General features: G+C 34.1%; 40 protein-coding genes and 1 pseudogene (1 of these 41 running past the window's edge). 29 read left to right on the top strand and 12 right to left on the bottom strand.

Translation table 11 applies throughout. The features are described 5' to 3' along the window. The 10 genes from J8H85_RS08715 to J8H85_RS08760 form a co-directional block, all read left to right on the top strand. Window positions 1-1,414: the 3' portion of a T9SS type B sorting domain-containing protein gene (locus tag J8H85_RS08715; protein WP_209654638.1), read on the top strand. It extends 896 nt beyond the left edge of the window; the window shows 1,414 of its 2,310 coding nt (coding positions 897-2,310); its start codon lies off the left edge, out of view; its stop codon occupies window positions 1,412-1,414. 145 nt (window positions 1,415-1,559) lie between these two features. Then, complete coding sequence (locus tag J8H85_RS08720; RefSeq protein ID WP_209654640.1) at window positions 1,560-6,077, top strand: T9SS type B sorting domain-containing protein; 4,518 nt, start codon at window positions 1,560-1,562, stop codon at window positions 6,075-6,077. A 27-nt stretch (window positions 6,078-6,104) separates the two neighbouring features. Further along, complete coding sequence (uvrB, locus tag J8H85_RS08725; RefSeq protein WP_209654642.1) at window positions 6,105-8,105, top strand: excinuclease ABC subunit UvrB; 2,001 nt, start codon at window positions 6,105-6,107, stop codon at window positions 8,103-8,105. 82 nt (window positions 8,106-8,187) lie between these two features. After that, the gene (locus tag J8H85_RS08730) at window positions 8,188-10,986 is read left to right on the top strand and encodes a response regulator (RefSeq protein WP_209654643.1); all 2,799 of its coding nucleotides are present in this window, start codon (window positions 8,188-8,190) and stop codon (window positions 10,984-10,986) included. A 286-nt stretch (window positions 10,987-11,272) separates the two neighbouring features. Beyond that, a complete protein-coding gene (locus tag J8H85_RS08735) occupies window positions 11,273-11,752 on the top strand; it encodes a hypothetical protein (RefSeq protein WP_209654645.1) in 480 nt (159 codons plus the stop codon). Between the two features lie 4 nt (window positions 11,753-11,756). Further along, window positions 11,757-12,488: a leucine-rich repeat domain-containing protein gene (locus J8H85_RS08740; protein WP_209654647.1), complete on the top strand. Its 732-nt coding sequence runs from the start codon at window positions 11,757-11,759 to the stop codon at window positions 12,486-12,488. A gap of 11 nt (window positions 12,489-12,499) precedes the next feature. Further along, window positions 12,500-13,771 carry an OmpA family protein gene (locus tag J8H85_RS08745; protein WP_209654649.1) on the top strand — a complete coding sequence of 424 codons (1,272 nt, stop codon included), beginning with the start codon at window positions 12,500-12,502 and terminating at the stop codon, window positions 13,769-13,771. Between the two features lie 12 nt (window positions 13,772-13,783). After that, a complete protein-coding gene (locus J8H85_RS08750; RefSeq protein ID WP_209654651.1) occupies window positions 13,784-14,191 on the top strand; it encodes a lipocalin-like domain-containing protein in 408 nt (135 codons plus the stop codon). A 5-nt stretch (window positions 14,192-14,196) separates the two neighbouring features. Then, window positions 14,197-15,240 (top strand): hypothetical protein, encoded by a 1,044-nt coding sequence (locus J8H85_RS08755; protein WP_209654653.1) that lies wholly within the window; start codon window positions 14,197-14,199, stop codon window positions 15,238-15,240. Window positions 15,241-15,277: 37 nt separating this feature from the next. After that, window positions 15,278-15,493, top strand: coding sequence for a hypothetical protein (locus J8H85_RS08760; protein ID WP_209654655.1), 216 nt, complete (start codon window positions 15,278-15,280; stop codon window positions 15,491-15,493). A 104-nt stretch (window positions 15,494-15,597) separates the two neighbouring features. Here the strand turns inward: J8H85_RS08760 and J8H85_RS08765 are convergent, their stop codons facing one another. Then, window positions 15,598-16,008 carry a TerB family tellurite resistance protein gene (locus tag J8H85_RS08765; protein ID WP_209654657.1) on the bottom strand — a complete coding sequence of 137 codons (411 nt, stop codon included), beginning with the start codon at window positions 16,006-16,008 and terminating at the stop codon, window positions 15,598-15,600. A 348-nt stretch (window positions 16,009-16,356) separates the two neighbouring features. Between J8H85_RS08765 and J8H85_RS08770 the strand changes: the two genes are divergently transcribed. Then, complete coding sequence (locus tag J8H85_RS08770; protein WP_209654659.1) at window positions 16,357-16,725, top strand: DUF1456 family protein; 369 nt, start codon at window positions 16,357-16,359, stop codon at window positions 16,723-16,725. Between the two features lie 59 nt (window positions 16,726-16,784). Here J8H85_RS08770 and sucC read toward each other — a convergent pair whose 3' ends face one another. Further along, on the bottom strand, window positions 16,785-17,978 hold the full coding sequence (gene sucC / locus J8H85_RS08775) for an ADP-forming succinate--CoA ligase subunit beta (protein ID WP_209654660.1): 1,194 nt from the start codon (window positions 17,976-17,978) through the stop codon (window positions 16,785-16,787). 189 nt (window positions 17,979-18,167) lie between these two features. Between sucC and lysA the strand changes: the two genes are divergently transcribed. From lysA to J8H85_RS08840, 14 genes and pseudogenes are all read left to right on the top strand, one after another. Continuing rightward, complete coding sequence (gene lysA / locus J8H85_RS08780) at window positions 18,168-19,403, top strand: diaminopimelate decarboxylase (protein WP_209654662.1); 1,236 nt, start codon at window positions 18,168-18,170, stop codon at window positions 19,401-19,403. Between the two features lie 263 nt (window positions 19,404-19,666). Further along, complete coding sequence (locus J8H85_RS08785) at window positions 19,667-20,425, top strand: LytR/AlgR family response regulator transcription factor (RefSeq protein WP_209654664.1); 759 nt, start codon at window positions 19,667-19,669, stop codon at window positions 20,423-20,425. A 7-nt stretch (window positions 20,426-20,432) separates the two neighbouring features. Then, complete coding sequence (locus J8H85_RS08790) at window positions 20,433-22,307, top strand: tetratricopeptide repeat protein (protein ID WP_209654666.1); 1,875 nt, start codon at window positions 20,433-20,435, stop codon at window positions 22,305-22,307. 167 nt (window positions 22,308-22,474) lie between these two features. Further along, window positions 22,475-23,236: a hypothetical protein gene (locus J8H85_RS08795; protein WP_209654668.1), complete on the top strand. Its 762-nt coding sequence runs from the start codon at window positions 22,475-22,477 to the stop codon at window positions 23,234-23,236. Between the two features lie 63 nt (window positions 23,237-23,299). Further along, window positions 23,300-23,800: a nuclear transport factor 2 family protein gene (locus J8H85_RS08800; protein ID WP_209654670.1), complete on the top strand. Its 501-nt coding sequence runs from the start codon at window positions 23,300-23,302 to the stop codon at window positions 23,798-23,800. A gap of 226 nt (window positions 23,801-24,026) precedes the next feature. Next, a complete protein-coding gene (locus tag J8H85_RS08805) occupies window positions 24,027-24,965 on the top strand; it encodes an NAD-dependent epimerase/dehydratase family protein (protein ID WP_209654671.1) in 939 nt (312 codons plus the stop codon). Between the two features lie 38 nt (window positions 24,966-25,003). Beyond that, entirely contained in the window at window positions 25,004-25,951 is a 948-nt protein-coding gene (locus J8H85_RS08810) for a nuclear transport factor 2 family protein (protein WP_209654673.1), read from the top strand. Window positions 25,952-26,038: 87 nt separating this feature from the next. Next, window positions 26,039-26,551, top strand: a complete 513-nt coding sequence (locus J8H85_RS18930) for an ester cyclase (RefSeq protein WP_245243770.1) — start codon at window positions 26,039-26,041, stop codon at window positions 26,549-26,551. A 12-nt stretch (window positions 26,552-26,563) separates the two neighbouring features. After that, window positions 26,564-26,914: pseudogene (locus J8H85_RS18935) on the top strand (nuclear transport factor 2 family protein); the annotation flags it as partial. Between the two features lie 35 nt (window positions 26,915-26,949). Then, a complete protein-coding gene (locus tag J8H85_RS08820; protein ID WP_209654675.1) occupies window positions 26,950-27,984 on the top strand; it encodes a hypothetical protein in 1,035 nt (344 codons plus the stop codon). Window positions 27,985-27,986: 2 nt separating this feature from the next. Then, the gene (locus tag J8H85_RS08825; protein WP_209654677.1) at window positions 27,987-29,402 is read left to right on the top strand and encodes an MBOAT family O-acyltransferase; all 1,416 of its coding nucleotides are present in this window, start codon (window positions 27,987-27,989) and stop codon (window positions 29,400-29,402) included. Window positions 29,403-29,407: 5 nt separating this feature from the next. Continuing rightward, window positions 29,408-30,052, top strand: a complete 645-nt coding sequence (locus J8H85_RS08830) for a DUF418 domain-containing protein (RefSeq protein ID WP_209654679.1) — start codon at window positions 29,408-29,410, stop codon at window positions 30,050-30,052. Between the two features lie 12 nt (window positions 30,053-30,064). Continuing rightward, window positions 30,065-31,240: a DUF1624 domain-containing protein gene (locus J8H85_RS08835; RefSeq protein WP_209654680.1), complete on the top strand. Its 1,176-nt coding sequence runs from the start codon at window positions 30,065-30,067 to the stop codon at window positions 31,238-31,240. Window positions 31,241-31,244: 4 nt separating this feature from the next. Continuing rightward, window positions 31,245-32,540 carry an APC family permease gene (locus J8H85_RS08840; RefSeq protein ID WP_209654682.1) on the top strand — a complete coding sequence of 432 codons (1,296 nt, stop codon included), beginning with the start codon at window positions 31,245-31,247 and terminating at the stop codon, window positions 32,538-32,540. A gap of 14 nt (window positions 32,541-32,554) precedes the next feature. Here the strand turns inward: J8H85_RS08840 and J8H85_RS08845 are convergent, their stop codons facing one another. The 3 genes from J8H85_RS08845 to J8H85_RS08855 form a co-directional block, all read right to left on the bottom strand. Beyond that, a complete protein-coding gene (locus J8H85_RS08845; RefSeq protein ID WP_209654683.1) occupies window positions 32,555-33,103 on the bottom strand; it encodes a hypothetical protein in 549 nt (182 codons plus the stop codon). Between the two features lie 95 nt (window positions 33,104-33,198). Beyond that, window positions 33,199-34,581, bottom strand: a complete 1,383-nt coding sequence (locus J8H85_RS08850; protein ID WP_209654685.1) for a M20/M25/M40 family metallo-hydrolase — start codon at window positions 34,579-34,581, stop codon at window positions 33,199-33,201. A 72-nt stretch (window positions 34,582-34,653) separates the two neighbouring features. Beyond that, window positions 34,654-35,520, bottom strand: coding sequence for a PPK2 family polyphosphate kinase (locus J8H85_RS08855; protein ID WP_209654687.1), 867 nt, complete (start codon window positions 35,518-35,520; stop codon window positions 34,654-34,656). A 128-nt stretch (window positions 35,521-35,648) separates the two neighbouring features. Here J8H85_RS08855 and J8H85_RS08860 point away from each other — a divergent pair, with 128 nt between their 5' ends. Continuing rightward, on the top strand, window positions 35,649-36,389 hold the full coding sequence (locus tag J8H85_RS08860; RefSeq protein WP_209654689.1) for a hypothetical protein: 741 nt from the start codon (window positions 35,649-35,651) through the stop codon (window positions 36,387-36,389). Between the two features lie 79 nt (window positions 36,390-36,468). Here the strand turns inward: J8H85_RS08860 and J8H85_RS08865 are convergent, their stop codons facing one another. The 6 genes from J8H85_RS08865 to J8H85_RS08890 all read right to left on the bottom strand — a co-directional run bounded on the left by J8H85_RS08865 (window position 36,469) and on the right by J8H85_RS08890 (window position 42,981). Then, a complete protein-coding gene (locus J8H85_RS08865) occupies window positions 36,469-37,632 on the bottom strand; it encodes a sigma-54-dependent transcriptional regulator (protein WP_209654690.1) in 1,164 nt (387 codons plus the stop codon). 75 nt (window positions 37,633-37,707) lie between these two features. Further along, the gene (locus tag J8H85_RS08870; protein ID WP_209654692.1) at window positions 37,708-38,646 is read right to left on the bottom strand and encodes a mechanosensitive ion channel family protein; all 939 of its coding nucleotides are present in this window, start codon (window positions 38,644-38,646) and stop codon (window positions 37,708-37,710) included. A gap of 3 nt (window positions 38,647-38,649) precedes the next feature. Next, window positions 38,650-39,954, bottom strand: a complete 1,305-nt coding sequence (locus tag J8H85_RS08875; protein ID WP_209654694.1) for an ABC transporter permease — start codon at window positions 39,952-39,954, stop codon at window positions 38,650-38,652. Window positions 39,955-40,031: 77 nt separating this feature from the next. After that, complete coding sequence (locus J8H85_RS08880) at window positions 40,032-40,958, bottom strand: ABC transporter ATP-binding protein (protein WP_209654696.1); 927 nt, start codon at window positions 40,956-40,958, stop codon at window positions 40,032-40,034. Between the two features lie 345 nt (window positions 40,959-41,303). Then, a complete protein-coding gene (gene dnaJ / locus J8H85_RS08885; RefSeq protein WP_209654698.1) occupies window positions 41,304-42,422 on the bottom strand; it encodes a molecular chaperone DnaJ in 1,119 nt (372 codons plus the stop codon). 7 nt (window positions 42,423-42,429) lie between these two features. Next, on the bottom strand, window positions 42,430-42,981 hold the full coding sequence (locus J8H85_RS08890) for a nucleotide exchange factor GrpE (protein ID WP_209654699.1): 552 nt from the start codon (window positions 42,979-42,981) through the stop codon (window positions 42,430-42,432). Between the two features lie 188 nt (window positions 42,982-43,169). Here J8H85_RS08890 and J8H85_RS08895 point away from each other — a divergent pair, with 188 nt between their 5' ends. Then, window positions 43,170-44,087: a hypothetical protein gene (locus J8H85_RS08895; RefSeq protein ID WP_209654701.1), complete on the top strand. Its 918-nt coding sequence runs from the start codon at window positions 43,170-43,172 to the stop codon at window positions 44,085-44,087. 191 nt (window positions 44,088-44,278) lie between these two features. Here the strand turns inward: J8H85_RS08895 and J8H85_RS08900 are convergent, their stop codons facing one another. Further along, window positions 44,279-44,884, bottom strand: coding sequence for a DUF1684 domain-containing protein (locus tag J8H85_RS08900; protein ID WP_209654703.1), 606 nt, complete (start codon window positions 44,882-44,884; stop codon window positions 44,279-44,281). Between the two features lie 261 nt (window positions 44,885-45,145). On the opposite strand from J8H85_RS08900, the gene J8H85_RS08905 reads away from it, so the two are divergent. Both J8H85_RS08905 and J8H85_RS08910 read left to right on the top strand, forming a co-directional pair. Beyond that, window positions 45,146-46,354 carry an MFS transporter gene (locus J8H85_RS08905; protein WP_209654705.1) on the top strand — a complete coding sequence of 403 codons (1,209 nt, stop codon included), beginning with the start codon at window positions 45,146-45,148 and terminating at the stop codon, window positions 46,352-46,354. Next, window positions 46,354-46,731, top strand: a complete 378-nt coding sequence (locus J8H85_RS08910) for a VOC family protein (RefSeq protein ID WP_209654713.1) — start codon at window positions 46,354-46,356, stop codon at window positions 46,729-46,731. The genes J8H85_RS08905 and J8H85_RS08910 overlap by 1 nt, the downstream gene beginning before the upstream one ends. Window positions 46,732-46,979: the final 248 nt, after the last annotated feature.

A 46,979-nucleotide genomic window follows, 5' to 3' on the forward strand; every position in this document is an offset into this window, starting at 1 on the left:
TTATAAATGGTTTAAAGATGGTATTGAAATCATTGGCGAAACCAATGACACCTATACCGTTGTTGATGCAGGCATTTATAATGTTGAAGTAACACTACAAGGCACCTGTATTTCTTACGGCGACATTACGGTTGAATATACCACTTTACCATCCGTAGACAACACCACATTAATTGCTTGTGATGACAACCAAGATGGACTTTCCGTATATAATTTAAACGATGCCGAACAAGCTATTTTGAATAATGATAACAGCTTAACGATTGTAAATTATTTTTTAAATATTTTAGATGCTGAACAAAATTCAAATGAAATAACAAACCCTTCAACCTTTAACAATACAACGCCTCAACAAATAGTGTATGCACGGGTTGAAAACCAAAATGGTTGTTTCGCTATCGCGGAAATTACTCTTGAAATTTCAAACAACAACCTAACTATTACACCTTTTGAAGTTTGTGATACTGATAATGATGGCTTTGCGACCTTCAATTTAGATGATTTAAAATTAGCTATTCAACCCAACGTTCCAGCAAATGCATCCATTTCATTTTATAAAACCTTGAATGATTTTTTTAATGAAACGAATGAATTGAATGGTAATTACAATAATGTTATTCAATATTCAGAATCGCTTTTTGTAAAAATAAAAAACGGAATAGATTGTTATGCCTTGAGTTCGGTGGAATTAAAAACAATGGTTTCTCCACAGCTTTTAGCAAATGAAACCACTATGTATTGCTTAAACACGTTTCCAAATACTATTACCATTGACTCTGGTTTACAAAATGGTTCTGGCAACAACCTTAGCTATCAATGGTTTTTAAATTCGGTTTTACTTTCAGACACATCTTCTTCCATTCAAATTAATGAAACAGGTACTTATACTGCTTTGGTAACATTCGCTAATAACTGTACTTCTTCAAGAGACATTATTGTAACACCTTCAAAAACAGCGACTATTCAATCAATTTTAGTTTCGGAAAACACTATTACCATTACGGTTTCAGGAGAAGGCAATTATCAATATGCGCTAGACCATCCTATTTTTCAAGATGAAAACAGATTTACCAACGTTACTCCTGCTTTTCATACCGTATATGTGTATGATGTTAATGGCTGCGGAACGGTTCAAAAAAGTGTTGCTGTTTTGGGATTTCCTAAATTTTTCACGCCAAACAACGATGGTTTCAATGATACTTGGAAACCTTTGGGGGTAAATGCACAGTTCAATAATGATGTTGATATTAAAATATTCAATCGCTATGGCAAACTCATCAAACAAATTAACACCATAGAAGCTGGATGGAATGGGACCTATAATGGCAACATGTGCCCTAACGACGATTATTGGTATCTGGTAGTGTTACCTGATGGCAGCGAATACAAAGGGCATTTCAGTTTAAAAAGATGACATTTTAGTTTATTAACGAATATTTTATCATTTCATCTGAATTAATTAAACCTTTAATAATTTGGTAAGTCTATTTTAATTAAAATAGCATACTTTAGTTTGTAGCCAAAACTCAAACAAACCAATATTCTTAATTCATTTGAAAATGCGAATCCAAAAGCATATCGATCAACTCCTTTTTATACTCATCATATGTGTTGGTCAGTTTGCATTTTCACAATTAAGCAAAACACATTATATCCCACCTTTAACAGAATCGGGGACTAATTCATCTCAACCTCAAGACCATTACATTTACATTTCAACACCAAGTACTAATCTGGTTAGCTTTTCTATTCAACTTTTAGGTTCGGGAGCTACCATCACAGGAACTGTATCAAAAGCATCACCCTATATTTATAATATTGGTACAGGAAGAGACACCCAGTTATTTGTAAATGTCAACGAAACAAGCAGAGTAAAAACCAACAAAGGGTTTATAGTAGAAGCGGAAAGTCCTGTGTATGTATCGGTAAGGATAAATGCTGGAGCTCAAGCTGGGGCTTTGGTTAGCAAAGGTGCATCAGCTTTAGGAAACACATTTAGGGTTGGTAGTTTCACCAATTCAAATCCACAAACCAACTACTTAAATTTTGTTTCGGTTATGGCTACTTCAGATAATACATTAGTTGTTTTTTCTGATCTACCCGCGGGATTGATTATTGAAAATTATGTTGGCGTTACGCCCATATCCGTTACATTAAACAAGGGAGAAAGTTATGTGGTGGCCACAAATAGCGCTAATAGCATTATTAATAGAGATGGCTTGATTGGTTGCCTAGTTCAATCGAACAAACCTATTGTTGTTAATTGTGGTTCTGCCAACGGAAGTTTTTACGGAGGAAGCGGAAGGGATTACGGTATAGACCAAATTGTAGACGCTTCTAAAATTGGCAAAGAATATATTTTTGTTAGAGGTGCCGGTGACGACGGTTGGGAAAATATTTTGCTAGTTGCCCATTCAAACAACACTTTTATAAGTATTAATGGCAATTCTCCTGTTGGCCCTATAAGCGAAGGGGAATATTATTTAATTGAAGGCTCTTCCTATAATGCTAATGGCAACATGTATGTTGAAACCACTGAAGATGTTTTTGCATATCAAGGTATTGGAGGATTAGCAGGTGCTGAAGCCAACCAAGGCATGTTTTTTGTGCCTCCCTTAAGTTGTGAAACCAGAGGAAATCTAGATAATATAGCTGCCATAAACAATATTGGAAGTACCGTTTATACCGGTGGCATCACAATAGTTACAAAAGCAACCGCTACCATTACCATTAACAACACTCCTATTTCCAGTTTTAATGCAGTGGGGCCAAGTACAGTAACAGGTAAGCCAGATTATGTAACCTACAAAGTACTAAACCTAAGTGGTAATATTTCTGTTCAAAGTAATGACGAGCTATACTGCGCTTATTTCAATCAAAATAATAATGCAACATCTGGAAGTTTTTATTCCGGATTTCCTACAGCACCAGAAATTAACTTCAACGCACAATTTACAACACTGGGCAACTGTATTCCCAATATAACACTTGAAGCAGCAAACACCCAAAGCTTTGATAGTTTTGAATGGTGGTTTGATGATGGTTCGGGTTCAGGGTTTCAAAACACCCTTATAAGCACACCTAATTTAACCCCTACCGTTCCAGGAAAATACAAACTTATTGGAATCGTAACTTGCTCTGGCTTAACCCTAGAATCCATAGAAGTACCTGTAAGTATTTGTCCAGATGATATTGATAACGATGGTATTATTGACAACCTTGATATTGATAATGATAATGATGGCATTTTAAATTGTACTGAATCCAGAGGTAATGTTGAAGTAAATCTAAGTATCGTTACTACCCCAGAATTGGTTTTTGAAGATGGCTCCAGAAATTATGGAATTGCTACTGGTATTCATACAGCATCTAACACTTCTGGAACTCCCAATTATTTTACAGGCAATAGTTCGGGCGGGTTTTCGAGTAATTTAAGTCCGGGGAGCAGTTCAGAAAACAACTATCAAATTTCTTTTACAGAACCTGTAAATATTAAATATCAAGAATCTATAACCCATACTAATGTTGATGGAGAATACTTTATAGTAGGCATACTGCCTCTGAACAAAAATATAACGTTGGTTGACCCTGACAATCGATTATTAGTAGATTCTAATTTTGACGGTATATTTGAAACAGGAATTACCACCATATCAGGTTCTGAAATTCATTTTAAAATAAACCCTTCTCCTTCTGGAAATACACCTTATACTTTTTTGGCAAATCAAGTTGATGGCTTTTCATTCGTTCACAAATTAGAAAATGCAACAACGGGGTCAATCTTTACTGGTGGACTCTCACTCACATGTTTTAAAAAAGATTCCGATTTAGATGGTATAGAAGACGCCTTGGACTTAGATAGTGATAACGATGGCATTCCAGACTTTATTGAAAACACCGGAACAATTATAGCTTTATCAGGCATAGATACAGATAAAAACGGATTGGATGATGTTTACAATATAAATGCGACACCATTAGATTCTGATGCTGATGGCGTGTATGATTTTTATGATTTAGACAGTGATAACGATGGTATTTACGATTTAGAAGAGTCAGGAAGCAACTTGCCTGACACTAATTTTGATGGTATAATTGATAACATAAACACAAAAATTGGCACAAATGGATGGGATGACAATGCTGAAACAGCTCCCGATAGTAATGCTATTGTTTATATTGTAAACGATGTAGATGCAGATTCTATTTTTAGTTATATAGATTTAGATAGCGATGGCGATTTATGTAGCGATGTTATTGAAGCCGGATTTTCGGACGCCAACAACGACAACCTATTAGGAAACACAACAGTTACTACAAATACTTCTGGAAAAGTTACCAATGCCACTGATGGTTACACACAGCCCAATAGCAATTATTTAAACTTCGCACCTCTATCAATTACAACCCAACCTGTTGACACTGAAGTTTGCGAACGTTTAAACACAACAATATCCATAGTTTCGGCCGAAGCAGAATCTTATCAATGGGAAACAAGCACAGATGGAATCAATTGGAACCCCATTACAGACAATGCTATTTACAGCGGTTCCCAAACAGCAAACCTAGACATTTCAAACACACCATTATCATACAATAATTACCAATACCGCGTAAAATTAGATAGAGTTGGCAATAGTTGTGGCTTGTATTCTAATAGTATAACACTTTCAGTAATTCCATCTCCAATAGTAAACCCTTCAGTTTCTTTAATACAATGTGATGATGATATTGATGGCATTAGTTTTTTCAACTTAACTGAAGCAAATCATAAAATTTCAACCAATGTTTCCAACGAAACCTTCTTGTATTTCAAAACACAAATAGCCGCAAATTCAGGCGATACAACAAGTACAGATTACATAACTTCACCTACAACGTATCAAAATAGCGCAAGCCCATTTACCGAAGTAGTTTGGGCAAGAACAACCTCTGCTTCAGGTTGCGCTGCCATTTCCCAAATTCAATTACAAGTCAGTATCAGTCAAATTCCTTCAGGAGCTATAAATGAAATTATTGATGTTTGCGATGACTTTTTAGATATTAATGGGAATAATAACAACAATAATGATGATACAGATGGCATTGCAAGCTTCAACTTTAGTTACGTAAAAGCAATGGTTGAAAGTTTCTTTTTACCACAAACACCCTCGGTTACTTTCTATAGAAATGAAGCCGATGCTTTAGCTGAAAATAATGCCATAACAGACACATCAAACTACAGAAATATTGGGTATCCTCACTCGCAACAAATTTACATACGGGTTGATAGTGAAATTAGCAACGATTGTCAAGCATTAGGACCATACATTACTTTGAATGTAAATCCATTGCCTGAATTCACTGTTGAAACCCCTCAAATTGTGTGTACATCAGACCCTTCTTTCAGCATTATTTTAGATCCTTTTGAAGCTAATGTTACCGAAAATTTCAATTATTCATGGTTTTTTGAAGGTAATGAAATAGCAACCAGCTCAACATTAGAAGTTTCAACACCTGGAATATACACCGTAACCTTAACAAAAACCGATGGTTCAAGTTGTTCCAGATCAAAAGCTATTAGTGTAGAAGCTTCCGAAACAGCAAACATCACACAAAACGATGTTACCATAAATGATCTTGCTGAAAATAATTCTGTCATCATAAACCCAGATAATTTAGGCAGCGGTAATTACGAATATGCATTAAGAGAAGTGGGGGCACCTTTTATAAATTACCAAGCAGAACCTGTTTTCAACAATGTAAAACCTGGGTTTTATACTATTTATGTACAGGACGAAATATGTGGCGAATCTACTTTGGATATTTCAGTAATTGGATACACAAAATATTTCACTCCTAATGGCGATGGCTTTAATGATTTTTGGCAGATAAAAGGCATCAATACCGATATTCAACCCAATAGTATTATATTTATTTATGATCGCTACGGAAAACTTTTAAAACAACTAAGCCCAAATTCTGTTGGGTGGGATGGCACTTTTAATGGCAACGTATTACCTACAGATGATTATTGGTTTAAAGTTTTTCTTCAAGACGGAAGAAATTTTATGGGGCACTTCACTTTAAAACGATAGCACATATATTTTGCGTAATTTTGCAATATGAAGTTCAAAATTGAATCCGAATTCAGTCCTACAGGCGATCAACCCGAAGCTATAAAACAACTCGTTGCCGGTATAAATGCCAACGAAAAATACCAAACACTACTTGGTGTAACAGGTTCCGGTAAAACCTTTACAGTTGCTAATGTGATTCAGGAAGTTCAAAAACCCACGCTTGTTTTAGCCCATAATAAAACCTTAGCAGCTCAATTATATTCCGAGTTTAAACAGTTTTTTCCAAATAATGCTGTTGAATACTTCGTATCGTATTACGACTACTACCAACCTGAAGCATACATTCCCGTATCGGGAGTTTTTATAGAAAAAGATTTATCCATCAATGAAGAAATAGAAAAGATGCGTTTAAGCGCAACCTCTTCCCTACTTTCTGGCAGACGTGATGTATTGGTTGTTGCATCCGTTTCGTGCATTTATGGTATTGGAAACCCAATAGAATTTCAAAAAAACGTGATTACGCTTAAGCGCGACCAAGTTATTTCAAGAACCAAACTTTTACATCAATTGGTACAAAGTTTGTATTCGCGCACCGAAGGTGAATTCAATCATGGAAACTTCAGGATAAAAGGTGATACGGTGGATATCTTCCCAAGTTATGCCGATGATGCCTTTAGAATCCACTTTTTTGGCGATGAAATTGAGGATATGGAATCTTTCAACATCCAAACCAATCAAGTGATTGAAAAATATGATTTGCTGACTATTTATCCTGCAAACATGTTTGTAACATCGCCCGATGTTTTACAAAACGCCATTAAGGAAATTCAGGACGATTTAGTAAAACAGCACGATTATTTTAAAGAAATTGGTAAACATTTAGAAGCAAAAAGGCTTAAAGAACGCACCGAATTCGACTTAGAAATGATTCGGGAATTGGGCTATTGTTCCGGTATTGAAAACTACTCCCGTTATTTAGATGGAAGACTTCCGGGTACAAGGCCATTCTGTTTATTGGATTATTTCCCAGAGGATTACTTAATGGTCGTGGATGAAAGTCACGTAACCATTTCGCAAGTACACGCCATGTATGGAGGCGATAGAAGCCGTAAAGAAAATTTGGTAGAATACGGTTTTAGATTGCCAGCTGCTATGGATAACCGACCCTTAAAATTTGAAGAGTTTGAAGCCATACAAAACCAAGTGATTTATGTAAGCGCAACCCCTGCCGATTATGAATTAAAAAAATCGGACGGTATTTATGTAGAGCAAGTGATTCGTCCAACCGGATTATTAGATCCCGTTATTGAAATCAGACCCAGTTTAAACCAAATTGATGATTTAATTGAAGAAATACAGCAACGTGTAGAAAAAGACGAACGTACCTTGGTAACTACACTTACCAAACGTATGGCTGAAGAATTAACTAAATATTTGGACCGCATTCAAATTCGTTGTCGTTATATACACAGTGATGTAGATACTTTGGAACGTGTAGAAATTATGCAAGATTTACGCAAAGGCTTGTTTGATGTGTTGGTTGGCGTAAACTTACTTCGTGAAGGACTGGATTTACCAGAAGTATCTCTAGTAGCTATTTTAGACGCCGATAAGGAAGGTTTTTTACGTTCGGCACGTTCATTGACACAAACCGTTGGTAGAGCCGCTAGAAACCTTAACGGCAAAGCCATTATGTATGCAGATAAAATAACCAACAGCATGCAAAAAACCATTGACGAAACCAATTACCGACGCGAAAAACAAATTGCATACAATACCAAACATAATGTAGTGCCTAAAGCATTAAACAAAAGTTTAGATAATGCCTTAACAAAAAACTCGGTTAGCACCTATAGCTACGAATTGGAAGCCGCAAAAGCTGCCGAACCTGAAAGTGCCTATTTAAGCAAACCTGAATTGGAAAAGAAAATTCGCGAAAAACGCAAACTTATGGAAGAAGCCGCCAAGGCTTTGGACTTTATTGTGGCTGCAAAATTGCGTGATGAAATTAAAAACTATCAAGATAAACTCTCAAAACAAATGTAACCTTAAGATTGTTACAATAATTATATGCAATAGATAATTTGTTTGTATTAATTGTATAAATTTATATATCAATCTTTTACAAATGAAAAACCTTTATCTATTGGCAATAACTTTTGTGCTGTCATTCTATTCTTTTTCACAAAATAAAAAAATTGACTCTTTAAAAAACAATATTACTTTAAAAAGTAATGTGAACAAAAAGTGGCAATCACTTTACGAACTCGCAGAAATATACCGTCTTAATATTCAAAATGATAGTACCTATAAATATGCGCATCAGGGTTTTGAAATAATTAAAAACAAAAAACAAGACTCACTTTTCTTACTTTCAACACTTCAATTGTATCGCTTATCAAATAAAACAGCACAACCAGATACTATAAACTATTTAGATTTAGCTTATCAAATATCAAAATCAAGCAACAAACAAACGTTGTTTATTGAAACCTATTACACACAAGGTCTTTCTCATTTTTATGGGGTTGGCGAATATGCAGAAGCTATGCCCTATTTTTTAAAGGTTGATTCTATTTCAAAGAAATTCAACATTAAAAATAAGACCACCATATCTGCACTTATTCAACGTGCCGAAATTTCAAGATTAAAATTTACAGAACGTAATACTTTAATAGCAAAACGAATTTTGGATGAAGCCTTAAAAGATGCACGAACTATCAAATCAGAAGAGATGATCTACCTAGTTTATACTTATTTATCTGATGTTTCTCAATTGATGAAAAAATATGATGATGCTAAAAAGTATTTAAAATCTGCTTCCGATTATTTCCTAAAAAAAGATGATATTAGAAATGTATCTCAAATATACCTTTTATATACTGCTTATTACCTAGGAATAAACGATTTAGAAAATGCTAAAAAAGAACAACTTAAGCGAATTTCTTATTTACGTAAAAAGGATGATGTGCTTGAACTAGGAAGAGCTTTGATGTACAGTGGCAGCTTTCATAGGCGAAAAACAAAGGACTATAAAAAAGCTATTGAAAGTTTATTGGAGGCTAAAAATATTTATGAAAACCTAAATATGATAGATGGAGATCCTTATGAAAGAATCATTTACGGTCTTGCACTATGCTATTCTGAAATTAAAAATCATGAAGAATCAAATTCCTATTACAATCTTGCCTATGATTTAAGAGTAAAACTCATAAAAAAAGAAAACAGAAACTTAACAACTTCTCTAGAAGCCAAATACCAAAACGAAAAAAAAGAGCAAGAGATTAAATTATTATCCGCTGAAAATCAACTGGCCAAAAAACAAAAATACATTTATATAAGTATCGCTATTTTACTTCTAATATCTGGAGTATTCCTGTTTTTCAATTATCGAAACAAAATCAAAACTGCAGAAAAACTCAAAGAACTCAATGCATTAAAATCAAGATTCTTTGCCAATATATCACATGAATTCAGGACGCCTCTAACCCTTATAAAAAGTCCTGTTCAAAGTTTAAAATCAAGTCTTTCAAATGAAGACGATTTATCAAAACTGGAGTTAATTGACAAAAATTCCAACAGAATGCTGGAGTTGGTGGATCAATTATTAGAACTTTCAAAAATAGACAATGGCCAATTAAAACTTCTTTTTAAAGAAGCCAATATACAGCAAACGTTACATGCCATTGTAGAACCTTTTGTTTTTGAAGCTAAAGAAACTAAGAAAATATTCAAATTTTTGCTTCCTGAAGTTTCAATAAACCATGTTTTTGATAAAGATGTTATAGAAAAAATAATAACCAATCTACTTTCCAATGCCTTTAAATACACAAATCCAAACGATACCATTTCGTTTAATTCTAACATAAACAATGAAACTTTAGAGATAACCGTTTCAAATTCCTGCAACAATTTAAAGCAAGAAGATTTACCGAAATTGTCTGAACGTTTCTATCAAAAAAACGATAGTTTTGATGGTGCTGGTATTGGCTTATCACTTGTTAAAGAACTTATTACCTTATATCAAGGCACTATCAAAACAACTTTAAAGGACAACATGTTAAGTTTTGTTATTCACCTTCCGCTGAAAACAGAAAACCCAAATGCCGTTGTTGTTTCAAAAGAAACTACATCAGACAATCTAGAAGATATTTTTAGCACCGATTCTGAATTACCGATTCTTTTAATTGTAGATGACAATCAAGATATCAGGAACCTCTTAAAGTCTCTTTTTGAAAAAAACTACGTTGTTCTTCTGGCTGAAAACGCCGAAGAAGGATTCAAATTAGCAAAAAAACATATTCCAGATTGCATTATAAGTGATGTTATGATGCCAAAAACAGATGGTTTTGAGTTTACAAACACAATAAAAACCAACGAACTCACCTCGTTTATCCCTGTTATTTTATTAACAGCAAAAACATCTGAAACAGCCCGTTTAGAAGGTTTAAAAAATCAGGCAGATGCTTTTTTAACAAAACCATTTAATAACGATGTGGTTATGCAAACGGTACTTCAGCTCATCAAAGAACGCAAAAAATTACAAGAACGCTACAGTCAGGAACTTGTGTTAAAACCAACCGACATTGTAGTAGATTCTTATGATGAAAAGTTTACAGCCAAACTTCAAGACATCCTAGATGCCAACATTAACAAAGCCGATTTTACTGCTGAAGAATTTTCAAACTTAGCCAATTTAAGCAGAATGCAACTACACCGAAAACTGAAAACTTTATTTGGCGTTACAACTTCAGAATTTATAAGAAATGAACGCGTAAAAATGGCATCCGAACTTTTAAAGAATCGAAACATAAGCATCTCAGAAGTAGGTTATGCTGTTGGTTTTAACGATATCTCATACTTTGCCAAATGCTTTAAAGATGTTTTTAACGTAACTCCTACAGAATATCAAAAAACACCTTCTTAAGCAAGCAAACCCCCTATTTTACTAAGTGTAACACAGCATGTTACATATCTCCTTAAGGTTGTTACATATGTAGCTACCAAAAGCTTCTTGTTGTTATAATTTAGTATGAAAGATTTCCCTAAGTAATGCAAAAAAAAAGAAAGTATCATTTTGAAGCTCAATTAGAAAAACCCTTTTCCCAAAAAATATATCTAAACATCAACCACTTAGATAAAGGATTATATGAACTGAATATTACACACAAAAATAAATTAATAAAAAAAACAACCTTTAAAAAATGAACCTCATGAAGACAATGAAATTAGTATTACTGGTATTATTTGTATCCCTTCAATCTTGTGATAAAGATGACGCAGACCCTTTTGTAGATTTAAAAGCGGAAAACACAACTTATGAATTGGTTTCCAAAACAACAGCAACAACTGGTATTGTTAGAATTACTGGTCATATAAAAAATGTTGGAAATACCACTTACACTTCAGGCTCCAATCAACAATTAGCACAATTATTAGAACATCCATTGGGTACTACAACCAATAACGTAGTTGCAACTTCAAATATATCTACTTCTTTAAATGCAGGTGCAGAAGTAAGTTTTAGCTACACCAGAAACTGGGATATTGCCATTGAGTTTCAACCGGAAATTATTTTAAGAATTTCATATGACCCCGACATTCTTATTGATGGAAACTCCAATAATGATGATATGGACTCCAGCAACAATTCATTCACTTTAGATGGAACAGCGATTAATTATTTATTCTAAAACCATGAAAACAAACCTTTACATATTACTTGTTTTATTAACCTTCATTAGCTGTAATAAAGATGATGATGCTCCAGCACAAACCATCTCACAAAGAGACGCTTTAATTGCTTTAAACAACGCAAACCCTGGAAACACCTTAAACTGGGATATATCTTCAACCGATATAAGTACGTGGGAAAACCTTTCTGTGAATAGTGATGGAAAAGTGACCAACTTAAACCTTATTTCAAAAGGATTAACTACCATTCCTAGTGAAATTGGGGTATTAACAGAGCTCACATTTTTAGAACTTAGAAGCAATGCTATTACCAACATCCCCAATGAAATTGGCAACCTAAACAAACTTTCATATTTAGGCTTGAACAACAACCATATCTCTAGTTTACCCAACACCATGTCCAACATGAGCCTATTGGACAGATTGTTTGTTTACAATAACAATTTAACGAGTATTCCCAGTGAGATAGGAAATATAACAACTTTAATAAGACTTGAATTAGGAGCAAATGCTATTACAAGTATTCCAAGTTCTTTGGGCCAACTCACAAACTTAGAATATTTAAGTTTTTATAGCAATGACATTTCTACGGTACCTATGCAATTAAGCAACCTAACAAGCCTAATGACTTTAGATCTTTCATCAAACAGTATAACCTCCGTTCCATCAGTGGTATGTGATTTAGAGTTCACGGGAACTACCATAGTAATAGACGCTGGTGTAACGTGCAATTAAAAATTTCAACCATGAAAAAAATAATTTTATTAATGCTCATAGTGTTTACAATACCATGTAGAGCACAGTTACTAAAAAAATTAGGAAAAAAAGCCGAACAAGCGGCAGAACGTACCGTAGAGCGACGGGTGGAAAAAGAAGCATCAAAAAAAACAGACCAAGCGCTTGATAGCGTTTTTGGAACTGGTGAAAATAAACCCAAAAAAGAAAAAAGCACAAAAAAGGAAGATGTTGCAAACATTGGTTCAAACGAAAATAAATCAGGAAGCAAAAAAACCAATCAGGATATTGTCAGTCGCAGTTCATTCTTCCCCAATGGCGATGTTATTTTTGAAGAAACATTTAAGGAAGACACACAAGGCAATTTTCCGGCCAATTGGGAAACCAACTCTGGCGGGGAAATTATTTTGGTGAATGGCAATAAAGCACTCAAACTTTACCCCAATAGTTTGTGCATAACCAATATGAAGCTATTACCTGAAAACTATGCCTTGGATTTTGATTTTATAACCGGAAATTTAGATTACAAAGAATTGAGCGGTTCTGAATTTATGGTTCAGTTTGTAAAAGAAAACAAGCTTAATAAAGATTTAAAACAACGGGCTGAATTCCATTTTTCACTATGGCAAGGAAGTGCCTTGCCAAGAAAAATATTTGTTGAGAATTTTGGTGTAGCAAATAAAATTAAAAACAGCATTGATTTTGACATGAACACCAAATTCAATAAATCAGTTCATGTAACCTGTGTAGTGAATGGCAAACGTTTAAGGGTTTACATGGATAATGAAAAAGTTATAGACTTACCCTCCTTTTTACAAGACGGTTTAGGAAGATACATTCAATTTTACTTAAAAGGTACAAAACCGCAATTAAACCATATTGTAGCCATTTCAAATATTAAAATCACTGAAGAAGGTGAAGATATTCGTTCATTAATTTTAAAAGGCGGATTTAGTACCACTAAAATTCTTTTCGATTCCGGTTCAGATAAAATAAAAAATGAATCATTCTCCTATTTAGATAAAATTGGAAATGTTTTAAAAGGCGATACAAGCATTAAATTAAAAATTATTGGTCACACCGATAGCGATGGCGATACCAAAGCCAATTTAGGGTTATCGCAAAAACGAGCTGCATCGGTTAAAAAATACCTCTTAGAACACTTTAAAATAGCGGAAGCATCTATACAAACCGATGGCAAAGGTGAAAGTGAACCAATAGCAAACAATGCAACCAGTGAGGGAAAAGCACAAAACAGACGTGTAGAATTTAAAAAACTATAAACTATATAGATCATGAAAACAACAACATACCTAGTACTTGCAATCTTTATATTGCTTAATTCTTGTAGTAAAAATGACGATCCAGAACCAACTACCGAAGAATTATTGATTTCGGGAAAATGGTTCTTCAATAAATACAATGGCGAAGATATAAACTCTTGCGAACGACAAACTTATTTTCATTTTACCGATGCCAATTCATTAATTGTGGAATCATTTGCTTTCAATTCAAGCTCTATGGTTTGTCAATCTGGTGGTTTAATTGGATACTCCTATACTATAAATTCCAACAACGAAATTATAACAACTGGTGGTGGTACTATTTTAACGTTCCAAATAAAATCCATTTCCCAAACCAGTTTGGTACTGGTTAGGCAAATATCCTCAGGAGCTCTCATTGAAACAACTTTTATAAAATAGGTGCGATGAAAGTTGCTTGTTTCCTTATTTGCCTTAGCTTTTGTTTTGTTTCATTCGGACAGCGGAATTTATTTTTTCATCCAGATGATGAAACCGTTCAAGACACCGTTAGAACACGTTCAGGAAATATGCCCATTACTTTTGAGGATTATGATCCAAATGAAACCATATCATTTGATAAAAAAATTACGTTTTCATTTAGTTCCAATTCTGGAACCTCAACTACCAGTGAATTTCTTGTAAACACCAATAAGGGCTATATGGCAATGAACAAAGAGATGATGGAGCGTATGATTGGGATGGAATTCCCGCATAATAACGATGTAAAAGTACATTACAGGGTTACCAACACTAAAGGAAAAACCTTTTATTACATGGAGCTTAATGGTGTAAAACAAGTCATTAATAGATCGCCAATAAGTGAGGTTTCTATAGATGAAACCAATATGTCGGTAGCTAAATTCAACCGGAATTATTCACCAACTGGAAATAACCTGAACATAAGTAGCCAGAATTACAATTCAGTTGAATATCAAAGCAACAACTCAAGTCCAGAAAATGAGTATTATGTTTATGTAGCAGACCAAAACAGTGTAAATATCAACCCAAATTCCAACCCAAAAACTGCCGGTATTTTTGGTTTAGGCTATATTTTTAATAATAACAAAACGCAACTGGTTACTCGGGTTGAAAACGAAAAAGGCACTGCAGAAATTGAAAATATTGAAGATGTTTCCATTGGTATTGATGGTAACTCCTATAGAAGGCGTGAAAACATTGTGGCCGATGACCATGAACGGGTTACCAATGTAAAAGAAGATTATTTAACTAAAAAGCAAGAATATATCAACCGTTCATCAAACGCACAACGAACCATTTCTAACAAAGAACAAGAAATTCTTAATGTAGAACTTGAAATGGAAGCCAAAAGAAAAAGCGCCATGAACAAATACATTGAAGATGGTGCACCCGCAGAACAAAATGCACAATATGCCCTTGAAAGTTACGATCCAAAGGATGCTATTGAAGTAAAAAAAATTGGAGTGTGAGAAACGTATCTTAATTATTGAAAAAAAACTTGAGCGTATGGGTACAAACAATCCAGATACTAGAAAACTTCAAAATGAAAAAACATGTTTGGAATCTAAAATAATCGATTATAAAAAAGCTCAAGATGAAATGGATGCTATAAAGAACAGAAATTCAGACAACACCTATAAAGGTAATACAGAAAAAATGACCTATTATTTTTCCAATGTTGTGCCTAACATTATGGCAAATCCTTGTTTGGGCAATAACTAGAAAAGCTAAATGCTTAAAATCTCAAAAAATAAAAATACCAAATTCCAATATTTGAGGAATTAAATCCTTCTATTCGAATTTGGATTTTATTTTTGACTTTTCACCTAATTGTATTGTGTTTTAAAAATATCTATTAAAACGTCTGGTGGAACAATTTTATTTGGAAAACTTTCCATTAAATATAAAACCTTTGTAATAGATTCATGACTTAATCCCATACGCAAACCAAAATTATATAATTTGATGGCGTTTTTTGAATTGTTATCGCCGTTATCACCATCAATGTTCATCAATAACACCAATCTGTGGAATTGAACAATACGTTCGCTATGCGATTTTAAATGAATATAATTAATTGGATGTTCAATTAAATAGTCAAAATCTTCCCGTGAAATTTCAAGTTGTTTTGCAACACCTAATAAAAAATTATATTCCATATGCTTTATGTCTTTATCGTACTTGGCGAAAGCTATCATTTCGGATAGCAAACTTAGTTTTTCTACTCTATTAATCATGTCGTGAGGGATTAATTAATTAATAACCTAAAGATAAGCAGAACAGTAATTTAATAATCGTGGATATTCCGCAACTTATCGAAAACACAGGAGTAGTTAATCGTGAATTTTATTTACTTCATCTCAAAAAAGGGAATTCAGTTTATAAAAAATTGACATTTTTATACAATATAAATAAAGTTACTATTTTATACATATTTGATTATCAGTGATTTAAAACAAAATAACGTAAAATAATTAAAACATTTTTTAAAGTACCTTTACAAAAAATATAAAAACGCTAGAAAAGCATCGTGATAGATTCATTATCGATAAACGGTAGCTTTTATTTTAGCGAAAAATAAACATATGACAAATAACGATATACTGAAAAAATTGCGTGTTGCTTTAAAGCTTAGAGATGACGATATTGTTAAGATTTTAGAGTTTGTAGATTTTAGAATTTCCAAGAGCGAACTAGGTGCTTTTTTTAGAAGTGAAGACCACCCAAAGTATATGGAATGTGGCGACCAAATTTTACGAAACTTTTTAAACGGTTTGGTTATTCACTTACGTGGACCCATGCCGGAAAAAAAATCAAACTCCAATAAAGGAGAAATTCCAAAATCCAAAGCTGGGACTGAACAAGGCGAAGCTTCCGCGAAAGCGCAACCCAAAAAATTTATAAAAAAGAAAAGTTTATTACATTCTAAAACAAACAAAAAGAGCAACGGTTAAGATTGCTCTTTTGTTTTATAATATACCTACAAGGTTTTTGAAACCTTGCAGGACAGAAATTATGAAGCCAATACTTGTTGTACTTTATCTGCTGCTTCTTGAAATTCAGTAGCACTTAATACCGCTAAACCAGAATTGTCAATTAACTCTTTTGCAATATCTGCATTGGTTCCTTGTAAACGCACAATAATTGGCACGTTGATGGTTCCCATATTTTTATAAGCGTCAATAACACCTTGCGCTACACGATTACAACGTACAATACCACCAAAAATGTTAATTAAGATGGCTTTTACAGCTGGATCTTTTAATATGATTTTAAATGCAGCTTCAACACGCGCAGCATCTGCAGTTCCACCAACATCTAAAAAGTTTGCTGGCTCTCCACCTGAATGCTTAATTAAATCCATAGTTGCCATTGCTAAACCTGCACCATTAACCATACATCCAACATTTCCGTCTAAATCTACGTAGTTTAAACCTAACTCACCTGCTTCAACTTCAATAGCACTTTCTTCACGTACATCGCGTAAATCAACATAATTTTTATGTCTAAAAAGTGAGTTGTCATCTATAGTTACTTTAGCATCAACGGCTAATATTTTATTATCACTTGTTTTTAAAACCGGATTGATTTCAAATAAAGAAGAATCAGATTTTACGTAAGCAGTATAAAGATTGGTAACAAACTTGGTCATTTCTTTAAAAGCGTTACCAGATAATCCTAAATTAAAAGCAATGCGTCTTGCTTGAAAAGGTAGCATGCCAACGGCTGGATCAATTTCTTCAGTAAAAATTAAATGAGGAGTTTCTTCAGCAACGGTTTCTATGTCCATACCACCTTCGGTAGAATACATAATCATGTTACGTCCTGTTGCTCTATTCAATAAAACAGAAACATAAAACTCGCTCGTTTCACTTTCTCCTGGATAATAAACATCCTCGGCAACCAACACTTGGTGTACTTTTTTACCAGCAGCCGATGTTTGAGGTGTTACTAGGTTCATCCCAATAATTTTTCCTGCAATTTCTTCTACTTCTTTAATATTTTTAGCAAGTTTTACACCGCCACCTTTACCACGTCCACCAGCATGAACTTGTGCTTTTATAACATACCAACTAGTACCAGTTTCGGCAGTTAGTTGTTTTGCAGCTGTTACTGCCTCTTGTGCATTTTGGGCAACAATACCACGTTGGATACGCACGCCAAAACTGCTTAATATTTCTTTACCTTGATATTCGTGTAAATTCATAATTTGCTAAATAGTTATAAGATGCGCAAATGTAACAATTAATTGATAATTGACAATTATCTATTGACAATTAAACTATCATTAATTATCTTTTGTTAATTATTTAACAATTTGTTTAATTTGTTTAATTTTTTATTTATTTCTTTTTTATTGATACGAAAGAAATATCTTTGACAAAAATTTAAAATTATGTTGGAAAATCAATTGCTGAAAATTGCACAAGATTTTGGGAGTCCGGTATATGTTTATGATGCCGAAAAAATTGAATATCAATACAAAAGATTAACAAATGCTTTTAAAACTGTAAAAAGTCTTAAAATAAACTATGCAGTTAAAGCACTATCAAACATATCTATATTAAAACTTTTCAATTCATTAGGTTCTGGAATTGATACCGTTTCCATTCAAGAAGTTCAATTAGGTTTAGCGGCTGGTTTTACTCCAGATCAAATAATTTTCACACCAAATGGCGTTTCTTTAAATGAAATTGAAGAAGCTGCCAAATTGGGTGTAAAAATTAATATCGACAACCTGTCTATTTTAGAACAGTTTGGAACAAAACACCCAAAAACACCGGTTTGTATCCGTATCAACCCACACGTTATGGCTGGCGGAAATGCCAATATTTCAGTGGGCCACATCGATTCTAAATTCGGAATTTCCATTCACCAAATACCTCATATTTTACGTATTGTTGAAAACACAAAAATGACAATCAACGGTATTCATATGCATACTGGTAGTGATATTTTGGATATTGAAGTATTTCTCTATGCCAGTGAAATTTTGTTTGAAACCGCAAAACAATTCAAGAATTTAGATTTTATTGATTTTGGTTCTGGTTTTAAAGTACCTTACAAACCTGGTGATATTGAAACAAATATTGAGGAACTAGGCGAAAAATTATCGGCTAAATTCAATGCGTTTTGCAAAGAATATGGAAAAGATTTAACCTTAGCTTTTGAACCAGGTAAATTTTTAGTGAGTGAGTCTGGAAATTTCTTAACCAAAGTAAACGCTATTAAGCAAACTACCTCTACGGTTTTTGCTCAAGTAGATTCTGGTTTTAACCATTTAATTCGCCCTATGTTTTATGGGTCGCACCACGAAATTATCAATATTTCAAATCCTAAAGGACGCGAACGCTTTTACACCGTGGTGGGCTACATTTGTGAAACAGATACGTTTGGTAACAACCGTAGAATTAACGAAATTAATGAAGGTGATGTGTTATGCTTTAAAAATGCTGGTGCATACTGCTTCTCTATGGCAAGTAACTATAATTCCAGATTCCGTCCTGCGGAAGTATTATGGTACAACAATGAAGCGCATTTAATAAGAAAAAGAGAAACATTTGATGATATTATAAATAATCAAATAGAAGTAAATTTTGCTAGTAAAAAGGAAAAACAATTAGTTAAATAACCTTTACCAATTAAACCGTTTTTAAATGCTCAACAAATGTTGAGCATTTTTTTGTTACATAACATATTAAATTAATAATATTCAAATAAGTTGTTAAATTTCAATATTTTCTTTAATATTATATAAATTTTTCCCCTAAGTCTTTTTTATTGATAGTATTAAACAAAAAAGACCAGTATGTTTCACGCACTCTCAACAGATTTCTTTAGGTCAATCTTCACACCTTACATATTATATGTATTTAATAATCAAATACTTATATAATGAAAACCAACCAACCTATAAAAATTCTAATTGTAGAAGACGAAATGATTATTGCTGCAAACATGTCGCTTCAACTTACTACACTTGGTTACGAGGTTACCGGCATCATGCTAAAAGGGGAAGAAGCCATAATGCACATAAAACAAAACAAACCAGACATTATTTTACTGGACATTCATTTACAAGGCACATTAGACGGTATTGAAACCGCCCAAATAATACAGCTAGATTACAACATCCCCATTATTTATGTAACAGCAAATTCAGATGATGCACATTTTAACAAAGCAAAAGACACCAATCCTTATGGCTTCATATCTAAACCTTTTAAAAAACAAGACTTACAACGCACTATTGAATTAGCAGTTCATAGGTTTTATTCTGAAAATCAACCTGAAACTGAATTTACCGAAGAAGAAGAAAAAGAAACATTACCATTTATTTTAAGCGATTGCATTTTTGTACGCCATCAAGATAAAATGGTGAAAGTACAGATTGCTGATATTCTTTATATTGAAGCAGAACGAAACTATTCGCGTATCCATTCCAAAAACAAAGAATATTTATTGGTAGTAACACTAAAAGATTTGGAAGACAAACTTCCTGAAAATCATTTCATTCGCATACACCGTTCGTTTATTGTCAACCTTTCTCAAATTGATGAAATTGCAACGTCTCACATTGTTATTTCAAAAAAGGCTATCCCTATAAGTGCCGAATCAAAAAAGCAACTGCTTCAACACATTCAAAAAGTATAAAATATTTATGAAAAAACTGGGGTTCATTTTTATTTTGTTCTCGCTTTGCGTATATGGTCAAGATAATAGCATTGACGTTTTACAACAAAAGCTTAATTCTGAAAAAAAAGCCGCCAAAAAAATGGAACTCATAAATGAGATGGTTGCCATCGCTTTTAATAAAAATATTGCTGAAGCTTTAAAATATGCAAAACAAGGCGTAAAACTATCAGAAGAAAGTAACGACATAAACTGGCAACCCAAATTTTATGAAATGCAAGGTAGAATGCATGCCAATTTACTAGAATTAGACTCTGCTAGCCTATTCTTCAACAAAGCTATAAAAGGTTATGAAACTGTAAAAAATGATAGAGGAAAAGCCACAACCCTATTCAAATTATCTTGGGTTGACAAGAAAAAAGGCGATTTAGAACAGGCACTACAAAAAGACCTTTCTGCATTGAAAATTATGGAAACTTTAAAAGATAATGAAGGTATTTGTGATGCTTTAACCCGAGTTTCAGAAGATTTAACCCGCCAAAACCGATTAACCGAGGCTTTGGAATACGCCGAAAAAGCAATTGCCATAGCAGAAAAACACAATTTAACTTCAGAAAAATTTTATGTTAATTTTAATGCTGCCAATGTAGCTATGGCAAAAAGTAATTACACCCAATCGTTGGAATATTACAATAAGGCCTTAGCCATTTGCAAAAAACAAAACATGGGTTTAGCTACTGAAGCTGATGTAACTAATGGTCTTGGAAATGCCTTAAAACGATTGGGAAAATACCCAGAAGCTTTAGAAAGTTACAAACGCTGTTTAGAATTAGCAACAGCCGCCAATTACCCCAACGCAATTTCTACTGTTACCGCAAATTTAGGGGAAGTTAATATGTTGATGGGCAACTCTAAAGATGCTTTAGTTTATCAATTAGAAACTGTAAAATTGCAAGAAAGCAATAACGATGTTTCCAATTTAATTGAAAATTATAACCATGTAAGCACCATTTACAATAAATTGGGCAATTATGAATTGGCTTTGAACTACAAACAAAAGGCTTATTCATTAAGAGACAGTATTGCTTCCATTGAAAGTGATGCAAAAATGTCGGAGCTTTTAACGCAATATGAAACCCAGAAAAAAGAAGAAACAATCGCTTTTCAAAGCGATAAAATTTCTCAACAAACACTTATTCAAACACTAAGTTTTGGTTTGCTTGCCTTATTACTTGGCTTACTTATTTTTGGCTTTATTAGTTATAGAAACCGGAGTAGAGCAAATAAACTATTGGCTTCAAAAAATAACGAAATAGAATTATTATTAAAAGAAGTACACCACAGAGTGAAAAATAACTTGGAAATTGTTTCAAGTTTACTAGCACTTCAATCGGCTCAAATAAAAGAACCAAATGCCAAAGAAGCTATGGCTGAAAGTCAAAACCGCGTAAACTCCATAGGCATTGTTCATCAAAAATTATATAGAAGTGCCAATTTGGGTGCTATTGAAATGAAAGATTATGTATTAAATTTAAGTGAAACCATTTTAGATAGTTTTGGTGCTGAAAACAAAGTGCGCTTAAATTTAGCCATGAACAATCTTGACTTGGATATTGATACTGCTGTTCCATTAGGACTGATTATTAATGAATTACTAACCAATACCGTTAAATACGCCTTTCCTGATAACAACACAGGCACCATTACCATAAAACTAGAAAAACAAACCAACAACATGCTACATCTTGAAGTTGCAGATAATGGCATTGGAAAATTGGGTATTACCCATGGCACCGGTTTTGGCTCGCAGTTAATTGCATTACTTACCCGCCAATTAAATGGCACGATGAAGGAAGATTATTCAAACGGAACTTCGGTTGTATTCAACTTTCAGTTAAGCTAATCTGCTTAAAAATATATTTATACATTTAATTTCAATCATTCAAACATTCCGATAACTAAAACATAGGCTTCGGACATTATTACCCCCGCTTCGTCCTAAATCGATTTCATTTACGAATGATTTTCAATAGCTTAGGGTTATTAATTAACCATTTAAACGCTATTATCATGAAAATCTCAAAAAACACACTATGCACTACATTGTTACTTATTATGGCAACAATAATGCTAAGTGCACAAAACCAAGCCTATTGGGTACATACGGACTATGTGAAACCCGCCATGCAAGACGAATATGAAAAAACAACTAAAGATTTTGTGGAAGCTTGCAAAAAGTATGACCTCAAAGGTGCAGATTGGACATCTATAAGAATTGATGACGGCAGGTATTTATCTATTGCCCCTATTAAAAATATGGCAGATTTTGACGCCAACCCTCTAGCGCCACTTGCTGAAAAAATGGGAAATGAGAGTTTTTCTGCTATATTCAAACGTTTTAACACCTGCTACGATAAGCACACAGATTATGTGATCCATTTAAACAGCAACCTATCTTACATGCCTGACGGGATGAATGTTAACATACCCAATCAAGATTACAGAAAGTACCATTTCTTTTACGTAACACCTTCAACGTCCAAAGCGGTTTCAGAAAAAATAAAAGCAATAAAAGAATTCTACGTAAAAAAAGGGCTCAAAGAGCAATTTAGAATCTATCAAAGCGGATTTGGTGCTCCTGAAGAATTCTACGTTGCAGTACTTTCAGCTAAAGATGCTCAAGATTATATAAAAACAAGTGATGAAGCTGAAGCTCAATACGGTGAAGAAGGCAAAAAACTGTTTGATGAGCTCTTCAGTTCAATTTCCAGATATGAAACCAAGTCTGGGGTAATGCGTCCTGATTTGGCCTATGTAGCAAAAACCAATTAACCAACCACTACGAAACCTCATAAATTATAAAAGGTTTGTGAGGTTTTATTAAAACTAAAAACGATGAAAAAATTACTATTACTTGGACTTGCCATTATTCTTTTCACAAATTGCAACCAACAAGAAAAACGCTATACACAACAATCACCAGAAATTGAAATTGTAAAAAAAGCCATTGAAAATTACAACAATAAAAAGTATGATATAACCTTGTATGCCGATACTTCTAAAACATTATTTAACTCCTCAAAAGCTTTAATGTCGCCATCAGAAACCATAGCATATCATAAGACGAATGATGCCATTTATTCTAGCAGAGGTTTTACCAATGAAGACCCAGAATACGAAATGGTCGTGACCGATGATGGCGAAACTTGGGTAAACTGTTGGCTAAATTGGAAAGGAACACTAGCGGCCAATAACAAAGAGTTTGATATACCCATCCATTTAACCTATCGCTTTATTGACGGTAAAATTGTTAGAGAAGTTGGGTTTTGGGATGCATCAGCCATTGCTTTGGAACTTCAAGCTATTGAAGCCGAAAAAACAGCATCAGAAAACTGAAAAAACATAAAGCTTATTTTTAGAAATCAATTACAAAAACAGGCAGTTTATTTCAACTTAATGCTATAAATAATTATTTCATTTTGTAATTAAAAAAGAATTAGTCACTCTTTAATTATTGTTTACTGTCTGTTTTTATTCTCCCAACATTACCTACTTAATTTTATTGTAATAACTAAAAGTACATAGACACACCTTTTGGAAAAGGCATAAAAATTATTTCAAAATGAAAAAAGCAGGCATCATAGGTGGCTCGGGTTTTATAGGCAGTTATATAACCAAACAATTTCTAGACCATGGTTTTCAGGTAAAAGTATCGACCACCGATATTACACGGAAAGACAAATACGAACATTTAATGGTTTTTAATCATTCCGAAAACCTCTATATAAGCGAATTAGATGTAACAGACAAAAATGCTTTAAAAGATTTTGTAAGCGATTGCGATGTGGTAATACATAGTGGCACCCCTTTCATTTTAGATTTTGAAGACCCAAAAACCCAATTATTCGACCCAACAATTAAGGGAACAGAAAATTTTTTGGAAGTTATCAATAACACACCCAGTATAGAAAAAGTAGTTTTTGTAGCCTCCGTGGCTGCTTATAATACCAATTTTCCATTTCCGGCTGGAACAAAAAGCTTCACTGATACTTTTAATGAAACAGATGTAAAATTCACAAGTAATGAAAGTCATCCGTATGCACAAGCTAAGTTTTTAGCGAATCAAGCGGTAGAAAATTTCATTAAAAAAAATTCTGATTTACATTTTGAAATCAGCTCTGTTTCCCCAGTTATGGTTATAGGCAAAGCACTTTCTATAAGAGAAGATTCTACATCAGGCAATATTCAATTTTTAATTAAAAACAATATGGCACCCAATGATTTTATGAAAGCCATATTTGATAATGATGTGCCATTCGCCATGGTAAATGTTGAAGATGTTGCCATTGCAACATACAAAACAGCAAACAAAAAAGGTCTACATGGCAAAAATTATTTATTGAGTAGTGAAACCTACAAAGCATCGGACATACACGCCATGCTTAACCATAAAGCCCCAAAAGAAAATCCAATTGTTATCTATCAAAACAACTTAGCCAAACACGATTTGGGCATGCAATTCAAACCTGTAAAAGAAGCCCTTAACAGCTATTCAAACTAGAAATAAATTCAAATTAATTAACATAAAAACCAATAAAAATGAAAACAACAAAATTATTAACGGTACTTGCTTTTATAAGCACTACGGCCGTATTTGCACAAAAGAAAACCAATGGAACCGTTTACATCGATCATCCTGCAATTACAGTGGTAGAAGATATGACTAAAGCTTTTGTAGCAGGAGATTCCACAAAAGTAGCCAGTTATTTGGCAGATGACTTTAAATCCTTTAACGGCGTAGGCACAAGAACCAACGACAAAGGACGAGACAAAGCCTCCTTTTTAAGGGGTGTGAAATGGTGGAAAGATGCGATTGATTATTTTTCTATAACACGTACCAAAGGTGCTTACCCAGATGCGATAGAATACAAAGAAGGCAACCAAAAAGATGTGGTTTGGGTACAAACTTGGGAAGACTTAAAAGGGGTGCACAAAACAACAGGTGTAAAAATTAACATGCCAGTACATAGACTTTATGTGGTAAACAAAAACAATAAAATACAAACTCTTATAAGCTATTCAAACGAAAGTGTTTTTGATGAAATTGGTGTAAGTTATGGCAATAGAACCAATGGTACCATTTACAATCACCACGACAATATTAACACTGTTAGAAAATTAACGTATGCTTATGAAAATGGCGATCTAGAAACAACCATGAGTTTTTATAGTGATGATGCCAGATTTAATGACATTAATGATGAATTTGGAAAATCGTATACAAAAGCCGAAACAAAAGCAAGTTGGGCAAAATTTCTAAAAGATTATGAAATTGTAAGCATCGATATGATTGGTTACCCAGATTATTTAGAATACGAAATGAATGATGGCCGTGAGGTATTATCATGGTGGAATTACCATTTAATTCGTAAATCGGATAAAAAAGCAATTTCAATTCCTTTTCATTTTAGCAATAGCTTTGATGCCGATGGAAAAATAGTAGCTGAAATGGCCTATTATAGTCAAAGCTTGTTGACTGCAAAGTAAAACATTCAAAATACAAAGGCAGCTTAACTATTAAGTTGCCTTTGCATTTACTCTATTGCATAAGTTTAACCACTAAAATCAACCAAAATGAAAAATTCAGTCAAACTATTTCTTCTAATCATTGGATTAAGCATCATGTCTTGCAACAATGCTAAAACTGAAAAAAACATTAAAATGTATTCCGATACCTGGGACCAAATTGTTAATGATGGTAATCTAGACCTCATCAATAACACAAACTTCACCAAAGACATAACAATGGTATCCAGTCCGGAAAACATTGTTGGTATTGACAATTTTAAAGCCTATTACCAAAACTTCATCACTGGATTTTCAGATATTAAATTTACAGTGATTGATATTTTTGGTCAAGACGATAAAATTGTGAAACATTGGAATTTTAAAGGAAAGCACACTGGTGATTTCTTTGGCATTCCAGCAACAGGAAAATCGGTAGATATTGAGGGTGTTACCATTGCCAAAATGAAACATGGTAAAATTGCCCAAGAGCAAGATTTTATGGATAACACGGTATTTATGCAACAATTGGGGCTGGCGTCCAATCCAGAAAACATTAAGGTTATTGATGGTTTATACTAAGCCTTTGCCACAGGCGATATTCCAAATGTGCTTGGCGCTATGGATGCAAAAATAGTGTGGAATGAAGCGGAAAGCAACAACTTGGCCGATGGCAATCCATATATAGGCCCTGAAGCTGTAAACAATGGTGTATTTGGACGTGTTATAGGGGGACATGAATATTTCAAATTAGCAGACATAGAGCTTCACGAGATGAGCAATAATCAAGTTTTGTCAACTTTACGCTATGAAGGTAAATTCAAGAAAAGTGGCAAAGTTTACAATGCACAAGCAGCTCATCTATGGACATTAAATGATGGGAAAATAGTTGCATTTCAGCAATATGTGGATACTAAAAAGCTTGCGGATTCGGAGAAGAAATAAAATATTTAAATATTACCAACCAAAAACCAACCAACATGCAATTAAAACAATCGCTACTCATGGCTATTGCACTAAGTGTAATAAGCCTTGGGGCTTGGGAACTCTATTGGAGATCTCAAGGAAAAACACCTAACTTGGACGATAATAAAGATCTCTGGGCTGTTCAGCGTGCTAAAGGGAACAAAGCAACTGCTGATGATGTTATTCTTACCGGATCATCTCGTGTATTATTTGACATCCAATTAAATGAATGGGAAAAGGAAACGGGTATCCGCCCTATACAACTGGCTACTGCCGGCGCTTCTCCATTGCCAATTTTTAGTGACATTGTCAATAACACCAATTTTAAAGGTACTGTTTTAGTAGGAGTAACACCTCCACTATTTTTCTCTACAACCTACCCTTTGGCAGACCCTTGGTATAGAGCACAAAATCGTACAGATTATTTTCAAAAAAGAACTTACGCACAACGCTTTAATCATTTACTATCAATACCCCTTCAGAAAAATTTAGCTTTAATATCTACTTCTGAAGAAAAATGGAATGATAATTTTGATTTAAAAACGCTCATAAACAATATAAGAATAGGTGAAAGAATCCCTCAAGAAATGCCTCCATTTTATCGGTTTGACAACATAGACCTGGACAGAAATGTTGAAATGACACCAAGAACCGTCAACGACACAGCTTTTGCTAATACCCATAAAAAAGTATGGGGATTTTTTGGAAAAGTATCACCTCCGCCTGACAAAAAATCTACCATGGACTTTTTTGTTAACGATGCCAAAAAATTTATGGAAAGAGGTGGGAAAATCATTTTATTAAGATGTCCTTCAACGGGAGGTTTTAGAATGGGTGAGAAAATGGTAACACCAAGAGCTGAATTTTGGGATAAACTAGTGGATACGCTTGCTGTACCCAGTTATCATTTTGAGGATTATGAACCATTTAAAAATTTGGATTGTCCAGAATGGTCTCACTTATCTGCTAAAGATGCTCGATTTTTTACTACTGAACTTGTTAAAATATTGAAAGCTGATGGCGCTTTAACTAAATCTAAAACCAACTAATTATGTTATTCAACTCATTAAGTTTCGTCGTTTTTTTAGTAGTGGTATTAGCATTATACTATTCAAAAATATTCAATTGGACGAATAAAAAACGCATACTCCTTTTTGCCAGTTATCTATTTTATGGTTTATGGAATCCGCCTCTAGTTATTTTACTTTGGATCTCTACAGTTGTAGATTGGATTACAGGAAAAAAATTGGCTACCGAAGAAAACCAACGTAAAAGAAAACTATGGCTTTTGTTAAGCATGTTTGTCAATTTAGGTTTTCTTACCTTTTTTAAATACAGAGATTTCTTGTTGGACAATTTTACCACAGTTGTAAACGCATACGGCTACGGCTATAATGCTACACCCATGGATATTATTTTACCAATGGGCATTTCGTTTTACACCTTCCAAACTATGTCCTATACCATAGACATGTATTTAAAACGGACAGAACGTGCCAAAACATTTTTAGATTTTGCTTTATATGTTACATTCTTCCCGCAATTGGTAGCAGGACCTATAGTAAGAGCAACAGATTTAATTTCTCAGTTTTATGAAGAAAAAAAAGCTACGGTAAATCAATTTTTATGGGGTTTATTTTTACTAACATTGGGGCTTTTTCAAAAAGTTGTAATGGCAGACACCATGCTGTCCGATACAGCCGATAAAGTATATGGCGCAGATAAAGTTTTAAATTTTTGGGATGCTTGGATGGGTACCTTGGCGTTTTCTGGTCAAATATTTTTTGATTTTGCAGGATATTCTACTTGTGCCATAGGAATCGCCTTAATGCTTGGCATTATATTACCAGATAATTTTAGATATCCTTATGGGTCTTTAGGGTTTTCTGATTTATGGAGACGGTGGCACATATCCCTTTCATCATGGCTACGCGATTATTTATACATCCCATTAGGTGGAAACCGTCATGGTATTGTTAGAATGTATGCTGCTTTAATGATAACCATGCTTTTGGGAGGATTATGGCACGGTGCAGCATGGACTTTTATTGTGTGGGGTGGTTTACATGGAACTTACCTCATTTTAGAAAGGTTACAACGACAATATGTCCCTTTTAAAATAACTGCTCGCAACGGTATATTCTTAGCGTTCATAACCTTTACATTTGTAAATATCACATGGGTGTTTTTTCGAGCCCGAGAGTTTAAAACAGCTTGGAATATGCTAAGTTCCATGCTTTACATGAATCCTGAAGGAGAAAAAGTTATTGGTTCTTTTGATATTTTAAAAGTGAGCGTGATTATAGGCATCCTATTTCTTTGTCATTGGTTTATGAGAAATACATCAGTTGAAGCTGTTTCAAAAAAAATATCACCAATAGCTTTAGCCTTTGTTTGGGCATCTATGTTTTTCCTGATTGCTATATCACAAGGTAGCGGAGAACAGTTTATATATTTTCAATTTTAAAAACCATGAAAACTCCACAAACAGTATTAATTCCTTTAAAGAGTTCGGATAGAATTCAATCCCTTGATATTATGCGAGGTATTGTTTTATTCGGAATTTTATTAATGAATATCAACGGCATGGGACTAGCCAGAGCTTATGAAGACCCAACAGTTAGTGGAGGCTCAACGGATTTGGATTTGGCTACATGGATAACAACCAACATGTTTTTTGAAGGCACCATGAGGGCATTATTTTCCCTCTTATTTGGTGTTGGCATGTTTATACTTCTTGACCGACTCGAAAAAAAGGAGCAAACATTGAAGCAGCAAACATCTATTTTAGACGACTTATTTGGTCATGTTGGACTCATCATGTTATTTTGTAAACTACCTGTTTTAAACTTGTTAAAGATGAGTTTATCAGCTGTCGGCAAAATGGCTTTAACCAATTATGTGATGCACTCGGTTTTTGCTATGTTTATTTTTACTGGTGCAGGATTTGGACTCTTTGGAACCTTTTATCGTCACGAATTGCTTTATATTGTTTTTTCAATTTGGCTTTTTCAATTAATAGTAAGTCCTTTATGGTTAAAATATTATCAATTTGGTCCTTTAGAATGGATTTGGAGAAACTTGAGTTACCAAAAAAGGCATCCTTTTAAGAAATAAATAACATCAAATATGATTAAAACCAACCGTATAGAATCCATAGACATATTAAGAGGTCTCGTAATGGTCATTATGGCATTGGACCACGTTAGGGATTATTTTCATTATGGCTCCTTTTTTTCAGACCCTACAAATTTAGAGACTACCACACCTTTCTTGTTTTTTACACGTTTTATTACGCACTATTGTGCCCCAGTATTTATTTTTCTTGCAGGTACTTCGGCATTTTTATATGGCAGCAATAAAACAAAACCACAAGTATTTAAATTTCTTTTTACTAGAGGACTATGGCTTATTTTTTTAGCATTTATAGTAAATAATTTTGTTTGGAAATTTGATGTCACCTATAGCTTTGTTATTTTACAAGTAATATGGGCCATAGGCCTGTGCATGGTTCTTTTATCATTTACCATTTTTTTACCTATTAAAGCATTGCTTATTACTGGAATCATTTTAATTGCGGGCCATAACTTACTTGACGGTATTGTAATGCAGGGTTCAAGTTTTAAATCAATTGTTTGGTATATTTTACATCAACAACAATTTATACAAATAGGAGATACTTTTTTTGCTTTTGTTTACCCAATAATACCTTGGTTTGGATTGATAATCATGGGCTATGGCTTCGGCATACTTTACACCAAAAATTTTGATGCCTCTATTAGAAAAAAATGGTTGTTAACAATAGGATTATCTACAACCATTTTGTTTTTTATTATTAGAGGTATTAATCTTTATGGCGATTTAGTACCCTGGACCATTCAAAACACAACTACCAAAACCATATTATCGTTCTTCAACGTTACCAAATATCCACCTTCGCTTTCTTATTTATTAATAACCATAGGGCCAGCTTTATTGTTTTTATACGGCATAGAATCCGTAAAAAACAAAATAACCGATTTCCTTTTAGTCTTCGGGCGTGTGCCCTTATTCTATTATTTTTTACATATTTTGGTTATACATGTATTGGCTATAATAGGGATTTTAATTTTTGGTGGAAACTGGCGAGATATGATTCTTACTGCTGAAGTATTTCAAAATGCAAAACTTATAAACTATGGGTATTCCCTTTTAATAGTTTATTTGGTATGGGCAGGAGTTATAGCATTCCTTTATTTTCCGTCTAAAAAATACATGGTTTACAAAGCCAACAATAAAGACAAATGGTGGTTAAGTTATTTGTAAAAATATGATAGAAAAAGAAGAGGGTTTAAAAAGAAAAATAGGCGTATTAGGTCTATCAGCTAACATTGTTAATATTATTATTGGGTCTGGTATATTTGTATTACCTGCAGTGGTAGCTGGCTATATGGGGGCATCAAGTATTATAGCCTATATTTTTTGTGGTCTTTTAATGGCAATGATTATGCTTTGCTTTGCTGAAGCTGGTAGTAAAGTAACCAACACCGGAGGTCCTTACACCTATATTGAAACAGCTTTTGGAGATTATGCGGGGTTTATTGGAGGTTTTTTTGCTGTTGGAAGCAATCTTTTTGCTGATGCAGCTGTTTCAAATGCTTTGGTTAACGTAATAGCTTCGGCGTATCCAATATTGGAAAACGGATGGCTCAGGTTTTTATTTCTATTTATCCTTTTTTATGGAATGGTTTATATCAATGTTATTGGGTTAAAACAAGGCATTGGTTTAGTAAAATTCAACACACTAATGAAGCTCATTCCCCTTATACTGCTTATCGTTATCGGTTTTAAAGATGTTTCCATAAGTAATTTATATTTTGAAAATATGCCTAATATTAAAACCTTAGGCGAAACCTCACTGATACTGTTTTTCGCTTTTCAAGGTTGTGAAACAGGCCTCGTAGTTGGCGGAGAGGTTTCCAATCCTAAACGCACCATTCCTAAAGCCATTTTAATAAGTATTACAACTGTTATGGTTGTTTACATTTTAATTCAAACGGTTTCTCAAGGTATTTTAGGAAGCGATCTACCAAATTTTAAAGCTGCCCCACTAGCAGAAACTGCTAAAATAGCTTTTGGTCCATTTGGTTATATACTTTTAATTATAGGCGCGGTCGTTTCTATGTTTGGATATATGAGTGGCACCATTTTAAATAGTCCAAGAATAGTTTATGCACTTTCAAGAGACCATGTTATCCCCATAAAAGCACTTTCTAAAATCCACAAGTCTTTTGCAACACCTTACATTGCTATTATTACATATGCTACTATAGGCTTTATTTTGGCTATTTCAGGTAGTTTTGAACAATTGGCAGTGATAGCAAGTAGTTCTATGTTAATGCTTTATTTAGGAGTAGCGCTGTCTGTAATTAAACTTCGTAGCTCCAAAAAACACCAACTTATTGAAGGTTTTAGAATTCCTGGAGGACTAAGCGTACCCATATTATCTATTGTCATTATCCTCTATTTCTTATCCAATTTAGCTGGAAATGAAATTCTTGTCACTACAATAATTATAGGTGTTTTATCAATAATCTTTTATTTAATAAAGTTTATGAAGACATAGAATAAATTAAATTTCTATTCTCTTAGTTTTCCGCTGAATAAATTCACTTTAGAATTAAATGGGTTACCTGAAGAACGGCGTAACATGACCACTTGCCCACAATGCCACAACGCATCGGCAATGGGACCGTTGATAATATTCCAAAAAGGCACTTCGGTATCTTGAAGTTGAAAATTAGCATTTCTCAAAACATCAGATACCAATTTAAAATTCAACAAGGTTTGTTTACGCATATCGTCAAAAGACAGTTCCGCTTTATAGGCATCTTTATTATCACTTAAAATACTGTTTCTAATAAATTTAGACAGACCATAAATATGCTCGATAGTTTCCATAGTGGCGCGCCCTGTTTCACTTGGTTTGAAGTTTAAATCTTCATCTCGCAAACCTTCAGTTACCCAATAATATCGAAAGCCCAATCCATCAATCATTCTGGCAGCTACTGTGTTCGCCGTATAATCTTCTTGATAATCGGGAATTTCATAATAAGGTAATTTTTCTTCTGACTGTCCCATAGAAAACATAGAACTCATTAGTAAAAGGGTGAAAATTATTTTTTCCATTTAAAAGTTGATTAAATATCCCTGATCAAATACTCGATGTCAGGTCGAGCCTTTCGACTGCGCTCAAGATAAACTAAAGTCGAGACCTTAAATAGCTAATTGTTTTTCACTCCATACTTATCGAACAAGTACACCAAAGCGGTCATGGTGGCCGCACCTAATTCCAACTCGCGTTTATTAACGGCATCAAACGTATCGTTACTGGCATGATGATGATCGAAATAACGTTGCGAATCGGGGCGCAACCCTGCTACCACGTTGCTTTTATTCTTTAAAGGACTTACATCGGCTCCTGTTCCTCCCTTTTCAAAATAATGAATTAAATAAGGCTTAAATAACGGTTGCCAATTAATTATTTGGTTGAAATTGGCATCGCTACAATCGAAACTGAAACCACGAGGTGTAAATCCGCCTGCATCGCTTTCTAAAGCAAACACATGGTTTTCTCCTTTTTGTTTGGCTTCTTCTGCATATTTTTTAGCTCCGCGAAGCCCATTTTCTTCATTCATAAACAATACCACACGAATACTGCGTTTTGGTTTGATACCAGATTCTTTTAACAATCGTAACACGTCCATAGATTGTACCACGCCAGCACCATCGTCGTGCGATCCATCACCTAAATCCCAAGAATCTAAATGTCCGCCTACTACCATATACTCATTTGGGAACTGACTACCGGTTATTTCTCCAATCACGTTGTACGATTGCACATCTGCCAATTGCTTGCAGTTTTGTTTAAAATAAAGCTTTATGTTTTTATCAAGCTGCAACATGGTACTTAAAACTTCAGCATCATTAGTACTTATAGCTGCAGCTGGAATGCGCTTTTCAACAGGAATATCATCATAAGTCATACTTCCTGTGTGTGGTAAATCGTCCAATCGTAAATTCATAGACCTTACGATAACGGCAATAGCGCCATATTTGGTAGCTTCAACAGCTCCTTTATAACGTTGGTTTACGCAACCTCCATAAGCATCAAAGGTTTGAATTAAATCTGCTTGCATCGGGCGATTGTAAAACACTATTTTACCTTCAATACCTGCCTTTCCTAAAGTTTCTAATTCTTCAAAATTTTTAACCTCAACAATATTGGCTTTAATTCCTAAAGAAGGTGTTGCAACCGAACCACCTAACGCACAAATATTTACTGTATTGGTTTTTCCGGGTGCGGTTTCTATATAAGCGTACTCTTTAGCGCCTCGAACCCACCTTGGAACCATAACAGGCTGCAACCAAACCTTATCCAAGCTTAAAGCTTCTAGTTCCGCTTTTGTGTAAGTTACTGCCCTTTCGGCTCCTAAAGAACCCGATAAACGACTTCCTATTTGAATTGATAAATGGTTTAACCAATCATAACTTTTACCATTTGTTAATGAGGTTGTATATATTTTCTTTAAAACGGCTTCATCAGTTTGAGCATTTAAGCTTGTGAAGATTATAAAACAAATTAATGTTGTTAAGGTTCTTATCATATTTCTAAATTCAAAAGTTTAAAAATACTATAAATAGTATGCTTGAATTCTAAAAGAAATCATAAAACTTGGTTATTCACTTTTTAATTGTTCTTTATACATTTCTATATTGGCTTTAATATCATCATCCAACTCAGGTTCTTGTATATCGGTATACTTCTTTAGGGTATCGTACATTATTTTTGCAACTATATAGCGTGCAGAATCTTTATCATCGGCAGGAATAGTGAACCAAGGTGCATGTGGTTTTGATGTTCTGTTGATGGCATCCTCATAACAAACTTGATATGCATCCCATAATTTTCGTTCTTTTAAATCGCCCGGAGAAAATTTCCAATTCTTTTCCTGCTTATCTAAACGACGCAACAACCTGTTTTTTTGTTCTTCTTTTGAAAGGTTTAGAAAGAATTTGAAAATGATGGTGCCATTATCGGCTATATGTTTCTCAAAATTATTTATTTGTTCAAAACGGGCATCCCAAAAAGCATCATTTATAGCATCTACAGAATTTACCGTAGGAATGTTTTCACCCAAAATATAACCGGGATGTACTCGGGTTACCAACACGTTTTCGTAGTGCGTTCTATTAAAAACACCAAACTTGCCTCGTGCGGGCAATGCTATATAATGTCTCCACAGGTAATCGTGCTTTAACTCCAATTCGGTTGGCACTTTAAAACTATGTACCACTACGCCCCTGGCATTAAACTCTTTAAACACTTCGCGTATTAAACTATCTTTACCAGAAGTATCCATACCTTGCAAACAAACCAACACCGCATATTTACCATGTGCATACATGGTATCTTGAAGTTTACCTAAATCTTTGCTTACATCGTTTAACTTTTTATCGGCTTTTTTTATAACCTCTTTAGTTTCAATATTTTTTAATGAAACCGAAGTTGTTACTTTATATTTCTCTATGAATGTATCTTCCATGTGTAAAGTTTTGTTTGCAACTAATATTCTATAAATATAGTAAATCCCACAAATTCGACGAACTACACCCTTATGTATAATGTTTTTGATACTTTAGCCTCACCTATTTATGTACTAACCCCAAATTTATGAAACACATTTACCTATTTTTAGTTTTAATTACTTCCTTTTCTATTAACGGACAAACCGAATGCGATGATGCCAATTACTATCTTGTGAGTGCTTATTCGCATGTAAAATCGTCTTATGATGCCAATAACATTAGCCATTTAAAGTATTATGCAAACCGATCGGTTGAATCATTAAACCTTTCAAATAAGAAATTAAGCAGTTGCGATTGTGCTCCTGCAAAAGAGCTTGCCGACAAAGCCATTATTTTATTATCTAAAGTTGAAGCTGCCAAAACTTATGAAGATGGCCGATTTTATGTAAAACAAGGCCGAGATTTAAGCAAAGAAAGTGTTATTGCCATTGATAAATGCATGACTTCTACCAATACTGAAAGTGTTACGAACTTAGATGCCTTAAGCGATTTAGAAAAAGAACAGCAACAGTTAAAACAGCAACAAGAAGCTTTAAAACTTAAGGAAGCCGAAATAAAAGCAAAATTAGCCGAACAGAAAGAAAAAGAATTGGAACTTAAAAAGGAAGCTTTAATTCTGAACTATCAAAATGCTATTGCTTCCAATATCAAAACCTATAACGAAACACTAAAAAGCTGTAATTGCAATCACCAATCCATAAAAAACATGGATGATTTAGAGGATGCCACATCAAAAAGCATCGAGGAGTTAAAGGTTTTTTACGTAAACAACCTTAAAACGTTGGCTTCAGCTTATTTATCGGAGTTGAGTTTGTGTACTAAGTAATTTATTTGACTGATCGAGCGCAGTTTAGACCTAAACAAGGTTCTCGACTGCGCTCGAACTGACAGTAATGCTACTCAAACTATTTACTAGCAAACATTTTTACATCTTGCTCGCTTACTTCGGTGCCACCTAAAATAATCAAACGTTCTACAACATTGCGAAGCTCTCTAATGTTACCTGTCCAATCATAATCTTGTAACAACTTGATGGCTTTATCTGAAAACATTTTTTTAGCGGTACCCTGTTCGCTTGCTATTTTTTCGGTGAAATGATTTACCAATAACGGGATATCCTCCCGTCTATCATTCAATGCAGGCACTTGTATTAGAATAACTGCTAAGCGGTGGTACAAATCTTCACGAAATCTACCTTCAGCAATTTCCTTTTTTAAGTCTTTATTGGTTGCCGCAACCACACGCACATTCACTTTTATATCTTTGTCGCTGCCCACACGTTGAATACGGCTTTCCTGCAACGCCCTTAATACTTTGGCTTGCGCCGGTAAACTCATATCGCCTATTTCATCTAAAAAAATAGTCCCGCTATTGGCTGCTTCAAATTTTCCTGCCCTATCTTTTACAGCACTTGTAAACGCCCCTTTTACATGACCAAACAATTCACTTTCAATAAGTTCACTTGGTATGGCAGCACAATTTACTTCAATCATGGGGCCATTAGCACGTTCACTTTTTTGGTGCAACCAGTGCGCTACCAATTCCTTACCTGTTCCGTTTGGCCCTGTAATAAGCACGCGCGCATCGGTTTGAGCTACTTTTTCAATAATCTCTTTTATATGGGAAATGGCAGCACTTTCACCTATCATTTCAAAATTCTTGCTGACTTTCTTTTTAAGCAATTTATTTTCAACCACCAATTCTTTTCTGTCCAAAGCATTTCGAACGGTGTTTAAAAGTCGGTTTAAATCGGGTGGTTTCGATATATAATCGAATGCGCCCATTCGCATGGTATTAACGGCTGTATCTAAATCGCCATGACCCGAAATCATGACCATAGGTATTTCCGGTTTTATTTTTTTTGTAGCCTCCAACACTTCAACACCATCCATTTTTGGCATTTTGATATCACACAGAATTAAATCGAAATCGTCATTTTTAATTTTTTCAATTCCAATCAAGCCATCTTCAGCTTCTTCTACTTGATACGATTCGTTTTCTTCTGAAAGAATTTTAACAAGCACACGTCTGATAGCTGCTTCATCTTCAATTATTAAAATTTTAGGCATATTTTTTTTAGATTTAAGAAGATAGATGAAAGATTAAAGACACTTATCATCCAATATTCTAATTTACTTTTGATATTAATCTTTACTCAAATTGGTATTAAACTCCGATTGATCTAACCTTAAACTCACACTCTGATCCGGTTTTTGGATAATATGTATATCGCGTTGCGGAAACGGAATGCTAATATTATTTTCTCTAAATAGTCTGTCTATTTCAAACCTAACGTCACTTCTTATCGCGTTAGCATTAAAACTATCTGCAATAGTGAAAACCACTTTGAAATCTAATGAACTATCACCAAAATTGGTAAATCGCACAGCAATATCATCCTTATCCAAAACAATCGGAATTGAAGCAGCTGCTTGTATAAGTAACTTTTTCACCAACTGTACATCGCTTCCGTAAGCAACTCCTACATCTACACTTTCGCGCGTATCTGCACCGTTCTGCGTCCAGTTATAAAGGCTATTTTCTAAATATAAATGGTTCGGTATTATCAACACCTTATTATCTATGGTTACGGCTCTGGTGGTTCTTAATTTAATCTCTTCAACGCGCCCGATTTTACCATCAATTTCAATAATATCGCCCACATGCACGGTTTGGTCTACTAAAATAAAAACACCCGAAATAATGTCTTGAAACAAGGTTTGAAGTGCCAAACCAATACCAATCATTAACGCTGCAGATGCTGCAAAAACAGCCGTAACATCTACACCTACACTGTGTAAGGTAAGAAGTAAGATAAGTAGATAAACCAACCATCTAAAATACCCAAACACCACATTAAACTTACCTTTATCATCATCTGGTAATTTTCGGGTAATTATTTTTAAAACAAATCTTAAAATTAAGGTGGTGATAAAAATTACCGTTATTATAATTAGTACGTCTTTTACAGAAATACTGATCTTATCGGTAAAATCGAAATGCTGATTTAGGAAGTTTTTTATCCCTTCCCAAATAGAGCTCTTTTCAACCGATTTTTCTATCTTTTCTAATTCCTGAATCATTTTTTAATATTTAATCCATTTTATCAACTCTTTATAGGTTGGTTTTTTACCATACATCAAAATTCCAACACGGTAAATTTTTGCTGCAAACCAAACCGTGAACATAAAGGTAGCAATTAATATGAATAACGACACCAACTGTTGCCATATGGGAACACCAAACGGAATACGCATAAGCATAACCACCGGTGATGTGAATGGTATAAATGAAAATACGGTTGAGACGGTTCCGTGTGGGTCTTCAATAACCGTAAAAAACCCGATATAAACCGCTAAAATTAAAGGCATGATGATGGGGAACATAAATTGTTGGGTATCGGTTTCATTATCAACTGCTGCACCAATGGCAGCGTATAACGAGCTATATAACAAATAACCTCCAATAAAAAACAGTATAAATGCCGTGATTAAATTAGCTAACGGCAAGTGAAAAAATGCATTTATCAAATCTTGAACCTGCATACTTAATTCTGGATTTGCCATGGCTTTCTCCATCATTTCCTGTTGGGGCGTTTGAATGTTGATGCCAAAAATTATAGAAACCACAGATAATAAAATACCACCAATTACAAGCCAAATTACAAATTGTGTAATGCCTGCTAACGAAGTGCCAATAATTTTACCAAGCATCAATTGTATTGGTTTTACGGATGAAATGATGACTTCTATAATTCTACTGGTTTTTTCTTCAATAACACTGCGCATGATCATGTTGCCATAAATAATGATGAACATAAACAACAAATAGCCTGCTGCACCGCCAAAAGCCAATTTCATAACGCTATCTATTTTTGATGTTTTTTCACCAGCAAAACTTTCTTGTGCGATGTTTACCCGTATTTTGGAATCGTTAATCATTTGTAAATCAACGCCGTTTTCCAAAAGCATGACGTTGGTCAACTTTTTTTCCAATTTGCTTTCTAAATCTGAAATTAAGGAAAGTGAAGGCGATTCTTCCGAATAAAACTTCCCATGGTTTGAAATGGTTTGAATATTTTCAACCCTATCAATATGCAACAAACCTATGGAACTGCTTTCTTTTGCCAATACCTTCGCATCGCTTAGCGACATATTTTCCAACACATTGTACTTGGTTTTATCGGTATTTTCAAAAACACCTTTGGCAAAACCCGACTCGTCCAATACCGTAATGGTTCTTACCGTATCGTTATTTAACTGCGATAAATAAGCAACTACCGAAATGAGCGCAATCATGATAAGCGGACTCAAAATTGTCATCACTATAAACGATTTGTTTTTAACTTTCGTTAAGTATTCGCGTTTTATAATTAATGGTAAATGGTTCATTAGGTGTTAGAGTTTTGGATTTTGTACTTAAGATTACTTAATTTAATTGTTAGTTATTAATTGTCAATTGTTAATTGCTAATTATTTTTCACGGTTTGAATAAAAATATCATTCACACTTGGTATCAATTCCACAAAATGCGATACGTCTCCTTTTGATGTTAAAAAGTTCAACAAATCGTTGGGTTTATCACCCGCATTCAGTTTTATATTAAGCTTTAATTCATCTTCCAAAGTTTTGAAATTGGCTAAAGACACATCAAATTTTTGCGATAATTCTGCTTTTAAGGCCTCTTTATCAGTTGAATTAATACCAACTTCAAACGTATTGATTTTATATTGACGCTTAATATCTACCAGTTTTCCATCTAGAATTTTGTTCGATTTATGGATTAAAGCAATATCATCACACAACTCCTCCACCGATTCCATACGATGGGTTGAAAAAATAACGGTGGCACCCTGATCTCTTAAATGTAAAATTTCATCTTTGATTAAATTAGCGTTTATGGGATCGAAACCAGAAAAGGGTTCATCAAAAATCAGGAGTTTTGGCTGATGCAAAACCGTTACAACAAACTGTATTTTTTGCGCCATGCCTTTAGATAGCTCTTGGATTTTTTTGTTCCACCAGTCGCCAATCTCTAAACGTTCGAACCAATATTTTAAGCGTTCTTTGGCTTCGGTTTTACTTAAACCTTTTAATTGCGCTAAATACAATGCCTGCTCACCCACTTTCATAGATTTGTACAAACCGCGTTCTTCTGGCAAATAACCAATATCTTTTATGTGGTTCGCGTTAAGCAAATTTCCATCTAAATGTACCGTACCAACATCGGGCATGGTAATTTGGTTGATAATGCGAATTAAAGTTGTTTTTCCTGCACCATTAGGCCCTAACAGCCCAAAAATACTGCCTTTAGGAACTGAAATTGACACATTGTTAAGAGCTTTAAAGTCTCCAAAATTTTTAGAAACCTGGTTAACTTCTAATAAGTTACTCATTGGTAGTTTTTAATTGACTTGTAGTTTGTAAATATATTAAATGTTAAAACAGTAGTTCAATGCTTTGTATATTATTTATAGTTTTTTTATGAATTTATGAAGAAATTTTTAGGTATAAATAGACTCTTCGATGGCGCTCAGGGTGACAAAACCGCTATAAAAACAAAACCCACCCTTAAAAAAGATTAAGGATGGGAAAAAAATTGCTATGAAAAAGAAAAATTATCACTAAAATAAATTAGTGATAAACCAAATATATGTTTTTTTTTCTAAAAACCCTTAAAACGGAACTAGAAACTTTTAAAAAAAATAATCGATTGATTGGCTTTTCCTTTTTCCCTAATATTATGAAAACATGTCTTTTACTTTCTCAAAAAAAGATTTATCGGTGTTATCTGGTTTTGGCATAAAATGCTCATCATTCTGCATGGCTTCAAAAAACTCGCGCTGTTGTTTGCTTAAGGTTTTTGGTGTCCAAACATTTACATGCACCAATAAATCGCCTCTACCATAACCGTTGATACTTGGTATCCCTTTTCCGCGTAAGCGTAAAATTTTACCCGATTGCACACCTGCTTCTATTTTAATACGCACTTTGCCTGTTACGGTATCAATTTCTTGCGAAGTTCCTAAAACAGCATCGGGGTAGCTTACATACAAATCGTAATGTAAATTATCACCTTCGCGTTGTAATTTTTCGTGTGCTTCTTCTTCAATAACTACAATAATGTCTCCCGGAATACCATTTCCTGGCGCTTCATTACCTTTTCCAGAAACTTTAAGTTGCATCCCATCTACAACACCCGCAGGTATTTTGATTGATACAGTTTCTTCTGAAATTTTTAAACCTTGTGCATCGGCATCGGAAGGTTTTTTATCAATGGTTTGTCCGGCGCCACCACACACATTACAAGGTGCCGATGTTTGCATTCTACCTAAAATGGTATTTGCAATTCGGGTTACTTGCCCAGACCCGTTACATGTAGAACAGGTTTTATAAGTGGTACCTGGTGCTTGAACTTTACGTTTTACTTTTATTTTTTTCTCTACGCCATTAGCAATTTCCTCTAAAGTAAGTTTTACACGAATGCGTAAATTACTTCCTTTAACACGACGTTGGCCACCGCCACCGCCAAAACCTGAGAAACCGCCTCCAAAGCCGCCACCGCCAAAAATATCACCAAACTGACTGAATATGTCATCCATATTCATGCCGCCACCACCAAAACCACCGCCATTTTCAAAGGCTTGGTGACCGTATTGGTCGTAACGTGCTTTTTTGTTTTCGTCGCTTAACACTTCATACGCTTCGGCAGCTTCTTTAAATTTTGCCTCGGCATCTTTATTGTCTGGATTTTTATCTGGGTGATATTCAATAGCTTTTTTACGGTATGCCTTTTTAATTTCAGCAGCCGATGCTCCTTTGCTTATCCCTAATATCTCGTAGTAATCTCTTTTAGCCATGGTATAGTTATTGTCCGATAACAACTTTAGGAAAACGTATTACTTTCTCGCCAAGTTTATAACCTTTCTCTACAACATCAATAATTTTTCCTTTTAAATCATCTGTAGGCGCAGGAATTTGCGTAATAGCTTCGTGGTTATCGGCATTAAATGGATCGCCTTTTGCAACAGCTACCACTTTAAGTCCTTTTTGCTCTAAGGTGCTTACCAGTTTGTTGTAAATTAACAACACGCCTTTACGTAAAGCTTCTGCCTCTTTATCTTCGTCAATATGACTTAATGCGCGTTCAAAATCGTCCAAAACTGGCAGTAAGGTTTTCATAACATCTTCACTGGCAGTAGAAAACAACTCGATACGCTCTTTAGAAGTACGACGTTTGTAGTTTTCAAACTCAGCAAATAAGCGTAAAAACTTATCCTTTTCTTGTTTTAATTCGCCTTGAAGTTTCTCCTCAACGGTTTGTTCTTCAACAACTTGCTCCTCAACTTCCACTGTTTCGTTTTGCACAGCGTCTACTTGCTCCTTTTCTATATCGTTTGCTTTATCCTTTTTACTCATTGTTGTATCTAAATTTTTATACAAATACTTAAATTGGTTGGCAAAAGTACTGCCATTATTGTAAAAATGTCATAATGTCATTAAAATATTTTATTTGGGAAATAATAAAGCTATTGATTTTGTAGAAAAAATCAACTACCTTCGTTTAACGTATGATATAAAACATTAAAACAATTTCATATCAATCTATGAATAAACAAGAAAGTAAGAGAGCTGGTATTTTTAATAAATACATAAAGAATCTCAACTTTTTGAATAAATATGGTTTTATACAAAGTAGAAAGAACGTTTACTTATGCCCTATATGTTTGAATCACTACACAGAAATTAACACTGAAAACCCTCTTACACTCGAAGATGCACCACCAAAAAGCCTAGGTGGAAAAGCAAAAACTCTCACTTGTAAAAAATGCAATAATGAGTGTGGGTATAAAATTGATTCTCATCTTGTTAAAAGAATGCGAGATTTAGATAAACCCAAACTACTTCCCGATTCATCAATTCCAGTTGAAATTAAAATAGATGATGAGATTATTAGAGCGGAAATGACCATTGATACAGAGGGAAATCAAAAACTAACAACTAATTTAAAAAATAATAATCCGAATATTCTACATGATAGAATGAAGGAAGGAAAAAAAATAGAAGAAATAACTATACTGAAAGAGAAAATTAAGCCTGATAATTTAGAATATGCTTTGCTAAAAACAGCATATCTAATGATTTTTGAAAAATTCGGCTATCTTTTTATACTAGATAAATCTTATGACATTATCAGAGAACAATTAAAAAAACCGAATCAAAGGATTTATCCAAATGGTTTCTGGATTACACAAAATCTACCAAAATCCTATTGTGGTTGTTTCCTATTAAAAAATAAGGACATAAAAAGTTTGACATCCAATTTTATTTTAGATACAGGAAAATCCAAAACAATGTTCATTGTACAATTACCTTTACCAAATTTACCTATTACCATTTCTATAAGTAAAAAGTTAGAACAAGAAAGGATAATGAATCTTGAATTTTATCCCAATCCGAATACTGAAAGAGATTACTTATATAATCTAGATAATATCAAAGAATTAAAAGCAAATATTGAATAAAAACTACCCCAACAAATCCTCCAAAGCAGGTTGTAAATGATGGTATTCAAAATAAAACCTTTGTCTTCTATTTTTTTATTGCTGACGTGTTGGCTATCAAACAGCAAGGTGTGCATGTCGCCTACATAGCTAGCTCTTTGCTCCTTTCTGATTATCTTACCTAAAACCACATCAAAATCCTAAAAGCAGCTTCAATGCTTTCCAAAAGCCTTCACCCCTGCTTCAATTCTGGTTTTTAAATAATTTTCTCGGGGCACAATGGGGCAAGAATATTTATCATTATAAGCACAATAGGGGTTGTAAGCTTTATTAAAATCAATTTCCATGGTGTCTCCTTTAGGGATTCTAGCATCTATATAGCGCCCACCTCCGTAACTTTCCAATCCGTTGGTTTCATCTAAAAATGGCAGGAATAAATAGTCCTCATACCCTTCCCTTTCCATTAAATCTTTTCCTTGATAAATATTTAACTGGTGTCTTTTTCCTTTTAATTCAAAAGTTAAAATACCATACACACGCTCTTTTGATACCCGATCTGTGGTGGTTTTCATATTAAAAAACGCCGTATGGGGCGTGCGTTCCAAAGTGGCCGTAACTACATACGTACTATCAAACTTAAAAAACTCCAAACCTTCAAAATGTTTCCTGTCTTTATCTTTTAAAGGTGATGTGGTGGCATCTTTATATTCAGCATTTAGTTCTCGCTGAAATTTGGTTTCACCCTTAATCGTTTTTTTTTCTTGAGCACAACTTACCAAACAAGTTATGAATGTCAATAGGACTATAAATGGCTTCATTCAAAATTAATTAGAATTCAAAAGTACAACATACAAATAATTTCTATAAGTTTGTAATTCATAAAAAAATATAAATGCGCCATAACGTCACCATTTGTAAGATGCCATACACTACTTCGCTTAGTAGAAGTCGGGTTTGTTATATATTGTGGTGATATGATTATAAAATATTACAATATGTAAAAGTCCGACTTCACAGTCGGACTTTTTATTTTTAGATAACATTTAATTAACAACCTCTTTTTGAAGGATTAAAAACGAATGAAAACACTTTTTAAAAGCTATATAAACACTTTTAGAGGCCTATCGGCAGAAATATGGTGGCTTGCGCTTATCACACTCATCAATAGAGCTGGTACTATGGTTATCCCTTTTTTATCATTGTACCTAAAGGAAGATTTGCATTTTACCGTAAGCCATGTAGGTTGGGTTATGAGTGCTTTTGGATTGGGCTCGGTGGCTGGTTCTTGGATTGGAGGTAAGCTTACCGATAAAATTGGCTACTACAAAGTAATGGTTAGAAGCTTATTAGCTACCGGAGTTTTATTTATAGCCTTGCAATTTTTAAATACGTTCGCATCTATTTGCATTGGTATTTTTGTTGTGATGTTGGTAGCCGATGCGTTTAGACCTGCTATGTTTGTGGCATTAAACGCTTATAGCAAACCCGAAAATAAAATACGCTCGTTAACGCTGATACGTTTGGCTATAAACTTAGGGTTTTCCGCAGGTCCTGCCATTGGCGGACTCATTATCACAGGACTTGGTTATGCTGGTTTGTTTTGGGTTGATGGCATTACATGTATTATTGCTACCTTTTTGATGATAAAAGTGTTACACCCTAAAAAGGCCAAAGTTTTAGATGTTTTTGAAAATAAAAATCCAGTTTCGGCTTATAGCGATTTTGCATTTATGGTATTTCTTGTAGCTATGGCTTTGTTTGGCATCGTATTTTTACAATATTTTTCAACCATAACCATTTATTATAAAGATGTCCATACGCTAAGCGAACTTCAAATTGGTCTTATTTTAGGACTAAACGGTTTCCTTATTTTTATATTTGAAATGCCTTTAATCAAATGGTTGGAAAATACCGCATTCAGCAAACTAATCTTGATGTTTTTTGGTGCCATTTTAACGGGGTTAAGTTTACTGATTTTAAATTTCACCAATTGGTCTGGAGTTTTAGTGATTGGCATGCTTTTAATGACCGTTGGAGAAATGATTGCTTTTCCTTTTTCAAATGCCTTTGCCGTTGAAAGAGCCAAAAAAGGAAATCAAGGAGAATATATGGCATTGTATTCCATGTCGTTTTCAATAGCCCATATTTTTGGGCATAATGCTGGTTTACAAATGACGGCTGCACTTGGGTTTGATACTACTTGGTATATCATATCAATAATCGCACTTATCTGTGCTACCATTTTATTTGTGCTTAATAGAAATTTAAACTCTAAAAGACTGTTGTAATGAACTTGAACCAAATAACAATTCCTTCTGTAGATGTTGAAAAGGCCGTAACATTCTACAAAACCTTGGGGTTGCATCTTATTGTAGATGCAATTCCAAGGTATGTGAGGTTTGAATGTCCAGAAGGAGATAGCACCTTGTCCATTCACAAAGTAGATGAATTGCCTAAAGGTGATGGAATAACTTTATACTTTGAAGACAAAAACCTAGATGAAACCGTCATCAACCTGAAACATAAAGGAATCCATTTTTTAAGCGAACCAGAAGATAAACCCTGGCTTTGGCGAGAAGCGCATTTAAATGATTTAGACGGGAACAAAATTATTATATATCATGCAGGTAAAAATAGAAAAAAACCACCTTGGCGCATTGATTAACTTAATAAATAACCCGTTGGGTGTAAATAATGAAAATCAGTTTTTATTTGAAACTTATAAGTCAATTAGAACCTAAATGTCTGTCTGGGCCCGTCGAAGACTTTTCAAAAAAAACATTTCGACAGGCTCCTTTAGATTTGTTTTTATAAATTTAAGAAAGAGAAAGGAAATAAAGTGAACTAAGACAGGCTCTGAATTTTAATGTTCAATATGTGATTTAGACTTTACTTCCCTTTCATCAAGAACTC

The organism is Mariniflexile gromovii (assembly GCF_017814435.1).
In the GTDB taxonomy this organism is placed as follows: domain Bacteria; phylum Bacteroidota; class Bacteroidia; order Flavobacteriales; family Flavobacteriaceae; genus Mariniflexile; species Mariniflexile gromovii.

Coding starts and splice junctions, on each gene's coding strand:
- J8H85_RS08760 (WP_209654655.1), top strand. CDS start 15,278: ATGGGTACAAACAATCCAGATACTAGAAAACTTCAAAATGAAAAAACA.
- J8H85_RS08765 (WP_209654657.1), bottom strand. CDS start 16,008: ATGATTAATAGAGTAGAAAAACTAAGTTTGCTATCCGAAATGATAGCT.
- J8H85_RS08830 (WP_209654679.1), top strand. CDS start 29,408: ATGAAAACTCCACAAACAGTATTAATTCCTTTAAAGAGTTCGGATAGA.
- J8H85_RS08790 (WP_209654666.1), top strand. CDS start 20,433: ATGAAAAAACTGGGGTTCATTTTTATTTTGTTCTCGCTTTGCGTATAT.
- J8H85_RS08865 (WP_209654690.1), bottom strand. CDS start 37,632: ATGCCTAAAATTTTAATAATTGAAGATGAAGCAGCTATCAGACGTGTG.
- lysA (WP_209654662.1), top strand. CDS start 18,168: ATGTTGGAAAATCAATTGCTGAAAATTGCACAAGATTTTGGGAGTCCG.
- J8H85_RS08825 (WP_209654677.1), top strand. CDS start 27,987: ATGTTATTCAACTCATTAAGTTTCGTCGTTTTTTTAGTAGTGGTATTA.
- J8H85_RS08795 (WP_209654668.1), top strand. CDS start 22,475: ATGAAAATCTCAAAAAACACACTATGCACTACATTGTTACTTATTATG.
- J8H85_RS08785 (WP_209654664.1), top strand. CDS start 19,667: ATGAAAACCAACCAACCTATAAAAATTCTAATTGTAGAAGACGAAATG.
- J8H85_RS08845 (WP_209654683.1), bottom strand. CDS start 33,103: ATGGAAAAAATAATTTTCACCCTTTTACTAATGAGTTCTATGTTTTCT.
- J8H85_RS08910 (WP_209654713.1), top strand. CDS start 46,354: ATGAACTTGAACCAAATAACAATTCCTTCTGTAGATGTTGAAAAGGCC.
- J8H85_RS08810 (WP_209654673.1), top strand. CDS start 25,004: ATGAAAACAACAAAATTATTAACGGTACTTGCTTTTATAAGCACTACG.
- J8H85_RS08740 (WP_209654647.1), top strand. CDS start 11,757: ATGAAAACAAACCTTTACATATTACTTGTTTTATTAACCTTCATTAGC.
- uvrB (WP_209654642.1), top strand. CDS start 6,105: ATGAAGTTCAAAATTGAATCCGAATTCAGTCCTACAGGCGATCAACCC.
- J8H85_RS08900 (WP_209654703.1), bottom strand. CDS start 44,884: ATGAAGCCATTTATAGTCCTATTGACATTCATAACTTGTTTGGTAAGT.
- J8H85_RS08820 (WP_209654675.1), top strand. CDS start 26,950: ATGCAATTAAAACAATCGCTACTCATGGCTATTGCACTAAGTGTAATA.
- J8H85_RS08860 (WP_209654689.1), top strand. CDS start 35,649: ATGAAACACATTTACCTATTTTTAGTTTTAATTACTTCCTTTTCTATT.
- J8H85_RS08745 (WP_209654649.1), top strand. CDS start 12,500: ATGAAAAAAATAATTTTATTAATGCTCATAGTGTTTACAATACCATGT.
- J8H85_RS08720 (WP_209654640.1), top strand. CDS start 1,560: ATGCGAATCCAAAAGCATATCGATCAACTCCTTTTTATACTCATCATA.
- J8H85_RS08800 (WP_209654670.1), top strand. CDS start 23,300: ATGAAAAAATTACTATTACTTGGACTTGCCATTATTCTTTTCACAAAT.
- J8H85_RS08880 (WP_209654696.1), bottom strand. CDS start 40,958: ATGAGTAACTTATTAGAAGTTAACCAGGTTTCTAAAAATTTTGGAGAC.
- J8H85_RS08730 (WP_209654643.1), top strand. CDS start 8,188: ATGAAAAACCTTTATCTATTGGCAATAACTTTTGTGCTGTCATTCTAT.
- J8H85_RS08835 (WP_209654680.1), top strand. CDS start 30,065: ATGATTAAAACCAACCGTATAGAATCCATAGACATATTAAGAGGTCTC.
- J8H85_RS08905 (WP_209654705.1), top strand. CDS start 45,146: ATGAAAACACTTTTTAAAAGCTATATAAACACTTTTAGAGGCCTATCG.
- J8H85_RS08805 (WP_209654671.1), top strand. CDS start 24,027: ATGAAAAAAGCAGGCATCATAGGTGGCTCGGGTTTTATAGGCAGTTAT.
- J8H85_RS08875 (WP_209654694.1), bottom strand. CDS start 39,954: ATGAACCATTTACCATTAATTATAAAACGCGAATACTTAACGAAAGTT.
- J8H85_RS08840 (WP_209654682.1), top strand. CDS start 31,245: ATGATAGAAAAAGAAGAGGGTTTAAAAAGAAAAATAGGCGTATTAGGT.
- sucC (WP_209654660.1), bottom strand. CDS start 17,978: ATGAATTTACACGAATATCAAGGTAAAGAAATATTAAGCAGTTTTGGC.
- J8H85_RS08855 (WP_209654687.1), bottom strand. CDS start 35,520: ATGGAAGATACATTCATAGAGAAATATAAAGTAACAACTTCGGTTTCA.
- J8H85_RS08890 (WP_209654699.1), bottom strand. CDS start 42,981: ATGAGTAAAAAGGATAAAGCAAACGATATAGAAAAGGAGCAAGTAGAC.
- J8H85_RS08850 (WP_209654685.1), bottom strand. CDS start 34,581: ATGATAAGAACCTTAACAACATTAATTTGTTTTATAATCTTCACAAGC.
- J8H85_RS18930 (WP_245243770.1), top strand. CDS start 26,039: ATGAAAAATTCAGTCAAACTATTTCTTCTAATCATTGGATTAAGCATC.
- J8H85_RS08895 (WP_209654701.1), top strand. CDS start 43,170: ATGAATAAACAAGAAAGTAAGAGAGCTGGTATTTTTAATAAATACATA.
- J8H85_RS08770 (WP_209654659.1), top strand. CDS start 16,357: ATGACAAATAACGATATACTGAAAAAATTGCGTGTTGCTTTAAAGCTT.
- J8H85_RS08750 (WP_209654651.1), top strand. CDS start 13,784: ATGAAAACAACAACATACCTAGTACTTGCAATCTTTATATTGCTTAAT.
- J8H85_RS08870 (WP_209654692.1), bottom strand. CDS start 38,646: ATGATTCAGGAATTAGAAAAGATAGAAAAATCGGTTGAAAAGAGCTCT.
- J8H85_RS08735 (WP_209654645.1), top strand. CDS start 11,273: ATGAAGACAATGAAATTAGTATTACTGGTATTATTTGTATCCCTTCAA.
- J8H85_RS08755 (WP_209654653.1), top strand. CDS start 14,197: ATGAAAGTTGCTTGTTTCCTTATTTGCCTTAGCTTTTGTTTTGTTTCA.
- dnaJ (WP_209654698.1), bottom strand. CDS start 42,422: ATGGCTAAAAGAGATTACTACGAGATATTAGGGATAAGCAAAGGAGCA.